Below are 57,671 nucleotides of genomic sequence, written 5' to 3'. Positions count from 1 at the left end.
TGTGCACAGCGTCTTTCATTCCATCTCAGCCTTCACTAATGCCGGCTTCGATATTTACGGAGATTCGCTGGCCACTTTTGCGAGCGACTATATGGTGCAAATCGTTACCATGCTGCTGGTACTGCTGGGCGCCATCGGGTTTCCGGTGCTGATTGAGCTTTATCAATACATTAAGAATAAGAAGAACAATTACCGCTTCTCCTTGTACACCAAAATAACCGGCATTATGTTCCTGGCTCTGATCGTGGGCGGAGCTGCTGGAATTTGGCTGCTGGAGAAAAATTTATATTTCGCATCCCTCAACTGGCATGAGAAGCTGTTTTATTCACTATTCAATTCCGTATCCACCCGCAGTGCGGGCTTCTACACGATGGATCTTAATGATTTCAGCAACCCGACGCAGATGCTGCTCGCAACGCTGATGTTTATCGGAGCAAGCCCATCCAGTGTGGGGGGCGGTATCCGAACCACAACCTTTGCTGTCATTCTGCTTACACTGGTCAATTACGCGGCGGGTCGCAGCGAGGTGAGAGTGTTCCGGAGAACGGTCAAGCAGGAAGATATTATCAAGAGCTTCGTCGTCTTTACAGCCGCGACGATGATTGTGATCGTGAGCACGGTGCTGCTCTCCTATACGGAGCATTCACATCTGCCGCTCATCTCGATCATATTCGAGATTTGCTCTGCATTCGGGACAAGCGGTCTGTCGATGGGCATTACGGGGGAGCTGTCATCAGAAGGCAAATGGGTGCTCATGATCATCATGTTCATCGGACGGATCGGCGTACTGTCCCTGCTGTTCATCTTCCGCACCAACAAGCGCAAACAGAACTTCCACTATCCAAAAGAGGATATTATTATCGGGTAACAAGCAAAACCCTCCGTTGGCAACCATGTCTCATGGCTGCCAACGGAGGGTTTATTTACATGGACAGGGATTACAAGAACAATTTTCGTCAGCGTCCCTCTGTGTTGTTTCCTGCAGGAGTGCCAGCCGTATTCCCGGTCTCGCCGTTCCCCTGCTGACCTTCCGCATGGTCCGGTTTATCAGGTTCTACATCCTGCTTTTTCGTCGGGTTCTTCGGTGTTCCCGTCAATCCAACCTCATCATCATAAGCGTCGAAAATATGACGGGCAATCGGAGCGGCACCCCAGCCGCCATAGCCGCCATCCGGCACGACAACAGAAACGGCCAGCACCGGATCGTTAGCAGGCGCATAAGCGATGAATACCGCGTTTTCCACCCGCTTCCGGTGACGGACATCCTGCTGCGACGTTCCCGTCTTCCGGTTGAAGCTATACGGGAAGCCTTCAAATCCCTGCACTCTAACCTGAGACATCCCTTGCTCGATAACCTGCCAGTAAGCTGTCGGAATGTCAGCTTCGTTCAACACCTCCGGCTTGAAGCCTTGGACCAGATTCCCCCTGGCATCGCGGATTTCGTTGACAAATTGCGGCTTCATCCGTTTGCCGCGATTGGCCAGCATGGCTGTAAATTGGGCCAATTGCAGTGCTGTGTAGCGACCTTGCTGCCCGAAGGAGGCGTACACAAGAGCCGCCTGGGAGCTACCGGCAGTTTTGCTGAAGTAATCTTTAATTCCTCTGGACTCATTGGGCAGTCCGCTTCCTGTCAGCACGCCAAGTCCGAACTCTTCCATATAGCGATCCCAGATTTCAAGCCCTTCGCTGCCGGATCGCATATACAGCCTGTTGCCAATCATCTCGGTCATAAAAGCATTGGAGGACTTGGTAATCGCCTGTGAAGCTCTTATGGGTCCGTTCACCGCATTGCTTGCATTTGAGACTCTCGTCTTATGGCCTTCACGCCCGAAGTAGAAAGCCCCCCGGTCATTATAAACGGTCTGGGCTGTAAACAGATTTTCTTTCAAGCCTACCAGCACCGATAACGGCTTCTGGGTAGAGCCAAGATACACAAGGGAGGAGGGATGATTCTTCACCTCTTCCGGGTCCTCATAATACGGCATTGAGGTGCGAATCGTCCCGTTATTAATAAAATATTGCAAGTACTGGGACGTTTCCCGGCTAATCGGCCCCTGCCATACATTCGGATCATAATCCGGCATGCTTGCCATGGCGACAACCTTGCCCGTTTTGACCTCCATCGCTACCGCATAAGCTGTTCTTGCATATTTGGCCCGCTCCATCCGGTTGGACGAATTGCGAATCTTCTCCAGATGCGCCATGATGGCATCCTCTGTCCGGATCTGCACATTTTTATCAATGGTCAGGTACAGGTTGTTGCCCTTCTCCGGAACAGTCAGCTCCATCGGCCCGATAATGCGGCTCATGCTGTCTACCGGATACTTTTTGACCCCGTTCTTGCCTCTCAGATCGTCCTGATACATCAGCTCCAGGCCGTCGTAGCCAACCCGTTCTCTGTCCAAATACTGGTCAGCGGGGTCGCGCTGGGAATTATCCCGGTTAATCTCCTGGTATTTCCTAAGCCCGTTCTCTTCCTGATAGAGTGCATTGTACCCCTTCATATACCCGACCAGTTGAACCGCTATCGTATCCTGACTATAATGGCGGAGGCTCTCTTCGATAATCTCTACACCTGCATAATTATCGTTATTCTCCATAAAGTAGGCGATTTCTTGCTGGTTAATGCCCGCTTTAATCCGCCGCGGTTCAAATACAAAGGTAAGTCTGCCCGTAATATCCATCAACTCAAAAATCTTTTCGGGAGTCAGTATCTCTGTATCTGTATCCGTCTTATCCCCGAGCCTCTCAAATGATTCGGCAAGACGCTCTGCCATGGCTTTGGCATCTGCCTCCTTTACACCGGGCTGAAGCGTGTAATAGAGCGACTGGGTCGAGGTCGAATAAGCAATCGCCTCCCCGTTGACATCATAGATATTTCCGCGGATCGGCGGAATTTTCACATTCCGGGTTCCCGACCGGAAGACCTTCTCTCTTAACTCCGGCCCCTCTACAAATTGCAATACGGCAAGCCGGAGAACCAATACCGAAAAGACGCAAAAGGTGATAAAAAAGAATATATTTAAACGGAAGGAAAAGCTCCTTCTGTTTTTCAGGTCGCGTTTTTGTTGCTCCTCTGAGCGTAGAAACTGCAATGGTTTCCCTCCCTTGAATACAAATGAACCATTATACACCAAAATATGAATGTTATTATCTATTATAAAACAAATCGACTCTGTCTGTCAGATTTTATGATTTCGGTGTACAAGAAATGTAATACAATTTCGAGAAAGAAGAGCTGCGTTTAGTTGTATAAAAAAAAACGCGTCCATGACTGGCATAGACGCGCCCGCTGATGGGCTCGGCATCAGGATGTTATTGGCCTGTTGCTGCATTGCCCCCGTTATTTCCTCCGGCAGCCGTATTATTTTCATTCGCGGTCCCGTTATTCACCTGCTGGTTTTGCGCATTAGCCGTATTGCCCCCGCTCTCCTCTTCCCTTTTGGTCGGATTTTTCGGTGTCCCGGTCAATCCGATCTCATCGTCATAGGCGTCGAAAATTTTGCGGGCAATCGGCGCAGCCCCCCAGCCGCCATAGCCGCCGTCCGGCACGACAACCGCTACAGCCAGCACCGGATCATTGGCCGGCGCATATGCGATAAATACCGCGTTTTCCACGCGCTTGCGCTTGCCGACATCCTGCTGCGACGTTCCCGTCTTCCGGTTAAAGCTGTAAGGGAAACCTTCAAATCCCTGCACGGACACTTGAGACATCCCTCTCTCAACAACATCCCAGTAAGCTGACGGAAAATCCACCTGGTTCAGCACTTCCGGTTTGTATCCCTGGACCAGATTGCCCTTGGCATCGCGGATTTCATTCACAAATTGCGGCTTCAGCCGCTTGCCATGGTTAGCGAGCATTGTCGTATACTGAGCCAACTGCAACGCTGTGTAGCGTCCCTGCTGGCCAAAGGAAGCGAACACGAGAGCCGCCTGGGCGCTTCCGCTCGATTCGCTGAAGTAGTCTTTGACACCCTTGGATTCATTCGGCAGTCCGCTGCCGGTAAGCACGCCAAGACCGAACTCTTCCATATAGCGGTCCCAAATTTCCAGGCCCTCATTGCCCGGCTTCGAAGTGAATAGCTTATTGCCGATCATCTCGGCCATAAAGGCATTCGAGGACTTGGCGATCGCTTTCCACGGCTGGATTGCTCCATTGGCAACATTGCTCGCATTCGATACGCTCGTCTTATGTCCTTCCCGGCCGAAGTAGAAGGCACCGCGGTCAAGGTAGGTCGTCTGCGGTGTAAACAGCTTCTCGTTCAAGCCCAGCAATACTGTCAGCGGCTTTTGGGTAGAACCCAGATAGACCAGTGAGGATGGATGATTCATGCCTTCCTTGGGATCTTCATAATAAGGCATCGAGGTACGAATGGTTCCGTTATTGATGAAATACTGCAAGTATTTGGACGTTTCCTGGTTGATCGGCCCCTGCCATACATTCGGATCATAATCCGGCATGCTCGCCATCGCCACAACCTTGCCCGTCTTGACTTCCATGGCTACAGCATAACCGGTTCTTGCATATTTCGCCCGCTCTCTCGGGTTGGAGGAGTTGCGAATTTTCTCCAAATGATTCGTGATGGCCTCCTCAGCCCGAAGCTGCACATTCTTGTCGATAGTCAGGTACAGGTTGTTGCCCTTCTCCGGCACAGTCAGCTCCATTGGCCCGATAATGCGGCTCATGCTGTCTACCGGATATTTTTTTACCCCGTTCTTCCCTCTCAGCTCATCCTGATACATCAGTTCCAAGCCGTCATATCCGACTTTTTCTTTGTCCAGATACTGGTCCACGGGATCACGATTGGCGTTGTCCTGTTTGATCTCCTGATATTTGCGCAGGCCGTTCTCATCCTGATACAAAGAGTTAAAGCCTTTCATGTAGCCGACCAATTGAACAGCGACAGTGTCCTTATCGTAATGCCGGATGCTTTCCTCAATAATATCAACACCGACATAATGGTCGTTGTTCTCCATGAAGTAGGCAATTTCCTTCTCATTAATGCCGGCCTTGATTCTACGAGGCTCAAACACATAGCTCAGCCTGCCTTTGATGTCCATCATCTCAAAGATTTTGTCTGCGGTCAGCGGCGGGGCGTCAGTCTTGTCCCCAAACTTCTCGAAAGCATCGGCCAAATGCTCCGCAAGCTCTTTGGCATCCGACTCTTTGGTATTCGGCTGGATCGTATAGTAAAGGGATTGAGTAGACGTAGAATATGCAATCGGCTCTCCTTTGAGATCATAGATATTCCCGCGTATCGGCGGTATTTTCACATAGCGTGTCCCGATGCTGGCCACTTTCTCCCTTAGCTCCGGGCCCTCTACAAATTGTAGGACAGCCAGACGTATAATCAGAACGGAAAATACAAAAAAGGTCAGAAAAAAGAAGATATTCAACCGGAAGGAAAAGCTGCGCCTATTGGCGGTATCACGTTTCTTTTGCTCCTCAGAGCGTATTGGCTGCATGCTTGAAAGCCCCTCTCTTGCCATAAAACAAGTCGTTCAATTCATAAATAACCGATCTCTCTTATTATAAAATAAAATGATCCCGACATCCAATCCTGTTTGAGAAGCATGACTTTGGAACTGCTTCGGCAGATTGTGGCCCATTAAGTTTATAAAAACAAAAGCAGGCCAGGACAATGGTTGTCCCTGCCTGCTTGCATAATTTCTAAATTCCAGTTGAGCTGCCCTTGGCCTGCTAGTTCTTGGCGGCCTTGTAAGCTGCAATATATTGGGCGGCACGATCCGCAATCAGCGAGTAGTCTCCCTGCTTGACTGCAGCGGCTGTCAAATCGGAGCCGATCCCGACTGCCACAGCTCCAGCCTTGATCCATTCCCCCAGATTATCCAGCGAGACGCCACCGGTAGGCATAATATTCGCCTGCGGAACTGGCCCTTTAATGGCCTTGATCATAGCCGGGGAATACAGATTGCCCGGGAAAAGCTTGATAATATCAACGCCCAGTTCAAGCGCCTCCTGTATTTCCTTGATCGTCATGACACCGGGCATTACGGGAATACGATAGCGGTTACAAAGTGTGACAGTAGCCGGATTCAGCGACGGGCCTACGACGAACTCTGCTCCGCTAAGGATGGCGGCACGGGCCGTCTCTGCGTCAAGCACTGTACCTACCCCGATAATTGCATAGGCCGACGGATCACTCGAGGTGCTGGAATATTTGGCAGCCAGCTGCTCAATCGCCTTGAGTGCAAAAGGAACTGTCATTGTAATTTCGATGACTTTGATGCCTCCGGCAATCGCCTGCTCGGCCATTTCTACAACCTCTTCCCAGGTTTCCCCCCGAAGCACCGCGACGACGCCTTCATTCACAATCTGTTGAACGAGTCTTAATTTCTTCATCGTTAATCCTCCCCCATGATGTGCGTGGACATGACCTGATTATAGCCCAGACCACCTTTGAAGGGAAGAGAAATCAGCTCACTGGACGCAGCAGACAAACCAGATACAATATGACCATGCTGCCGCTAGTCACAGTCAATTTTGAAGCCAAATCCAAGGCCGGCTCCTGATGAAAAGATCAGGAATCAGCCCTCCGGTTTCTGTCCAAACCATGCAGCAGCCAGCCGCTCAATGCCAGCTTCAATCTGCTGTGCGGACAAGCCTCCATAGCCAAGCATAACCGTAGAAGACGGAGCATGCGCCGGATCAAGCGCATAGACCGAGATGGGGTAGACCCTTACCCCTGCCAGCCCGGCTGAGCGGATCATCTCCTCCTCTTCACGTTCCGGAGACAGACGAAGCAGAATATGCAGTCCTGAACCTGCCCCGATGATTTCCGCCTGGTCTCCCATCAGCCTGCGAATATGTCCAAGCAAAGCCTGCTGCTTGTGCTGGTACAGCGTCCGCATTTTGCGGATGTGGCGGGACAGCTCCCCTGATTTCATAAAGTGATACAGCGTATGCTGGAAAATCGGCGATGCCAACTGGTCATAGGTATGGCCTGGGCTGTGAAACCGCTGGAGCAGCGGAAACGGGAGCACCATATAGCTGATCCGCAAGGAAGGTGTCAATATTTTCGAGAAGGTGCCGATATAAATCACCCGCCCATGCTCATCCATACTTTGCAGAGAAGGGATTGGACGGCCTCCATAGCGGAATTCCCCGTCATAATCATTTTCAATGATATACCCGCCTGTCTGCTGCGCCCACTGCAGCAGCTCCATTCTTTTGCCTGCTGACAGGGTCATGCCGAATGGAAACTGATGCGAAGGGGTCACATATACTGCCTGCGCACCGCTTTGCTTGACATCTTCAATACTGACACCATCCTTCTCCAGCCGCAGCGGAATGCACGGGTAGCGGAATCGTCCAAGCAACGCCTTCACCCCGTCATTGACCGCTTCCTCCGCCGCCATCCGGTTCACGTCTTCCGCCAGCAGCTGGAACAGCAGATCAAGAGAATGATACGTCCCCGCGCCAACAATAATTTGCTCGGGGAGACAGCGGACGCCGCGGGTTTGATGCAGATAAGCGGCAATCTCTTCCCTCAGCTCCTCCTCTCCCTGGAGCTCACCGTAGAGCAGCAGACGGCCGCCCTCCTGCTGGATGCAGCGGTTCATCCATCTTCTCCATTTCGTAATCGGGAACTGCCCGATATCTACGCTGCCATACCCAAAATCAAAGGCCGGCTGTTCATGGTGAGGCGCATGATACGCTCTCGGCGGAAGCGTTGACAGTGCGGGCGCAGCCCCTCTGCCAGCGTCAGTTCCGGTACCGTTGGTCTTCAGTACAGCCGCAAAATAGCCGCTGCGCGGCCTGCTTTCGATAAATCCTTCTGCAAGCAGCTGCTCATATGCCAGAGCGACCGGTGTCCGGCTTAGCTGCAAATGCCCGGCCAGCGTTCGTATGGAGGGCAGCCTTGTGCCGGACGGGATATTGCCCTTGAGCAATTCTTCCCGCAGATAGCGGTACAGCTGCATAAATAACGGCTCTGCCCCGTTCTCTTGCAGGGAAGGTGTAATCTCGAGCATTTGTAATCCCCTCTTTATCTGTCATTTGATTTATTGCATTTCTGTATATTTTAATAATGTCAATTATCCGTTAGTATTTATCTTAACATTGAGGCCAGCCGGCCGCTATCACCTTATTTCAGAAGGAGGAATTGCTATGAACTATGTACTGCCTCATATAGACAAGCTTGAGCCCTATAAATCCGGCGCAATGCCTAAGGATCATGAACGGGCCATCCGTATCCACCTGAACGAAAGTCCTTATCCGCCTTCGCCAGAAGTCCTTGCTGCCTTGCAGCATACACCCGCCGACATCCTGCACTGCTACCCGGACCCGCAATGTACAGAGCTAAGACAGGCATTGGCCGATCTGTACGAGGTTGAGAGCAGCCAGGTCTTTTGCGGCAACGGCTCCAGTGAGCTGATTGGCCTCTTGTTCAGAACCTTGATCGGCGAGCAGCGCCGTGTTGCCATTCCATACCCTTCCTTTGCCTTGTATGAGAATGTAGCTGCAAGCTTCCAGTCGGAAGTGATCCGGATGCCGACGGCAGAAGACTTCTCTATCGATATCGATCAGTTGCTGGCTTGTAATGCTGACGCCATCGTACTGGTCAATCCCAACGCCCCTACCGGCCTGCTGCTGCCTGCATCCGAGGTAGAGCGGCTTGCCAGAGGGTTTGACGGGCTTGTTGTGGTAGATGAAGCCTATATGGAATTCGTAGAAACCGATGAGTCTGTCATTCCGCTCATCCGTGAATTGCCCAATTTGCTTGTGATGCGGACCTTCTCCAAAGCGTATGCGCTATGCGGCGGCCGTGTTGGCTATGTACTCGGCAACAGCTCCCTTATTTCAGCGTTCGACAAGGGGCGCAACAGCTATCATTTGAATACACTTACCCAGCGTTTAGCACTGGCTGCATTGAAGGATCAGCAATATATGAAGAGCAGTGCGGCTGCTGTTCGCCAAACGAGAGATGCATTCAGCAGGCAGCTTGCGGAACTTGGCTTTACAGTCTTCCCGTCACAGACCAATTTTGTCCTGTGTACGCCTCCTGCAGACAGCCGGTTAACTGCCTTTGAATGGACAGAGCGGCTCATGGAGCAAGAAATATATGTCCGCTATTTCAATGCCGACCGGCTCCGGGATAAACTGCGGATTTCAATCGGCACCAACGAGCAAATGGATCGTGTAATCACACAATTAAAAGCTATACTCAATCATAAGGAATAAAGCCTCACTTCAGGGTGAGCTGGATTGGATCATGAAGCCTCCCTTTTTTGCCGTCATATAAATCGTCTTCACATGATTTCATGACTATAGCTTTTCTTCTAAATGAGTATGGTTCTCAATAAAAGAGTTGACTTTTACGCCGGACAGGAGTATAAAAGGTGTAAATCACTACATTCATTGACGGGAACAAAAAACGTCATGCCCCCATGCAATCCACAGAGAGCCGGTCAAGCTGAAACCCGGCGGTTGCAGGCAGATGAATATCCTCCCTGAGAATCCGTACTGAAACTGAGGAAAGCAAATCGTTGCTTGCAGCGCTGCTGTGCATTCTCTGGAAGTAAGCCGCGGACGGACCTCCACCGTTAGCAGGAGCACGTATGCATGTACGTGCTAAAGAGCCGAAGCGGCCCCGGCATACTGTCTGGGACTGTGGTGGAACCAGGGTGGTAACGCGAGCATTCAATCTCGTCCCTTAAGAGGGACGGGATTTTTTATTTTTATATGGCAGGAGGAAATCTTCATGGATCAACCGTATACACAACCAAAAGTGACGCTGGAAGAAATCGTATTCGCCCAGCATTTATTAAAAGATGTCATTATCCGCACCCCGCTTCAGCATAGCAGAGTCCTGTCTGAACGCTATGGCTGCCGCGTGCTGCTCAAGCGCGAGGATCTTCAGATTGTCCGCTCCTTCAAAATCCGTGGCGCCTATTACCTAATGAAATCCCTGTTGGCCTCTCAAGAGCTGAAAGGCGTTGTCTGTGCCAGTGCCGGCAACCATGCGCAGGGCGTGGCTTATTCCTGTCAAACGCTTGGCGTTCCCGGCAAAATCTATATGCCTAGCACAACACCGCGGCAAAAGGTTCATCAGGTGAGATTTTTCGGCGGAGATATGGTTGAAGTCATTCTGGTAGGAGACACCTTTGATGATGCCTATGCCGAGGCAATTGCTGCCAGTGAGCGGGAACAGATGCCGTTCATTCATCCGTTTGATGACCCGAAGATTATCGCCGGTAATGGTACCATCGGGATGGAAATCCTGGAGCAGTCGGAAGAGACGCCGGACTATATCTTTGTAACCGTCGGTGGCGGCGGTCTGGCAGCAGGTATCGGCTCGTATGTGAAAATGGTGAAGCCTGAAGTTCAATTAATCGGTGTTGAGCCTGAAGGGGCGCCTTCCATGAAAGCATCCCGGGCTGCCGGAGTAGTAACTCCGCTTGCAGAGATTGATAAGTTTGTAGACGGGGCGGCAGTCAAGCGTGTGGGCGATTTGACCTTTGACCTTTGCAACAGCAGCCTTAGTGATGTCATTGATGTTGCAGAGGGCAGAATCTGCACCGTAATGCTTGACCTGTACAATGAAAATGCGATTGTCGCAGAGCCTGCCGGAGCTACTGCAATAGCCGGATTGGAGCAGTACCGTGATCAAATTGCAGGCAAAACCGTGGTCTGTGTCATCAGCGGCGGCAATAATGATGTCGACCGGATGCAGGAGATCAAAGAACGCTCCATGGTTCATGAAGGGCTCAAGCATTACTTTATGGTGAACTTCCCGCAGCGTGCAGGGGCTTTGAGGGAATTTCTGGATGATGTACTTGGACCGGATGATGATATTGCCCGGTTTGAATATACGAAGAAAACGAACAAGGATAACGGTCCGGCGCTTGTCGGCATTGAATTGAAACAAAAATGCGACTACGAGCCGCTGATTGCCCGCATGAATGCCAAGGGCTTGCATTACATCGAGCTAAATAAAGATCCGCTGCTGTTCAATCTGCTGATTTAATTCGGGCAGGCGGGAAGCAATACAACCCTCAAACTAAAAAAGAAACCGTTACCCGATATATTTGGAAGCATAAAGCTGCTGCCAAATGACGAGAAACGGTTTCTTTTATATATTGTAACGCAACCTTACCATGCGTATGCGTTAGGCGCAGCACCGCCGGGACCCGGAAAAATTTCATCCAGACGCTTCAGGGTGTGTTCATCCAGCTTGAGCTCTACCGCTTTGAGCGAACGCTCAAATTGCTCCAGCGTGCGTGCACCAATAATTGGTGCGGTCACAGCCGGATTTGCCAACAGCCATGCCAGCGCTACTGTATCTTCACGCTCACCCAGCTCGTCACACAGCTTGCTGAACGCTTCGAGCTGTGCGGCATGCTTTTCAAGACGATTGGCATCGCCGCTTCTCCGGCCTCCGCCGCCGCGATGGTTGCCTGCCAGCAATCCCCCGTCGAGCGGACTCCATGGAATAATGCCGATACCGAGGTTTTCCGCAGCCGGGAGCACCTCCAGCTCAGGCAATCTGCACAGCAGATTATACTTGTGCTGCTCGGATACGAGGCCAAGATTCCCGCGCGACTTCGCTTCACCCTGGGCAACCGCCAAGTCCCAGCCTGCAAAGTTGCTGGAGCCGACATAGCCGATTTTCCCCTGTGCAGCCGCGATCTCGAAGGCGCCCCACAGTTCATTCCAATTCACGCTGCGGTCGACGTGATGCATCTGGTAAAGCTCAATATGATCGGTTTTCAGCCGCTTCAATGAGTCTTCCAGATGGCGGCGCAGTTTGTAAGCTGATAATCCCGGACCGCTGTTCGGGCCGTCATCCTTGTCATTCATATCCCCGTAGAACTTGGTTGCAAGCACCGTCTTGGCGCGGCGGCCTCCCCCTTGCTTGAACCAGCGGCCAATAATTTTCTCCGTCTTCCCGGCATTATCGCCCCAGCCATATATATTCGCAGTATCAAAAAAATTAATGCCCGCGTCAAGCGCCGCATCCATAATGCGGAAAGCATCCTCTTCTGATGTATCAACTCCAAAATTCATCGTACCCAAACAAAGACGGCTTACCTTTAAGCCCGAACGGCCTAATGTAGTATATTGCATGGTCATCCTCTACTCCTTTGCTTTTGAAATTCAAATTCAAAAAAGGGTTTACATAGAAAGGCGCAATATACCGATACAGAGCTTCACAGCTTGTCCAGCCTCTTTTCACCATCCATGTTATTCCATTATACTCTATTAAATAGAGAAAAGCTTGACCCGCCTCCGGCTAATTCATGATTTATGGCAGAATTCCGGATAAGGCATTCTTTAAAAATTGTTAATAATGGTGAAACTAATAAGAAAAGGGATACGTTTTTATTTTTATGGGTCCCGGCTATGTACAAAAAACGATTAGCTCCCCAGAGCAAAGGAGTTCTCTACTCATGCTAAAATTAAACCGCAACAGCTGGTTTGGTCCTGAAATGCTGCTGCTCTCGGCTATTGTGCTGCTCGTCGAATTTGTCCGCGGGGCCATGCTGATCAGCTTTCTGCCCATCTATGGGGCCAAGCAGCTCGGATTATCGCTGGATATTATCGGGATTGCGATTACGGCGCACTATTTGACGGATACGGGTCTCAAGCTAATGATCGGCTACCTGCTCGATCGGTTCTCCGTCCGGTTCGTGGTCCATCTGGGACTGCTCATTTGTCTGGCCGGCGTCATTATTCTCGGTTTCGCGGGGCTTCCTTTCCTGTTCATCGCAGCCTCGGCCATTTACGGAATTGGCATCTCGCCGGTGTGGATTGTCTGCCTGACCAAAGTGACGGAGGAACATCGCGCCACGCAAATGGGCTATTTATACACGCTATGGTTTATCGGACTCGGTGCAGGACCTGTCGTATGCAATATGTTGCTCGATTTCAGTCCGGCCTTTACTTTTTATCTGCTGGCCGGCCTTTCTCTGCTGGCATGGCTGCTGGCACTCATGATCAGCAACAAGACTTTGCGCAAGGTCCAGCAGATTCCGTTCAAGGAACAGGTTGTGATCTTGAAGGAAAAACTTAAACAAATGAAGCTGCTGCTGCCGGGAATGATCCTGCAGACGACCGGAGCCAGTATGCTGGTACCGATTTTGCCAAGCTTCGCCAACAAGCAGCTCGGGATTACGAATACCCAGTATTCTTTTATTTTGATGGCCGGCGGGCTGTGCACCGTCCTCGGGCTCATGCCGATGGGGAAACTTGCTGACAAGCTTGGCGGCAAAAAGTGGTTTTTGGTGCTCGGGTTTTCACTATTTGCCATCACGGTCTACATGCTGACCTGGAAGCCGCCGATTTGGGAATGTATCGTACTTGCAGCCATATTGGGGCTATCCTATGCGGCGCTGCTTCCTGCCTGGAACGCGCTGCTGGCGTCCTATGTGCCTCCTTCCCAGCAGGGACTCGGGTGGGGTGTTTTCTCCACCATTGAAGGCATTGGCGTTATGATAGGCCCTGTTCTGGGCGGCATGCTGGCATCAGCCAATGGAGAAACATCCGTGGTCATGATTAGCGCCATCTTGTTCGGTATTATCGGACTGTTTTATTTATGGTTCCCTTTCCGGGCCTTCGAGGGCCATCAAGAACAAAATTCTAGGTAGGAATGGAGTTAGGTATGCGTGAGTCAAATTAAAGAGTGGATCGACCAAGTCCAGCAAATGAGGCCGGAGCAGCTTCAACAATATCTGGAAAGCTTTTCAGCGCTCGGGCCGATTCCAGGCATCGCAGCACCTTTTCTGGAGTCCTTGCTGCCTTTCCTGCCGCTGCTGCTTATTATTGCGGCGAACGCGAATATTTATGGACTCGGTCTTGGCATTCTATATTCATGGGCCGGTGTGTGCTGCGGCTGTATTCTGGTGTTCTGGCTTTCCCGCAAGCTGGGCGGCGGCTTTAAGGGCTGGCTGCAGCGCAAATTCCCGGCCAGTGCGAAATTTTTTAACTGGATTGAAAAACGCGGCTTTACACCCATTTTCATTCTCGCCTGCTTCCCTTTCTCTCCTTCTGTCCTTATTAATATCGCATCCGGGCTGACAAAAGTCCCGTTTCGCACGTTTGTAACGGCCATACTAATGGGCAAAGGTGTCATGATTACTACTGTTTCCTTGCTGAGCTTTAATATTTCCAATGTATTCGATGCGCCATGGCGGATTGCACTCGCTGTTACCGGCCTGGTCCTGATGTGGCTGCTCGGCAAACGGCTGGAGACACGGTTTCAAACCTGACTGCTGATGCTGCCACTGCTTCCCGTACATAGGTTGCTTTGCCTCGTGGAACGCTATTGAGGCAACTTATTAATAAGCATATGCCCATGATAAGGAGGAGATTGGCATGTCAGGCACGTTTCCATCCCATAAACAGCAAGCCGCCAGTAAAGCCCAGTCCCTCGCAGACCGCAACAAGGTCAGCAAGGAAGAGGCCAACCGTCTGCAATCTGAGGCTGACCGTGCTGCTGTCCCCAAGCATGGCTTATAAAGCTGACTTCATTCTACCCACAAGGAGGCTATCATGAGCAGGAAAGTAAATCATTATGATATGGAGCCGGTCACAGGAGAAAAAGTCGAGGTTGACGGTGTCTATGAAAATGAAGCTGGACGCGAGCAGGAATTGAACCGTGGCGATACCTTCCCTGCCGATCTGATTATGGGCTCAACAGAGTGGAAACTGACCCAATATCATTTCGATAACCATCATGACGGGGAAACGGACCCGCGGCTTGTGCCAAAAAAGGATTCCGAGAAGGAATTCAAAATTACACATCCGCGCCGTCATCTGAAACGGGGCGACAGATAAGGCAAAGAACCCCGGAACCGCGCTTACCGCAGTTCCGGGGTTTGCTTATATAGAAGAAGCTGCTCTCGAACAGTTGGTTTTTGAAGAACTAGTCTTCTTCTGGCATTGCACGCTGATTAACCTGCTCAATCAGCTTATCCAGCCTGCGCAGATGATACGCATATTCCATCAGCGATGCGCCGACAAATACAAAGGGCTTGCGCCCGTCCGGCTGATTGTGTATAAAGCAAAGCAGCTCGGAACGGAAGCTGTCATCCTCCTGTTCATCCGGCAAAATGGTCATCCCTGATTTCATTTTGCCTTCAGCCTTAAGCAGGATTTGCTCATGGTATTTCGTCCACGCTTCAATCTGTCGGTCAAAGCGGGCCGCCCATTCCTCCGCACCCGGAGCCCCGAAATAATGTTCCTCTACCACATCCAGCAAATCCATTCCCTTTTGCAGAGACTTGATCATTTGCTTGGATACAAGCAGCTGCCTGCCCCGGCTCTGCTTGCTGCTTGCGGTCACTGCGCGCTCCTCCTCAAACAGCCTGTACCGTTCTTCCAGCTTGCGCAGTGTCGTATGAAGCTTCTCCTTTTCCTTACTGTACACCTGCTCCTTCATCTCATTGGAGATCGCTGTCCGAAGCAAAAGGGACATTCGATTAAAGGCTTCATGCACCTGCTCGTTGAATTGCCGTCTTGGCCGCGGCGGAAACAGCAGCACATTGACTGCAAAGGCCGCCCCCATTCCTGTAAGCACCATCGCAAGCCGGAGAATGGCATACCACCATCCGCCGGAATGAGCCTCCATGACGGCTACGACTGTCACCAGCGTCAAGCCGATGGCGCTTTCCATTTTGAGACGAATCGTAATAATAATGACCAGAATACATACAAGCCCGACGGCAATTGCCGTACTGCCTATTAAATAGACGGCTGTGAGCGCAATAGCTGCGCCAATCAGATTGGCTTGAAGCTGATCAAGTATTTGTTTCCATGACCGATATATAGACGGCTGAATCGTAAAGATTGCCGCCACCGCTGCAATAAGCGGAGAACTGAAGCCGAGCAGTTCGCTTACAAATATCGCCAGGGCAACCGCCAGTCCGGTTTTTAGCACTCGGGCTCCGATTGTCATACAATTTTTAACCTCCTGTTAATCTCTCCTGGCTCTTATTATAACTCATTTGAGGCTTACATTTCCTCCTGTGCGTAAGGAAGCGCAATGAGCAATGTCGTTCCGATTCCGATTTCACTGTCGGCTTCAATGCGTCCCTGATGGTTGTCCACAATTTTGTAGCTGACCATCAGGCCCAGCCCGGTGCCTTTGTCTTTGGTCGTATAAAAAGGCTGCCCCATCTTGGATAGCATTTCCTTGTTAATGCCCGGCCCCTGATCCCGGATCTGCACTTTGACCTCACCAGCCTCCAGAAAACACCTGATATTGATTTTGCCGCCGTCCATCATGGCTTCAATGGCATTTTTGAGCACATTAATGAATACCTGCTTGATCTGATTTTCCACGCCGTAGATCCACAGTGCCTCCTCATCATATTCGGCCTCCAGCTCAATATCATAGAGGATCGCCTGCGCTTCCAGCAATGTAATCGTGTCCCTCATGATCTGGCTGATATTCCTGCGGCTCAGCTCGTATACTTGCGGCTTGGACAGCATGAGCATCTCGCTGACAATGGACTCGATCCGGTTCAGCTCCGACTTCATAATCTCCTGGATGTGCGGGTTCGTATCTTTGCCGGACATAATAAGCTGGAGGAAGCCTTTAAGCGAGGTGAGCGGGTTGCGTATTTCATGTGCAATTCCCGCTGCCAGTTGTCCGGCGACATACAGCTTCTCCGAATTGATCAGCAGTTCCTCATTTTTCTTCCGCTCGGAAATATCCCGGATAATAATTTGCAGGGCAAATTTGCCCGAAAGCATCGTGGGTGTCTCCACAACCTCGGTATGAATCAGCTTGCCCTTCATCGTATACCATTCCTGTTCGACTGGCCCGTGAGAGCCGTCTGTACGCGCTTCCTCCAGCCTGTGCCTTACCGCTGCATGGTGCTTGGGATGAAGGAAATCAAAAATCGAGCGGTTCAGCAACTCCTCCTGGTGGCTTGCCTCAAACATCCGGACACCGGACTGATTGACATATTCCCATTCGCCTTCACTGAAGATGGCGATAGTATCCATTGAATTTTCCACCAGCAGCTTGTACTTCTCATCCGCCTGTCCCAGCCTCCGGTTGGCATAGCCAATCATCAGGCTAAAAGCGATGACAAGCAGCGTTGCCACACCCATCATGGCTGAGAGCAGCATCATATTTTCATTCAATCGGTCTGCGGTCATAATTTGTGTATATTCGACCGTAATCGCCTCCAGCCCCAGCCCCTGCACGATCATGACTGATGTTCCGAGCAGCAGGCTGCTGGTGAGCAGCTCTCTGCTGCTGCGCCGTTCATACCAGTAAAAGGCACAGCATGCCGTCCCCCAGCTCAACAAAAACGACAAAATGACGAGCACGTCATCCGTCGCAAACCGATCCAGCGGCGCAATCATGACACTGTAGTAGAACATAGAGCAGTTGGCTGCTGCCAGCAGCAAGCCGCTTGAGGCAATCCGGAATACCATCGACCGGCTGCTCAAATATATAACCAGGGAAACAAAAGTCATACCTATGCCGATTAACAGAAGCAGCAGCATGCGGCGGTCAATAATGATCATCGTATCGGAAGCCAGCAGCACCAGGAAATTGACGACAGCCAGTCCCAGTCCGAAGATCGCAGATCCCCCAAACATCCATTGGAGCTTTCCGCTGCCATTTGAACGGGATAAATTTCCGATGAGCTGGAACATTGTAAAGGACGCCAATGCGCTAATCGTCAAGGTTAACATGGTGAAGAAAAGGCCGCCATTGTTGAAGTAGTTCCCCATTCCCCTTATCTACCACCTCACATATCGGAATGGGTTTGAATTTCGACAAATTTTCCATAAAACCCTTTTTTTCATCCGATTATTGGCGAAAAAAGTCATATGACATTTTTACGCATACCTGAGCACTTGCCTTCCCTTATGTATAGCGGTGTACGGTGCAGACAGTGAAGAATCAACGGCTGTCTTTACTCTGATTCGGGTCATGCAAAAATCGGTTATAATAATACAATCCATGCTCTGCCAGGTAAGCCTGTTGAACTATTTTAATAGTGGAGGGAGGCTTTACAGACGGGGGCGTGGAACTTGTTATGGGCGGCAGCCTGATCAGACATGAGCAATTATTTTGCTGCTTGAGCTGAAGCTGCCTATTAAATTATCGTGGAAGAAGGAGTGCGCCATGTCTAAGCTGCTAAAAGAATTCAAAGAATTTGCCGTCCGTGGCAATGTCATCGATTTGGCAGTCGGTGTTATCATTGGAGGAGCCTTCGGCAAAATTGTAACCTCCGTAGTAAATGATATCATCATGCCCCCAATCGGGATGCTGCTTGGCAATGTCAACTTTACAGACCTGTACATTAGCCTGGAGCCGGAAAGATCAATGGTCGACGGCAAGCATATATCACTGGCGAAAGCGGCGGAAGCCGGCGTGCCTGTCATTGCCTATGGACAGTTCGTGAATGTTATTCTGAATTTCCTCATTGTCGCGTTCTGTATTTTTATCCTGGTCAAAGCGATTAACAGTCTGCACCGTAAAAAGGAAGAGCCCGCCGCAGAAGAGGAGCCGGCAACCAAGGAGTGCCCGTTCTGTCTGTCGGAAATTCCGCTTAAAGCTACACGCTGCGGCCACTGTACTTCTCAGCTTGCTGAGGAACAGGCAAGATGAGCGAGATATTCGATTATTATGATGAGCAAATGAACTATATAGGGACCACCTCCCGCGAAGAAGTTCACCGTCTGGGATTATGGCATCAGACCTTTCACTGCTGGGTGATGCACAAGCGGGAAGACCGCATCTATGTCTGGTTCCAGCTCCGCCAGTCGGACAAGGATACGTACCCGGGCTTCTTCGATATCACGGCGGCCGGGCATTTGAGTGCAGGAGAGACTATCCGTGAAGGGGCCCGTGAACTGGAGGAGGAGCTGGGCATCCGCGCCTCCTTCAGCGACCTGTTCAAGCTCGGGGAATACCGGGATCAACTAGAGGGACAGGTGCGGGGTGCCTCGTTCATTGACCGTGAGCTCAGCCACGTCTTCGGCTACGTGTGCGGGACCCCTCTGGCCTCGCTTGAACTTCAGACAGAAGAAGTGGCCGGGATATTCGAGGCTGACCTGGACGCAATGATCGCCCTGTTCGAGGGGAAGCTGGACGCCGTATCCGCTTATGGGATGGAAGCTGTCCATACCGGAGGCTTGCAGCCTGTTCAACGGCAGGTGCGGGCAGCGGAATTTGTTCCCCGCCCTTACGCTTACTACTCCGGGATGTTCCGCGCGCTGTCACAGCACGGGCAGACGGTCTAGAACGGCTTGATCCTCTCTGGGAAGAACGCATGCCATGAGCCGCTTCCCAGTTGGCATACCACCGGTCAATCATGCCATGGATCTGATAAAAGACGGTGCTGCGCGGCGCAACATCAAAATCATTCAGGTCCTCTTCGCGGTATAATAGGGCCGCCTGCTGATGGATGCAGTTATGCAGATACATGGATTCCAGATACCGCCCGAGTTCATCCGCGGTGGCAAATGACTCAGGCGAGTTGATAATCCGCTGTTCAGCTTCAATATTGTAGCAGGATGAACGGCGAATCGCTTCCGGTACAACTCTCCAGGGCTCTACCAGAGCCGGATCATAGCCCTGTCCGTTATACCATGCCAATGCTTTGCGAATATATTGCCGGTGAAATCTCAGAAAATCCTCCCCGTATCCGGCAGGCGGATTTTCCACATCAACATTATGGTGCGCATGATGCCAATTGCGGTGCTCCGCCAAGAGATTATTCGGAAAATTCGGGATGAGCGGCATAAATTTTCACTCCCTAAATATCAGCTTTTATCCATCTTATGTGAGGAGAAATACAAGCGTGAAAAAACAGCGGACGGCTTCAAGTTCTTTACTTGAAAGCCGTCCGCTGTTTTACTAATTTAAATCATGGATGAAGCTGCTTAGGTCTCAAGTGCAGGCGTTTGATTGCCTTGCTTCTGCTTGCGCGTCAGCTTGCGTCTGAGCCAGTTGCTGAAATCATCAAAGATCGTATATACGACCGGTACAAAGATAAGGGTGAACACGGTGGAGAACAAGAGACCGAAAATAACAACGATCGCCAGCGGCGCCTGCATGCCGGAGCCTTCTCCAATACCAAGCGCCAGCGGCGTCATTCCAAGCACGGTCGTTAAGGTCATCATTAGAATCGGACGAACCCGGCTCGGTGCTCCTTCCATAATGGCCTCGTAGCGCTCCATTCCTTTTTTCCGCAATATATTGATGTAATCGACAAGCACAATCCCGTTGTTGACGACAACCCCCACGAGCAGTATCAACCCGATTAAGGCCGGCAGGCTGAGTGCGGTTCCTGTAATGAACAGGCCGATCATAACCCCGACCAATGAGGTCGGAACGGAGAACATGATGATGAAAGGATTGAGCAGAGATTCAAATTGAACTGCCATTACGACATAGACAAGGAAGATCGAGAACACGATTGCAATCGCCAAATCGATGAAGGATTTCATCATCTCCTCAGCGTCTCCGCCCATGGAATAGCTGTAGCCATCCGGGAAGTTCATCCCTTTCAGCGTGCGTTCCACATCAGCTGCCACACCTCCAAGGTCCCGGCCAATGATATCGCTGGTTACATTCATTTGCCGCTGCTGGTTCTCCCGCTGAATGAGTACAGGTCCCTGAATTTGCTTGAATTCAGCCACAGCCGACAGCGGGATATATTGTCCGCCCGGCGTCTGCAGGCGAAGCTGGCTAAGAGCTGCCAGATCCGCGCGTTCATCCTCTGGAAGGACAACTCTCACATCGAACTCATCGCCCTCTTCCCTAAGCTGGGTAGCCAACTGCCCGTTCATGGCCAGCTGAATCTCGCTGGTGACCTGCTGATAGCTCAAGCCGTATTGCGCAGCCATTGAGCGGTCCACAATAATATTCAGCTCTTCATTGCCTTCCTGTGAAGAGGATTTCGCATCGTGAATGCCTTCAATGTCGGAAATGAGCCAGACAATCTGCTCGGAAATTTCTGTGAGAACGTCCTGATCCTGCCCGTTAACCTGAATCTGGATCGGGCTTCCTGCGCTGAATCCGGTCTCCATTGCCGAGACGGAAATTTCCGCTCCCGGAATTTGCCCCGCCTGCTGGCTAAGACTGCTTACCAGATCACGGGTGGACATCTCCCGCTCGCTTGAGCCGATCAGTTCGATATTAAAGGTAGCTTTATTAGTGCTGCCGCCTCCACCCATAAAGTCTCCGCCCCCAAGGGAGAGAGAAGCGGTTTTGACAATGGACTTGTGAGGCGCAAGCAATGCTTCAACCTGATCGGTCACTTCTTTGGTCTCTTCCAGACGCGATCCTGTTGGAGTGGTAACATTAATGGTGAACTGTCCCTGATCATCTGAAGGCATCAGTTCCATCCCGATTAACGGCGTGAGTCCAAGGCTTCCAAACATGAGGAAAACAACGAGCGCTACTGTCGTCTTCCGGTGCTTAAGCGACCATATCAGCCTGTTCTTATAGAACCGGACCAGCACGCCAAGCCCGCGTTCGAAGAGACTCGGCTTCCGCTCTTTCACCGGACCTGTCATAAGCTTGGATGACAGCATCGGTACCAGTGTAATTGCAACGACTAGCGAGGCTATTAGAGAGAATGCAACAGTCAAAGCCATCGGCTTGAAAATATCTGCAGCAATTCCCTGTACAAATACAATCGGCAAAAATACAACCAAGCTGGTTACCGTCGCCGCTACGACTGCCGAGCCAAGCTCTGATGCGCCATTCTTGGCTGCCTCTATAATGGACGCGCCGCGCCTGCGGTGTACGACGATATTTTCCAGGATAACAATGGAACAATCGAGCATCATCCCGATTCCGAGTGCGAGACCGCCCATTGAAATAATGTTCAGCGACTGGCCGGTAAAATACATTAAGGTAAAGGTCGAGATTACTGCAATCGGAATGGCAATTCCGATAACAAGCGTGGAGCGGAAACTGCGCAAAAACAGAAGCAGAATCAATACAGATAAAATACCGCCTGTCAGCATGTTATTAACTACACCATCGATGGATTGGCGGATGTACACCGAGTTGTCCATCATAACGGACAGCTCTACGTTCTCCGGAAGCTGCTGCTCAAAGGACGCTATCGCCTTGTGAACCTCATCTGCAACCCCGACTGTATTGGCGTCAGATTGCTTCTGGATGGACAGCAAAAGCGCAGGTTCGCCGTTGACGATGGTCAGCGAGTTTTGCTTTTTATAGGTATCCTTCACTTCTGCAAGCTCACTAAGCTTGATCTGCTGACCGCTTTGGAGCAGTATCAGGGTATTCTGTATGTCATGTATCGAGTCATACTCCCCCTTGACTCGAATCTGCATCTCCTGCTGGCCCTTGACTACACTGCCTGCTGAGGATGACTGGTTCTCTGCATTAAGCGCCTGAACAATTTGGCCCGGGGCAACACCGTAACGTGAGAGACTTGAGCGATCAAGCTCAATGAGGATTTCTCTTGTCCTGCCGCCTGCCGCCGATACGGAGGCAACCCCATTTTGCCGCTCCAGGTATGGAATGAGCTGGTTCTCAGCCAGCCTTTGCAGATCCGCCTGATCGCCGCCAGATAGTCCGAGGGACATGATTGGCATCTGCTGGGGATCAAACCGCAGGACCGACGGGGAATTCGCTTCCTTGGGAAGCATGTTCTTGACCTGGTCCACCTTTTCCCGGATATCAAGCAGTGTGTTGTCGAGATTCGTTCCAGACTTAAACTGCAGCATTACGAGTGATGAGTTGGCCTGTGATTGAGAGGATATTTTGTCCATGCCCTGGATAGAGCTAAGTACAGCCTCCAGCGGGCGGGTAATGAGCTTCTCGATTTCTTCCGGTGCCGCTCCCTGATAGGAGGTAGCAACCACTGCGACCGGAACATCAATTTTGGGGAACAGATCGACAGCCAGATTTTTCAGACTCACAAGACCCAAGGCTATAACCGCAAGAACGACCATGGAAATTCCGATCGGACGTCGGACCGATATATCCACTATTTTCAAGGTTTTTGCGCCCCCTCAACCAATTTGACCTTATTGCCGTCGGCAAGCGTCATTTGCCCTTTAGTGACGACCTCATCACCGGCCTTGACATCTCCCTTTATAGCGGACAGGACAGATTGTGATTCCAGCACCTCAATCTCTTTCATGACAGCCCGGCCGTCGGCAACAACAAATATGTAGGATTGGCCCATCTTCTCAATAATGGATTCGGTCGGCACCAGCAATGCATCCTTTTGTCGCTCCTGGTCGACTACAAGCTTGGCGATCATCCCGGGCTTGACTTTCTCTTCAGGATTAGCAAACTTCGCTTCCAGCGTGTAGAACCCGCTGTCGCCCGTCTGTGGCGACAGGTAGCTGATCTTGGCCGTGTAGGACTCGCCCAGGTCGGGAATTTCAACCTCAACTTCGTTTTTCGTCTGCAAAATGAGCATCTGGCTTGCGCTGATCTGGGATGTAATCTTGATTGGATCGGTCGATATGATCGAGAACAACGGTGAGCTTGTCGTTACAAACCCGCCCAATTCACCATTCACATTGACGATTTCACCGGCAAACGGGGTCGTAATCGAGGTATTATCCAGTTGGGTGCGGGACTGTCTCAGGCGCAGCTTGGCCTGTTCGATGGAGATTTTGGCCTGGTCCAGTTCCGTATCGCTTGTATGCTCAGAGCGTGCAAGGGCTTTGTAATTACTCTGGGCAATTTCCAGCGCGTATTCATCCAGTTCCACCTGGTCCCGCAGATCATTGCCCTTGACTCCCCCAAGCCGTTGTCCTTTCTTTACCTTATCCCCTTTCTTCACGTCGAGCTGAATCAGCTCCCCCGTCATTTTGGGAAATACATCGACAGCGGTGCTCGGGGCAGCCGTACCAAGCATTTCGTTCTGCAGCGTCAGTGAGCCTTGCTTCACCTTATCCACCTGGACCGGCGTCTGTCTCTCTTCTTGCTGCTCCTGCTCTGTTGCTTCCTCCGGCGCTGGGGTACAGCCCGATAATACAGCAGTCCCGGCAAATGCCGCTGCCAAAAGCATTGCATACATCCTCTTTCCCTTCACTCTTCTCCCACTCCTTCTGATTTGCTGTGCTTATTATGTATGCATTTTGCATCATTCAATTGGATAACGCTGACGGGTGCAACATATAGACGAATAGAATCATATCGTTCTAGCTGTTGTTTATTGAAAGCCGCTGATTGAATGAATGCAAAATGCTCATATATGAATTAAATGTATAGTTGCCAAAAATCATATTGCGCTTAATATGCCGAATACGCTGCTTTTGCAGTTTATACAGCTTGTTCAGCTATTAATGTAGTACGCAGGCAACAGATATGCGTTTCGGATTTATTAGTTTTTCTTATGAAATTTAATCAGGTGCAGAAGAAGGATAGAAGGTGAACGAAAAATATAAAAAGGACCTGCATCCGGGCAGGTCCTCGTTATATAAGTTTCATCTATAATATAGAATGGCTGCGCTTACTGCCTGGGAGATGTTGGGATATCGATATGAGGTATTCATAGAGGCAGTCTGCGGATGATCTGATTAACCGTTAGTTGCCAATTCCGCCGGCAGCGCCGTTATCCGGAGCAGCCGGATCATCCTCCTGCAGACTGCTGTCCGGTTCATCTGTGCCGGAAGTATTGTCGTCCGCTGGCGGTGTGCCTGGTGTTGTCTCCGGGATCGAAGAATCCGGGATTGTATCTGGCTCCGTTGATGTGTCAGGAGTTGTGGATGTGTCAGGTGTCGTTGTGTCCGGAGTTGTCATATCCGGCGTGCCCGGTGCCCCTGTATCTGGCGTCATTCCATCCGGGGTCGTGCCTCCTGGCACTGTATTCTCAGGAGTTCCTGTTCCTGTGCCGTTGGCCGGGTCTGTTGTTGAAGAGCAGCCTGCACCGACTAATAATAAAGCCAGGGAAAGTGAAATCAGAACATGTTTTTTATTGATTTTCATTGGTATTACCTCCGATTTTTTTATTATTGTGCCGTTCAACCTTATGCGGCTTTTCACCTTTCTCTAAAACGACCTCCTGTGCATCCTCTTGCTTGAAGCATGACGTTTAGTTAGCCATACCCGCGCCCCCTTTCGTTGGTACCTAAATTTAAAGCCCGATTCTGAATGGAAGCTTAAAATAAAATAAAAGGAACATTAAATGAGAGTATCCTAACTTTTTACAAATAGACTGCGCGGAATGGAAAACACAGGCAGTCACTGGGATGGGGCGGTTTGATTCATTTAGGAAGGAAGGACAAAATGGAAGCAGATATTGGGAAATTCTCAGAATTGCAATTCGGGGGTTTATGATAAAAAAGTTTTTAGGATTCAGAGTAAAGGATCAGGCTGAAGAGCAAAAAATTAATGCCAAAATGCAGGAGCAGCATGAAAGAAAAGATTGAAGACCCAGAATTAACAGTTGAGGACCCAGAATTAAAAATTAAATTGCAGGATCAAGGATGAAAAGATAGTGGAGCGAAGCTGGACGCTATGGATCTATGAATCGCAGAGTGCACACCAGCTTTATATAGAAACAAAACTCCCTGGACTGATTGATAGTCCGGGAGTTGTCAATCTTTCACCTGAAAGGCAATGTAAGCTGGTAGCCAATGTAGAAGAACAGCTCCCGGAGAAAGAAAGGCGCGCGTGTGCGGAAGCTTTGATACATGGTTGTCGGTGTAGGTGAAGAGACAGCATCCATGCCGAGATGCTCCGCAATTGCCATTGACCGTTTCATATGGAGCGGGTCACTGACAATAATGAACGTATTTAGTCCCTCCGTAGCTGCTGCCGCTTGTGCATAACGCAGATTTTCCTCTGTAATGGCAGACTTTGTCTCGATCAAAATATCCTGCTCCGGGACTTGCTGCTGCATCGCCATAGCTTTAGCTGCATCCGACTCTGCCACAGTGGCCCCTTCCCCTTTGCCACCGGTGAAAATCAGCTTGTCTGCATAGCCCTCCTTATACAGCCATATCGCATGCCGGATTCTTTCCCTAAAAACGGGTGAAGGCTCTCCACTCTCCAGAACGGCTGCACCGAGAACAACCGCAGCATCGCGGTGAACAAGTTCATTTTGACTGCTGAACGACAGGATTTGGTATCCGGCGTACAGGATATAAAAGGTAAGAATTGCACCCAAGACCAGAAATAATTTTAGCCCATATTTTCGTTTCATCGGGTCCCTCCTATTTTGGTCGATATGGTTGCATGGAGAATATGCCTCTATAGCAAAACGGTGGAGAAGCAGGATCAAAATAATTCGAATTCATTGGCAGGTCATGCGTTCAAGAAGTGAATGGACAAATTTAGGAAAATGCTCTTACAACTATACCACATGCTTTTGGTAGCTTGATATTTGTCTGGCAGGGACCTGAATTTAGAAGGGTCATATAGGTCCTATGTAGGATAGGCTATGGATGGATGACACAAAGATTAGAATATTATAATATTTGGGCGTAGGCCCGCTTCAGCCAAAGGTGCGCGGATATCTGCCAGGATTTCTTGCACGCCATGTAACACCTGGGATGATACAAATGGAGAATCATTTGAATTCATAGGGGTCATCGTTTCATTACAGAAGATAAAAAGTCAATACCTCAGCCGATGAGGAAAACGAAGGAATGTGAAATTATGAAAAAGAAAATCGCAATCACCCTGATGGCATCCTTCTGCTTTGCAGGGGTCGTGCATGCGGCAGGACTATGGGGAACGTATAAAGGAAACGATATTATAAAACTGACCGTAGATGGTGCAAATGTAAAGGTGACGGACGTGCCTGCCGTTAACCTCAATGGGCGGACGATGATTCCCATCTATCTGCTGAACCAGGCTGGAGTAAGCTACTCGTATGATGCGAAAAAACAGACGGTTGATGTGAAGAGCAAAGCCGGCAGCGGCAGCAGCCAGTCCGGTTCCAGCTTGAAAGCAATGAAGGAAATCAATAAGCTGGGCGGAAACGGCGTTTCTCTTTTCGAACAGGATGGCAAATCCTATGCTTTTACTTATGTGGAAGATGAAGAGAAGTTGACGGACGCTCAACTGGATAAAGTATTCCGGCAGTTGCTTAACTATGGCACTGAATTGCTGACGATCTCCTATGATCAATATGATGAAAAAGAAGACGAGGACTACGCAGTCGATGTTAGCATCCCGGCTAAAGATTACAGAGATTACGTGAATGGCAAGTTGAGTGCGGATGACATTAATAAGCGGTTTATTGTAGAGACTTACTAAGGAAGAACATATAGAGAAAGAGACAGTGGACAAGCTTTAGAAAAAATCAGTAGAGTTTGAAGCATTTGAGATTACTGTTGCTCAGTTTGCTGAAGCCGGCAATAGTTTTACGGGTACGAAATTATACAGCTAGTTATAAAGGTTACTAATCGTTTAAAAGAGAGACCCCCGACGCTGTAAGCGAGCTGTGACCGTAGTACGGTACTTTTTAATAAGTGTCCGTCCTGCGTGCCGCAGTCCCCGGTTACAGTACAGATCGGGGGTCTTTATTATATCAATTACGGCTTGCAATGTGGCTGAAGCCCGCTTGACCGCAAGTAAGTGACTGAAGCAGGTGAATGATGAGTAATCACGATTAATCGTATTTTGCTCAAAGTAAAGGAGCCTTCAGTGCATTATACTCGAGCACAGCTTTTTCGATAGCGGAGCGAATTTCCGGCTGGCTCAGTTCAATGCCCTGCTCCTTCAGGCGGGTACTCAGATAGCCATACGCGGCTTCCAGCTTTTTAGGGCCCTCCAGTTCCTTGAAGACTGTCTCTGCGAAAGAAAAAGCTTCTCCCGCTAGCACATGGAGAAGTTCTCTTTGTTCATTGCTCGTACGGCTTTCCAGCCAAACCAGCACTCTCTTTCGTGCTTCCAGCACGGCTGCGGTAGCTACGGTCGCAAATAATGACAGTAAAGTCAGCACGATCGTTTGAAGATAGGGTTGAAAAACAGTATTCATTCTTGCTTCACCTCCCGGTTTAATAGTCTCGTTAAGATAACCGCCAATTCCCCTCTGGTGACGCGCTCATCCGGCTTGAACGTTCCGTCTGGATAACCGGACATTAGGCCAATTTCAGACGAAGATATCCGTTGAATCGCGGATTCATACCAGCTTCCTGCATTTACGTCTGAAAATTCAGTTTTTTTAGACGAATTGTCTGGATTTGGAACAGGATTCTGTGGAATCTGTGTTGCGGGTTTATCCGGGATGTTGAATTCTGGTTGAGAAGGAACATGGAAATTGCAGGCTTTGGCTATTCCTGAGACAATGGCAGTTGCGCATTTCCGGCGGTATGCGTCCGATTTTAGTAATTCCGCTTCTTGCTGATTCGTCATAAAGCCGCATTCAAGCAGCACGGAAGGCATTTTGCTTTCGCGTACCATGTGAAAGTTGGCTATCTTGACTCCCCGGTCGCGCAGACCGGTAGAAGCGATTAAGGCAGACTGGATGGTTTGGGCAAGCCTGGTGGAAGCAGCAGAGGGGACCGAGTACGTAAACGTCTCGATCCCCTCTGCGTTGCTCCAGCCATCCCCGCTGGCATTCGCATGGATGGACACCAGCAGGTCTGCTCCCCAGCTATTGGCCCGGTCCGTCCGCTCCTTGAGCGGCACATCCCGGCTGCCGTCTGCAGCGTGCGTGAATAGCGTCTGCACGCCAGGGCATTGCGCGAGCAGTTCAGCGGCGTACCTGGCCACCGCGCTGTTGAACTGGAACTCGCGCATGCTGCCGTCAGGCGTGCGCTTGCCCGGTGTGTCGGGGCCGTGCCCGGCGTCCAGGGCGATTTTCAAATGATTGATACTATCGTCTCCTTTTTTATAAACTAGAATTAATTTCAATACCTCCCCTCTAAAGAAACTTCGATTACACGAAGTCTTCCGTATTTTTTTTTGTGATCTCATCTCGCTGTTGTGGAGTAATCCATGATTTAATAACCGCGTTATTTAAGTGAATTTCTGTTAACTTTCCCTCTTCCCATAATCGTTTAAGATTCTCAAACATTTTGTTTACCTCCTTCCAATACATCCAAAATTAATGAATCAATAATTGCTTGTTGTGTTGCAAACTGCTGCTCAATTTGTTCATCTTTTGTGAGCTTTCTATTATACTCCTCAAACCACTGTTCTTTCGTTTGAGGGTTCACACAATATATATAACCTTTCCCAGTCTTCGGCTCAGGGAAATCAATTTCTGAATCTACAACTACACCTGTTGCTATATCAATAGAATTGTTCTCAACTGCATCTAAATTATAAATGGTTTGAACTATCATTTTCTCTTCATTTATAATTTGTCCTTTAAGTAGCTTTGTCATTTGTAATTTCTCCTTAACTATTTATTTTATAGTAATCGATTGGTTTCATTTTGCTAACGCTTTTATTTCCACTGTGATTAGAAAATGACTGAACTATATTATTATCTTTATCTAGTGCCATTCCACCTATTGAGGCATTTTCTCGAATCGTATATATTTCATTTCCTATTGAATCAAATTTAATAAAATATCTTAAACCATCAGAGGTAGAAGAATTCATACCGCAATATATATTACCTGTAGTATCTACTACAGTTTTCTTTACTAAAACCAAAGATTTAGTCCATATCACTGTTCCAGATGGACTTATTTTTCTAAAAGGGTCAAGACTACTAAAGGAAAAAACCCCACAATATGCATTTCCCTCCGTATCAGTAGCCACAGAAGCTCCCATCTTTCCACCTCCAGCATCAAATGACCATACCAACGATCCATTGGAGGTATATTTTTTGAATGATCCAAAGTTAGCCTGCTGTGCTATAAATACATTCCCAAAAGAATCTATTGCAACTTGCCCGCCATGTGTGGTTTCATATTTGGACCATAATTCAGTTCCTGATGAGTTCAATTTCTGAAGTGTCTTTCCTCCACTGGTTTTTAAATTGTAACTACAATACACATTTTCAGAGGCATCTACTACAACTTTATATCCCTTTGGTATAAGTGAATTTGACCAAACTTCATCCCCTGACGGGTTCAATTTTCGCAATGTCTTTCCAGAATCTAGATTATGCGTACTATATACGTAACCAGACGCTGCTACACTTATACCATATGCTTCAGGTACATCGATATTGGACCAAATCTCAACTCCATTTGAGTTCATTTTAGTGATCCTTCCAGACGATCCGGAATATGCAACATAAATATTACCGGACAAATCCAGAGCCATATCTTCCGATTTGAGAGTCCCTGTATTAGACCATAATTCGATCGCACTCTCTCCTGTTTTTATTAAATTTGCAGAATTAATCGTATCTCCTATATAGTAATCACCTCCTTCACCCTGTAATATAAAAGCCGTTCCATTATATACAAGCGAGTATACGGAGCTAGGCTTTAGATTACCTAATGACAATGTACTTCCATTTCCCTTTAGAATAGACTTTGAACCTAGCCCATTAACATTAATTGTGGCAGTTCCAGTATTGGCAACATGAATTTTGACTGTAATACGCAGTCCCTCTACTAACCCCATTGGTGCAGGATTCAGTGACAATGTGTAAGCCGACCCTGTACCCGCTGTAGTTCCATACCCATTACGGTTAGCACTAAGTTGCTTATCCTCCGCTGACATTAATCCATTAGCTGATATCGTAGCAACAGTTGTACCTGCCTTACCGTTCCAGGTTGATTTCTCTGTATCCGTCACGAAGCGATTATTAGAATCTTGGACAATAATTGTAGCTGGATGTGTCGATGGATGCGTATAGTTATTTGCCCCAGCAGCGATTCCAGAAAGTTTAGTACGCTCTACATCTGTCATAAAACGATTGCTGGCATCCTGCGTAATAATAGAAGCCGGATGCGTCGCCGGATGCGTATAGTTATTCGCTCCAGCAGCAATTCCTGACAACTTTGTCCGCTCTGCATCTGTCATAAAGCGGTTGTTGGCATCCTGAGCAATAATCGAAGCCGGATGTGTTGCCGGATGTGTATAGTTATTGGCTCCCGCCTGAATGCCATCCAACTTCCCTTTATCGGCCGCACTCATAAAGCCGTCCACACTTGGAGTGGCATTGGCATGAGCAGCGCCGCCAGCACCGACATGGGAAGACGACGCTGCATCTGTTATTCCGTACCCGCTCAACGTAGTTGGCTTGGCACTCACTTCAGAAAAGGCCACATTCCCCCAAGCCGCGCTGCCTGCTGTGCTCCCAGCCTTCAGCACTTTTCCATTGTTCCCCGTCCCCGTAGCCGGGACATGAAGATTTCCGTCACCTGTCGGATGCGTATAATTATTGGCCCCAGCAGCGATTCCATTCAGTTTTACCTTATCTGCCGCAGACATCCTGCCGGGTACTGTGGTGCTGGCAAGCTTCGTAACTTCAGTATCCAGCGTATCCATATTACTGTTCAGATCGGCAATATCGACAATATCTGTACCGTCAGGCTTTTTAAGACCCAGATTTCCTGTTGTTTTCATACACTCACTCTCCCTCGTAAACTCGTAGCTCATTCCATGTTTTGCTTCTGGCCTGGTTCCAGATCAATGATTTCAGAGTCTCCCACCAGGTATAGGTATATTTGAAGGAGTATGTCAAATGCGCTGGCTTAATATCCTCTAACAATTGAATAAAGCCCGGCATATTGAGCGGAACCCCCATCACACCGACAAATTGAATCTCAAAGTGGTACTCCCCCGGTGTCTCGGTAATCTCAACTTCACCACCGGAAAAAGCCGCCGCTGCTTGCATAATCATGGCTTTAGTTGTTGTGCCTGATCCCCGCAGCTTGGCAAGCAGCATCTCCCGTCTTCTTTCATATGCTTTGGAAGGATCTACCGGAAGCCCAAGCTCTCTTTCCCAGCGTTCCAATCCCCAAGTCGCAGACTGGATAAATCGCTGATTAAGCACATCCTTCATACAGAATTGCTGCAGTTCCAATTCCATGCCAAGCTGTTTTTGCAGCTCTTCCATTTCTTTTACATCTATATAATAGGGGGGCAGGTAAGCCATCAGATCCACTTTATCGAGATCAGGACCTCCATTATCTTTTAAATCCTGTCCAAATAATGCCTGGCCATATATTCCTGTACCATATGCCATCCTCTAACCCCCCTTCAGCTGATTCCAGGTGATCGTTCCCTTTGTCAGATAGCTGGCAGGGTTCAGGTTGCCCGCATGCCAGATTTTTTGTCCGGCTACCTCTGCATCCGCGGGCATCTGGACAACAGCCTTGGGGTGAACCGTAGTATCTGTTGTATACACCGTCGACAGGGTTACATTGTTGAAAAGATCAGGGGCATTCGTGTTAATACTCATCACCTTGCCAAAGACATGAATCGTGTTAGCCGCACTCGTACGGGAGACCACGGTTACCTTGTACCTTCCGTCTGTGCTGTCATTCCATAAATCAGATATGGCAAACAGATCGGAAATTAAAGGGTCTGCATTTAAATAATAAGCATCCTGGCTGCGGATCGTTCGGTTCGTCTGATTGGTATGAGTTGCAATTCTCTTGGTCATTCGCCCGGCACCATTTGCATAAGACCAGGAACTGATAATATCAATTTCAAACCACCCGGCAAAATCTGCAGTCATAGCCGGGAATACCAGGTTAAATTTCTGATTCGCCACCCCATTGGCGAAAGATATCCCGCCCACATACGTCTCCAAATACCGATTGTCCAATTTCAATGCCGGTACCTGAAGCGTTCCGCTTGCAGTATCTCCTGCTTTATTGAGGGGCGTGTAGCCCAGGTTATTTTGCTTGCCATTCCATGCTGATTTCTCCGTATCGGATACAAAGCGCTTCGCAGCGGATTCGGTTACCTCTGCTGCAGGATGAGTATGTGCAGTTGGAGGGAAAGCAGAAGGCTTGCCCGTTACCCCGCTCCAAGCAATACTGTCGGCCGTTTCCGCTTTGTCCACCTTGCCATTGTTATTCGTATCATAGATAGATTTGAGCATGTCACCACTAATTTCGGGTGCCGCCATTAGCACATTACCCGTTGATGTCCCGATATACAGCTTTTGGGTGTCTGTACAGTATCCCAGTTCTCCAACTGCGAGCGTGCCAATATCCTTTTCCAATCCCCGGCGGATCTGTATTAAGGCTTTTCTGGCCATTTAGTTCTCACCTCCTAAAACGTACCGCCATCTACTACAGCTACCGTTAGCCGGTTGCCATTTGCAGAATCGTACACTAGACTGTCCTGGTCAATATTGGCTTCAATGCCGGTGCCATTGACAACAATTCCTTTTCCGGCTCTGGCACTCACGGCCGTGGCTGACACCGTAATCCCATTGCCACCTCCAACCGCCAGCGTGACTGTGTCTCCCTGCCCGCCGCCTGTCAGCCCGTTTCCAGCGGTAATCGTCTGGTTGGCCTCACCCGACCTTACCCAGGCTGATCCATTGAAGACGTAGTTTTTATTTTCATCATGGATGTAGACACTCCAGCCTTGCTTGGGCTCGTAATAAACCCATCCGGTCCCCGACCAGTGTGCGATCTGGGTGGCCTTCCCTGACCAGGCTCCTGTAGCAAAGGAAGGAATAATCCACCGGAAGCCCGCTTGAGGCGAAGACGGCGGAGCCGTAATAGCGCGGGAGCCTACACTATCTTGCCAGTCTAGGCCGCGCACGGCATTGCTGATCTCGGTATTCGTTTTTTGCGAGGACCATAATGATGTGGCAGTTACAGCGGTATCGTTAATTTGACGGTGCCTGGAGGCATCATCAATATGCGTTTTAATTTCTGCAGCGGTTTTGGTGTTTGTGCCGTCTGAAACCTTGTTAACACTGCCAGCCGTAATGTCCGCTTTTTTAACCTTTGCGAAATTGGCCCCATCTGCAATATCATCGATTGTACCTGTCAAATCAGTCAGCTTTTGAGCATTCACACGTCTCCAGGCTGTTCCATCATCGATATATAGATAGCCCATGTTGTTAGCACTCGTAACATAGTACATGCGCCCGGGCACTCCGCTGTTTGGGCGGCTAGCTTCTGTCCCCGACATTGCGCGGCCCGCCAAAATGTTTTCCGAACCGTCACCAACGAAAATTTCCTTTGTATCCGTACAAAAGCCCAGCTCGCCTGCGGATAATTTACCGTAAGCATCAAGCTGGGCTTTTGTACCTCTTTTAATTCTTATCGTTTGAGCCATCTTCTCTCTCCTTTCACTTTACAAAATAACCGCCGTCTACCAGACCGTTAATTTTGTAATCCTGAAGATCCGCTTGCGTCCGGACCATGCTATCCTGCAGCGTATTAATGTGAGAAGCATCCACCTGATCCCCTGCTGTCTCATACGTGACATAGACCGGGGAAACCGAAGAAAATATTTTAATCATCAGTCTCCATGGCGCTTCGCTAGGTGTCGTCAGCAATACCTGATCTACTTTTTTCCCTGTTAATTCCTTGCCCGTATAGCATTGAATGCTCTCCTTGCGAACGTTGCTGTGCGAGAGATAGCCCTCATAAACACCCTTTACAAGCTCAACCTCTTCCTCTACTACATACATGCCGCCATCCGGCTTCTTATTGAGCTTTTCTGTAAATTGATCCGGCTTCTCGAGAATAGCCATTGTCTCACACCCCCAAGCTAATCAAATCGACGACAGGGACTTCTTCATCTCCCAATGTTACATTTGCGCTTTGTCCATTGAGTTTGAGTTCACTATAATCGGCAACACCAGGAACATCCAGCAGGATCGTTCCAATCTTGGCGAGGCTGACGTAGTTTTGATTAAAAGCCACTTTCTGAAAATGGAGATTCAACGCACTTGTGAAGGCGTCGACCACATTTTGCAGGGTGTGCCCCTGGGACAGCTTTACTACACCCGCCACCGCCACTTTTTTGCCAGCAGCCGGACTTACCGTAACATTCGCCCCAATCGGACGCAACTGTTCAATGTGATCCCTCACTTTGTATACCAGTTCTGTGGTTGGCGGTTTTTTCTCCGCATCCACTAAGACTACCTTTACAGTTCCCGGACCATTCCATAGCGGATTCACCTTAACCGCTCCAACTCCGGATACCTCCAGCGCCCAATTCTTGTAATCCGACACATTCCCTCCGGATGAAGGCGTCTGCACTCTCGCCAAATACCTTGCCCGTAGCGCTTCATCGCTCTCCGCTTCTGCACCGGGAATTAAAATCTCGGCAAGCTCTGCCCTGGCCAGCCCCTGGACATAGTCGATGGGGAGCAAATTTCCATAACTTTGATTGCCAAGTACACCTGCCACCTCGCATTCGACCGTGTACTCCCCTTTTTCCAGGCGTTTAATAACCTTAAAATTCACATTGCCCGCTGAATATCGCGTAAGTAGCGGGATATCCATACGGGCATTTTGGTCATCATAAAAAACCGCCCGGCGCTGCGTTGGAACAGCCGGCCTGCGGTAAAGGCCGAAATCGAATGCCCGCCGTTCCAGAAATTCACCCGAAGCCGTGTCTGCAAAAGAGAGATTCAAATTGACATCCAGCTCCATATACATTTGGGCCAACTCCGCTGCCGCGGGAGCCAGGGCATCATAAATGATACTTCCTTCCCGCTTGTCCAGTGAGGATGGAACTCTCGCCAGCATCCGGTCCAGCACATATTCAAACGTATTTGTTTCGTACATTAATTCACCTCCTGTAATACGGAAAAGTGCCCTGCCGTGGATACTACCGTAAACTCGACAAGTGCGCTTTCTCCTTCTCTTTGTACTCTCAAATCCTCAATGGCTTGAATTCGCTCATCCTGAAGCAAAGCCTCGTTGATCCAGCGTTCGATTTCTGTATCTACAGCGTTCACTTTTATCTCGCAGCCGTAGTTATTGGTGTAGATTAAGTGGACAAATCGTTCTGTTTGAAGCACTTTATATACAGCTTGTTGGACAGCATCCAGGTTATCGATTACACCTGATATTCGATGACTAGCCATATCCAATTTATAGGTTCTGCTCGGTTGCTCACTTTGATCGAAAACTATGCTTGATGATGTTATTGCACCATTAGGCAGCATGTTTAAGTCACCACCCGATCAAGGACAAGATAACTCTGACCACCCTGAACCCGGATTAACACAACTCTATCACCTGGCTCAAGTCCTTTACGAATAACGTACTCCTCATTCCCAATCAAAATCTTTGATTCCGAAAGGGACTCAGGCACTACCAAAAATGCACTGTGGAGCTTTAACCTTTGATCCACGTTAATTTCTAATGGATTGCCTTGGATTACTGACCCGTATACGATTGTGACAGGATTTTGTGCATCCACAGCCCCAGTGCCAATTTGTTTAATTATATCTACGAGACCCACTACCCAAACACCACCAATTCAAGAGACATTGTATGTTCATCACCATTAAAATTGTGTGTACATTCATTCACAACAAAACGGCCTTTAATACCCTTTTCTTCTATAATCAAATAGATAGAGTTACCTGCACGAATTCGTGAATCTCCTAATGCATCCAGTGACATCGAACGGCTTTCCCTATTTTTTAACTTAAGCAGGTTATTCAATGAAGTATTAATTTGAGCAATATTCATTTTTTCATCAACGCTTTGATAATATTGCAGCCGTCCCCATTTGGCGATTGTAGAACTATCCTGATTAATGAAGATTTCTCTTTTCCCTGTTTCCTTATTATCTTTATAAAGTTTGATCCTGTTATAAGTTTCATTATCAATTGAAGTTTTACTTTTATAAGCATACAACAGGCTTTTATCGCCAATGACAACATCCAATATCATGTCCATAATATGCTGAAGGGTCAATTTTCCAAAATCATCATAGAAAACATAGAGATCCGAAGTAGCCATCATCGTATCATCAAGAATTTTGCAAATAATATCCAAAATTCTTTTGTTGTCCTCAAGAAATTTAGGGATAACATGTTTTGTATCCGTGAAAAATCCTACTGTGAGCTCATTGTCCTCTATAATTTTTTTTATCATTTGAGTAGCCGTCAAGTTAACAAAGCCATAAGTCTCATTTCCCATTAAGTAACGAATTTGATCATATGCAATAACCCGAACAGCATCCTCATCATCCTCATCAATTGAAAAAATATAGCCGTAAAACAAATTAGCCTCATCTTTCTTAAAACGAATAACATCCCCGCAAGCATATTTAAAATCATGATGGGCAAAAGGAGAATTTTTTAGGAATGTCATCTCCAGACTTGAAGCTTTCCCTACACGACTCGTTTTATATTTGACATTAGTTACAATTCGTGAGATATCCCATAATACCCCGTCCCGGTTATCAAGAATTAACTCAAACATACCCAATCACCGTCTTCCCGGAAGTTTAAGCACCATGCCTATTGGAAGCCGCTTTAGTTCTGAGGGTTTGATTTTATTCAGTGTCATAATTTCTTTCCAACGGCTTTCATTACCCAGCTGCTGTTTGGCAACTTTCCATAGATTGTCCCCTGCCTTTAATGTGTAGCTGGATTTTGGCACACGTTCGTCCGGTCGGAGATTCGTGTCTTTTTTTAATGTTTCCTCTCCCTTTTCATTCTTGACAGAAATAATCTTCCTGGGAGCATAGAACTGATATTCTTTGAGTGATAATTTAAAAGCAATGTCTCCCCCGCTTCCTGCTGACTCCTTCCTGTCGAATTGCTCGATACTGACAGCAAGTGTGAAGCTAAAATCAGGAGCTTTCACCACGATACGGCAAGGATGCCTGCTTTCCTGCCATTTATTTATATAATTAATGTATTTCTTAGGCTCTTTAAGTAAAGTATTATTAATCGATAAATACGGCCCTGATTGGGCAGGAAAGAAGCTCTCAAAACTTATCTCAGCCAGTTCCCTGGATTGAATGACATTAATTTCTCCCAGGCCTACAATATTAAATGCCTGCCCTTTGCCCTTCTTCTTGACTTCAAGACTCTCTGGCAATACAGGGAATAAAAAACTTTCTTTACCATTGTCATAGCTTAAATTGATAAAGTAATCCAGTTCAAGCTTTTCTTGCTGAATGTCTTCTGCTTCTTTGGGATTTACTGTCGTCGCCAATTCCCTTACCTCCCCTGCTCTTGGAGTGAACATTTCCCAATCTGAAATTTATTAATGTCTTAGGAGCCTTTTGAGAAAAATGAACCCGTTAATAAACAGGTTCATTTTAATTAATCTCAAATATGAAATTAAAAACCAATCATAATCAATGAAAATTTACGACTCCCTAATACGCCAGAACGGTTCGTGACATTAATGTTGGCCCCTCCAGTCAGAAAAACACTAACTTGATCTGGGGTCCCTGCATCCGTTGCGCTGACATTAACCTTAACCGTTGCCTTCCCTGTATTGGCAGCCGTATCTGTTCCATTAAGCAGGAATAAGTCTGAACCACTGGAAAAGAATAGCGCACAGCATCCATAAGGAGCATCACAAGTTAAAATGTACAGCCCTCGTCTACTGGAATTTGATTTAGCCGGGAAATTAAATTGCTCCGTCTCTCCGTAACCAATTGTTTTGACATTTAAACTGCTCAGACTTCTTACCTTCAGCATACTGGAAGTATCGATGGCTAGAGACGGAGTTTTCCAATCATTACTTTTATTGCTAGTGGACGTAAAGCCAAACTCGAGATCATTATTTTCAATGTTAACCCGACGATTCCATTTGAAATTTCGGTTTGTTGATTTAGCAATGGTATCATTCGCATTAAACAGAGCTGTTCCAGCAGAATTTGTATCGGGATGAACATTTGTGAACGTTGCCCAATCCTCTCCGCTGGAATCATAAGGATTATTTGTTGAACTCTGATATAAAGCATCAATTCCCCACGATGTAGAAAACAATCCAGGATGAATATGGCCTCCCCTGAAATTAACAGAGCGCACTTTCCCCGACAACTGGAACATTGCACATGGAGGAGTTTGTCCAGGTGATGTCCCTTGAATAGTCATCGTACAGTTGTCAAATATCATACCTTGAACATTAGTCATCTTAACCATGGGAACCAAGTTGTTAAGCGTAATTCCCGATGAAGCCCCTTGCGTATTGTTATGGGTAAATTGAGTATTATAAAATCCAATTCGATTGCAAGCTTCAACGTCAATAATTATTGTATTGTATGATCTGGCCTCAAAATGACAGCCAAAAAAGCCGAAATTATTATGGTTTTGAGAACCTTGAGGAACCCCTTTTGCCCTAAAAAACATACCATCTATAGCTTGCTCTACATGCAGCCGATAAAACATAAGGTTGTTCGTATTATCATTATCATGCGGGAGAATGTCGATAGCGACCGGCTGAATACCTGTCATATTGAAAATACCCACATCATAAAAACTGCTATCGAACATTTGTCCAATAATGAAGCCTTTATTGAAATACACCACTTCAAAGTTAGAAAAGGTGCTTTGGCTTACAACCTGAAATCTCCCATTTAACGCGGATTGTTTACCAATTTCCATAAAATTCCCATTAGAATGTCCTTGAGCTTTAAAGTCCTGAAATGTAATTTTGCCATCCGGAACACTGAACATTAACGGACAAGAAGTATCCAAATTTAATATCGTGCCGTTTTTCCCTGAAGCTCCCTTAAAAGTAAGGTATAATTGATCGCCCAGTCCGGTTGAATTAATTCTCATATTTACATGAATGGACTCTTTAATTAAAAAAACACCGGCGGGCAACTGGATTGTTAAATTAGCATATGATTTATTAATTGGGTTGCGTCCTGCTCTTTCAATAGAAAACAATGCATAATTTATAGCTTGTTGTATCACTGAAGAAGTATCCTGTGTGCCTGATTTATCAAGTGATGGGAACAGAGACAAATCAACAATCCAATCACCAGCTCCAGTCTGACATACACATTCTGAAACTGCTTGGCTATCTAATTCCCCATATGGAACATTTTCGTTAGCAGTAATCTTTGTTGAGGATGTTACATTTTGATTCATTGTTTCTCCTCCTTTAATAACAAAGCTAAGCTGTGAAATTGTAATCATATATCCCAGGAAAATTTGATGCATATTGACAAGAATTAGGCATACGCACCTTGGGCTGCGCTTTTAATCTCGGTTTTCATGGCTTCTTCAATTTTGCGAATGATAGAATCAACATCATTCGTGCTTTTAATATCGCCTGTTGTTACTTGAACAGTTGGAGTCAGGGTAACAAAGTTTTGAATGGCTTTCATTTCTGCGAGATCTCGCATGACTTTCAAGTCTTCGTTTGAGATATCAACGGTTTCTCCAATTCTGCCAACCTCATTTACCTTGTTAATATTTGCCGGCATGGTATTATTGTTATCCGGGAAGTTAAGCCTGTTATCCCCGACATTCCACGGACCTTTAGGCAGAGGATTGTTAACTGGCGGTTTTTGAAACATCTTGTCACGGTCCGCCTTATCGGCATCACGCTTGGCAGCCCGATCTTTTAATAAATTCTGAACACCTTGATCCCGCTCATTTGCCTTTTTAGCTGCTTTATCCTGCATGTTACGAACGATATCCTGTCCTTCTTTTTTATCTGCGCCTGCCTTTGCTCTAGCATCTGCTATTTGAGGAGAGAGATCAAAACGGGAAACAGCGTCAATACTAACACCTGGAATGTTATTCAACAGGTCGATGAATCCATTTAAACGATCAACAAGGAAATCCAGCATTTTTTGAAAACCTACCATTATGTTTATTTTTGCTGTATTGAAGCCATTAATGATACCCATCCATACGGATACAAAGAAAATGGCTACCTGATCAAAGAAATTAAGGATTCCATTCCAGGCCCGCAAGAAACCAGCAGCAAATGCATCATTCGTTTGCCAGAGCCTATATAGTGTCGTTATTAATGCAATCACTAGCATAATCACCAGCAGTATCGGGTTCATAGCCATTACCATATTAAAAAACTGTTGAGCCACTGCTGCAACTCTCAAAGCCACAGATATAGCTTGGGTCACGAGCAAAAATCCTTTGTTTACTATTAAATATGTCCCCATGGCGGCTACAAGGCCCCATATAATAGGCTCGATCCAAGTCCAGTTATTAATAAAGAATGACACGGTCCCAATAGCTGCCTGCAGTACTTGCTGCATAATTTGAATTACATTTGAAAATACATTCAGAATAACATTTTCTATCAAAGGCATATTGGTTTGAATAAACGCAACAAATTGTGTGAATATTGGAAGAACACCATATCCAATCTTCTCCATAATTCCTGACCACGCGTTCTTTAAGCTTTCAACTCGGCCTTCAAACGTTTGAGCCATGTTTTGCGCCATCCCGCTAAGGCTGCTCTCCACCATTTTAATGACCAACGCTGTCCTTTCTGCTTCAGTACCCGTCCGTAACAGCTCTTGTTCAGCGGTGGTGAAGACAGCCTCTGCTTTGAATCCATTCCAGGCAAGTGCGAATTTATCTCCTGACATTGCCTTCCCGAGAAATGAAGCTGTCTGAATCATTTGCTCCTGATTCACTTTGGCCCCATAAGTTTCGGCAGCCAGATCATACATGGCTTGAGTCATTTTTTCTAAATTTGTCGGATCATACACATACTCTGCCAGTTGGGATTGTCCCGCTATGCCTGTACTGGCTTTTATAGATGTAGAACCTTGTAATTCGTAAGCTTTGTTTTTTACATGATCAATTCCATCCTGCGTCATTCCCGGTGTGTTTCTCATCACAGCTTGAAGACGCTCCTCGGCTCGAATTTGCTCGTTTGCAGCTTTTAATGAATCCCCAAAAAACTTTTTGACAGAATTTAAATTTATATAGGTGGAGGTCAAGTTTAGCAGCCGTTTCCCCAAACTATCTATATTTTTGACCCCGTCCTGCACAGTATTATTAAAAATATTCTGCTGAATGATATTATTTGTAATATCAACTTTAATGAGTTTAAGATGATTACTAATTTTTGTATAGTTCGCAATCATAGTATTGAAATTATCTTGCTTTATTATTTTTTTTGGTGCTGGCTGATTCACCGGAGTTAAAGATGTATTAGCAGCATTAAGTTTCTTAAATTGGTCTGATTCATTATTTCTTCCGTCCCTTGGCTGGTTAAATGCATCTGCTTTACGTGCAGCTTGATCATTCAAAGCTTGTATGGTGGATGATAATCGTTCGATTTGGAATATTGCCAAATTGACAGACCGGTTTAAATTATGAAACATATCGATAGTATCTTGTATTGTAATTATTTTCTCCACCCCCTTTTTGAAAGGGGAGTGACGATGAAATATCGTCACTCCCCTCAAGAGATTTAATAGACTATTTAGATTTTCTTCGCGCTTTTCTCTCCTGCTCAACACGAATATCGATCATCGCATAAATAGCTGCTCTTTCATACTCATTCATATTCATTAATTCATGAGGGAGGATACGCAACTCATGGAGGGCATAATAGGCATAGTTTGCCGAAGCATCGCCCTCCTCAATCAGTTTTTTACTTCGTCAATCAATTCTTTGGTGTCGGTAACAAAACCATTCATTTCCTGAGCTTTCTCAAGCAGCACACCGTACTCGCCCGGACGCAGCATTTTCCGTAAAAGCATTTCGGCCCCAATCGCCTTATAAGATTCCTGCAATTCCTGGGATTTAAGATTCGGATACACGACCCCGGCTGCAGCCATTTTTGCAACATATTCTTCCTGATTAAATTCGGAAATGGTTGAGCCGTTGCGTCCTTTCACTCTCTTGGTAGAGGCTTTACGGATTTCAGTATTCTCTTCCTCGGTAATGCTGCGTAACTTCCAAGGAATCGGTTGGCCTTTATCATCAACAAAACGCTCGGATACGATCAGTTCTTCAGTAGATTCTACAACTGCACTTTGTGCAAAAAAAGCTTTCAAATCGCTCATGATATTGCCTCCAAAAATTAAATTATTTAACCCAAAGTCGGGGTTTTAAATATTTTTTCCATATCCATTTCCACATCTTCGAACGTAAACTCAATGTCTTCTTCCAATACTTCTGCTTCGGCATTCAGAGAAGCCATCATAACACTGTTCAAATTAACACCTTTCAAAGTCACGGTCTGATTGCCGATTGTAGAAGAAGGGTCCTCATTTACGACCATAATTTCAAAATAGACGTCCTTGCCTGTCTTGATATAGTCATACATAAGCTTTCTGAATTGGGAGGTCACATAATAAATCGTCATACTGCCTGTACCGCTCCAGCCTGTAGCCTTGTGCTGAGTTCCAAGGCGACCAAGGGTCCGCACCTCAGTTTTTTGCTTTTCAGCGGTAGCCTCCAAGCTTTTTACATAAAACATTTCTTCCTTATTTTTTCCGATTGTTGCATAAGCACGGCCCTGGCCGGAAATTACATCCTTCGCTCTCAAGAAACCCATCTTAGACCACCGTCACTTTCAGATAAATTTTTTCTACGGAATCCACTGGCTGAATGTTCAGCTCCATGTATACACTGTCGGCAGAGCTGCCTTGGCGGATCGAAAAATCGGTCTGGGAGTTGAAATTCTGAATTGCCGCTGCACCTTGCAGACTCTCCAAATACGTAATGCACTCATTGCGCAGCAGGCTGCGTCCGTCATCGTTGTTGTTGACACTGCCGATATAGAACTGCTCAAAAATCCGCTTCAGGTCGTTAGCAATTCCGTCCAATACACGAATGACACGGTTCTTGCCAAACGGCTTCGCCTTTTCCGGCGAAAAGCTGGTCAAGGAGTTAATATCCTGCTCGACCACGGCTTGTCCGTTGGATGCGGTGAATACAAATTCGCCGTTCAACAGCGCCGCTTCAATTTGGGAATGTGTGTAGCGGACGGACGTATCGATCGCACCGTCATAAGCACGGTAGGTGAGCGATTCGTTCAATGCCGCGCCTGCCGTCGCACCGGCTACCCACGCAGTTGCCTGTGCAGCAGTCAACGTCTGGCCATCAGACAGAACGACACCATTTTTCACACTGATGACACCCTCGTAGTCGGCATTCGGGTAATTTTCTAGTACGGCCTGAACCTTCTGGCCCTCTGTCTCTCTCAAGCGACGGACAAATGCCGCATATACGCTTTTCAGGGTGCTGTCCCCGGAGACAAGTGCAACCGTATTAAAGCGTTGCAGCTCCAGCGCAGCCAAATAATCCGTATGATCCGCATTGGTTACCGTGCCGTCTGTACCGCCTGCCAGCGGAACACCTGCCGAAGCCTCAAGCTCTCCTTCTCCACCAAAGCTTACCCATGCATTCGCCTGAAGATCTGCAGCCTTGGCACCGATCTGGCGATCTACCTCAGCTCCTTCAAGCAACGTGATGACCTCAAACTTGTCCGTCTGGTCAAGACTCGGCTGGATGACCACGCTCAGATTGTTCCCGCGGACACCGCTGTGACGGGCTGTCAGCGTCAGTGTGCTATGGGTTGCCGTTGCTTTCACACCCACATTCAAACGATACAGCAGCAATGTCTGTGCACGCTTGAGCGCTTCTCTTACAAGGACCAGTTGAGGTGAGGTCAAATCATAGCCAAGCAATGTCTTGAAGTCCTGTCCGGCCTGAAAAGTCAGAATTTGTTTTTCTTGACCCCAGGACAGCGGCAGCGCCAAGCTGACAATGCCCCGGTCACCGGCTGTGCCGAGCGCTTGCGGCGCGCTGTTCATATTAATGTAGACTCCCGGACGCACCTTGTTCTGTGTTACGAATGTTCCTCCTGCCATTTACAACGCCTCCTGTTTCATAAATTGTTCAATGTGCTGCTGAACTTCCGCCTCGGTATAAAGCTTGTTGTCTTGAAGCAGAGCTTTGATCATATCTTTTTGCAAATGCGTATACTGCCCTGATGCCAGAAACTGCTGCTTGGTATAAGCCCGCTCCTGCACGGCTTGGATTTCCGGTTTATTTGCCATACTTCAATTCCACCTCCGTTTTTAAATGCTGCATGACAGGACCCTGCTGGCGCTCGCGCATGATGTGGAAATCATAGTCGACTCTAAAATGAAGAGCGTCTGTTACGGTTTCACAGCGAAGCTTGCTGCCCTTTATTAACGATCCGTCTACAGTAATTTGGGTTAGTTGATCAAAAAGAAGCTCATAGACTTCAAACTGCTCCTCTCCACTCTCGCCTTGCCCTTTTACATATTGGATGTCAAAGGTATGCCCCCGCCTGTAACGGTTGCCGGCCTCCCTGTCCTGAGATGCTGACCATAAACTGACGATGAAACAAGGTCCGTGACCTTCATTGCCAGACAGCGAGTCAAAGACCGGAATTTGCGGATAATGCTCCTTCAATACATGAAGCACCCCGTCACGGACCGCTTTTACAGTAATCGCAATACGCCTTCACCCCCTTCAAACTACAACCGCCTGCTTATGAAAAAAAGCAGCCATCTCTGTCTTAAGCAGAAGTCAGCAGCTTTTCGCATACCAAAAAGGCTGCCCGAATGGACAGCCTTTTCTCGCAACCGTTTGTTTATCATTTTTTCCACATTACCATAATAACACGGATATTTCGTCAAAAGGGGACTTGCATGGGACACCTATGGGACATTACCGGGACATCCCTGCAAGCTCGGCATATTCCTCAATCGCCTTCGGCTTCCAGCGGGAAAACGTCTTGCGGACAATGGATAGCTGTGCAGAGACTTCCTCCACAGACAATCCTTCAATAAAACGCAGCTTGAGCAGCTTGGTGTAATCCGGCTTGTAAGTAGCCAGCAGCTCCAGGGCGCCGTCAATCTGCTCCTTCTGCTCCTGCAGCTCCTTGATCTCATCCAGCCGCCGGAGTGCTCCCTCATATCCCTCGTAGCTGTCACCGTCGCCGCGGCGGGCTTCCAGCACCTTCGCTACACGGCGGGCAATATCGTTCAGCTTGCCCTGATCCTCTTCATCAACCCCGCTTACACGCCGTACCTCCCGCAACTGACTTTGTGTACCTGTCGTGTAATTCTCCAAATAAGCATGAGCTGTCAGCTCCAAATCCTGCTCCTTCTGAGACAAATACATATAGGAAGGCATATCCTTCAGTTTGCGGTGCAGCGCCTGCAAATGATCGCCCTCCGGCCCGCGCGATACAGAAATCCCCATGCCTACAGGCTGCTTCTCCAGCATCGCGATTTTGCTGGTCAGACGCTTATATCCCTTCAACTGATTAATCACCTGTTCCTCAAAGTATGGTTTATCTGCCATGATGCCGACACTCCTTCTGATTCTTAGTTGCTTTTATGAATTAGTGTATACTTATCCTGATTCGTACTATCGGGCATTCAATTACTGTCATTTACATGCAAGAAAACGGCAAATGATCTGCTTCAAGTGCTTCGACACGCAGCCCCCTGCATTGAATTTCTCCATCTACGGCACTGGAATATATGAAAATTCATCGCCCTCCATACGGTTTTAATCACGTAGTTCTTCATGCATCAAAGGGTATTTTTTAAGAGTTGTTTGATTTGCTTCAATGGAAAGAAAAATTCATATTTAATCCTGATATAACACGAACATACGTTTCATTTTAGTTCCCTTTAGGAACAAAGTCAATTGATTTCCTGTCAATTTTGTTCCGTTTATGCAAATAAATATGTTTCCTTCCGGAACTATTAGAGGTATAATTAAGATATTATGTTCCGGTGGTGATACAACATATGACTAGCTTTCATCTGCGTTTTAAACAACTTAGAGAACAACATCAATGGACCCAGGATGAAATTGCAGAGAAATTGGGGGTTCAGCGGTCGACCATTGCAGGCTACGAATCCGCTGAGAAGAACCGAATACCGAGGGAAGAGACCTTGCTGAAGATCGCCGATGTCTTTCAGGTATCGCTCGATTATTTGCTTGGCCGGTCTGATTTGATATCTCAGAGCCCCACTGGCCATCCCCCGGTTATACCGGATTGGGCGACTGCAAAGGACAAGCGTGATTTGAAGGTCATGCTGGAGAGTCCTGAAGTCCTTTTCTTTGATGGGATAGAATTCTCAGAGGAAGACCGTGCAAAAATGATGGGTGTCATGGAGACGATCTTCTGGGATGCCAAGATGAAGAACAAGGAAGCGTGGAAGAAAAGCAGAGCCAAGAAAAAGTCTTGAGCAACATGGCAGACAGCAGCTATGTTCAAGATGTCCGCATTCTATGCGGAGGAATAAGTGAAGTCGCTGTCATACATTTTCATATCAGACTTCACTTCGTTCCTGCCTGCTGCTCTGACTTTCATCCCTGGCAAAGGACAAGCATTACTCTTGAATGAATAAGAATGGATGACTGCTGGAACAGGAGTGAGTTTATATTTCCGTTGAGGTTACATATATAGAGGGCTGCAGCTTGGACAGCGCTATCAGGCAGCACTGCGCACGGTATGACAGGCAAAGCATGAAAAAGGCGGACAACGCATCTTTCTGTTTTGCCGTTCAACACAACTGACAGGTTGTTGAAGGTGGGGGATGTCATTGGATATTAAAAAGAGAACAAGAAACCTATACAGCAGGCACCGAACCAACTGTCCTTTCAAGCTGGCTGAAAAAATGAACATTACCATTATGATGTTGAATTTGCCTCATGAAGTTAAAGGCTATTGCCAGCGCGTACTAAGGCGCAAATATATCGTCATTAATCAAAGCCTCAATGAGAACGAACGGCGCTTTATTTGTGCCCACGAGCTTGGCCACATGATTTTACACAAAGGCTTTAACCATTATTTTATAACGCGCAGCACCCACTTTATGATCGGCAAATTTGAGCGGCAGGCGAATGAATTTGCCGTTAAGCTGCTGTCTTACGGAGAGCAGATGGAGCAGGGAGAACCGTTGGAGTGGTACTTGCGCCGCAGCGGCATTCCCGATGAAATGCACGGCTATTATTTCTAACATTTCTAATCCAACTCCATACGCCAATAATTCATTTGTCCGAACATTAAGCCCAAATACAAGATCCGGCAATCCGTCAATCCGATGACGTGTCTCTGCCGGATTTTTTTTCGGCTGTAGTTTCCGGCAGGGAGCTAATGCTTTTTCTTTCCATTCTCCGGTTGTCATATGATTCAACACTGTAATCTTCAGTCTTCTTTGTGGAGGGGTTATTACCTGCCAATATTGGCCTATTTAAGAGGGCGGGCGAGGTGCTCTGTAAAGCAGAGGCGAATTGAGTTACAATAGAGAAGCAGGACTTAAGTATGATTACCACTTACACGTTCAATACATTGCCGGCTCCCTGAAGCAATCAGGTGCTGTCGGACTTACGAATAGAAGTTGAGCATTCAACAACACTAAGATGAGCATAGATAAGGAGTTTACACATATGAACCAGTTGACGACCAATGATCTCAAACGATTCAAAAATGAGCTGACCCGCTTCATGATGATGTACAAGTTTGCCTTGGATGCCCTTGAGACCCGCATTGAAATTTTGAAAGAAGAGTTCCAGCTTTTGCATGATTACAACCCGATCGAGCATACGAAATATCGTCTTAAATCCCCGGAAAGCCTGCTGAAAAAGCTTTACCGCAAGGGCTGCGACTTCTCCTTTGCCAGTGTCCGCACCAATATCAAGGATATTGCCGGCCTGCGGATTACCTGCTCCTTCTTATCCGATATTTACCGGATTCAAGAAATGTTTGAGCATCAGAGCGACTTGAAGGTATTGGAGATTAAAGACTATATCAAAAACCCCAAGCCAAACGGCTACCAGAGTCTTCACCTGCTGCTGGAGGTCCCGGTATACATGTCCGACCGTCTGGAGTATGTATGTGTTGAGGTTCAGGTACGTACAATCGCAATGGATTTTTGGGCAAGTCTGGAACATAAAATTTTCTATAAATACAACCAGGCTGTACCCGAACGCCTGCTTGCCGAATTAAAGGAAGCCGCTGATTCCGCTTCTTCACTTGACCATCAGATGGAACGGCTGCACCTGGAGATTGAAGAAATTAAAGAAAAACAATCCAATGAAAATCAGGATGAGCTGAAACGGATTATTATCAATAACCAGCAGTTTTCGCTGCCTCCGGCGCTGTTGCAACTTTTAGACGATAAAAACGGTCAATAAGCTGTTAGTCTGGTCTGAAACTCCTGTACGGCAGATGCACATTTTCAAATTGTGGACGGCTTCGTTAAGACCACTCCTTTACCGTACGCATAATGTGTACAAAAGGAGTGGTTGCTGTGCCTAACTACCGTATCATTGTTGATTTATCCGATCGGACGCTGTACCTCCTGGACGGAAATGTTGTAACCCGCTCGTATCCTGTCGGCATCGGCAAAATGCTGACCCGTACTCCAACCGGGGACTACCGTATTATTAACAAACAGGAAAATCCCGGCGGCCCCTTTGGCGTATTATGGATGGGACTGTCCAAGCCCCATTACGGCATACATGGTACAGACGACCCTTCATCAATCGGGCGAGTGGTATCGCATGGCTGCATTCGTATGTACAATGAAGATGTATTAGATCTCTCCTCGTATGTGCCAATCGGCACAAGAGTTACGATTCGGGAATGACTTCATGGTTACATCCGTTCCGAAATCAGATCAGCAGTATTATAGAAATGCGACCTTTTTTGTACTTCCACGTATTTCATAATATCACTGTTAAAGGAGGGTGCCACTATGAGATATCATGCCGGAGGAGCCAAACTGCACTGCCCCTGCTGTCAAAATGATACCTTTACCAAAGACTACCGCCAGCTAAATTCCAGAGGGGCTACCTTCTTTGGTCTGGATTGGGCGAACCGGAACGCCACCATTCTTGTCTGTGAACGATGCAGCCATATTGCATGGTTCATGCAGGAACCCTCAGAATTGAGAAACTAGATTGCTAAAGCTTTTGATAGTCCTAAGCCGGCTCTAATAGTGTTATAGCTTCACTTTTCCGGTTGTCTGCTACACCCGTTCGAGATGCTCCGTGAATAACGGAGCTCCTCATCTTTACGTTTTACTCCCCGAACTCCCTGATGTCCTCCAGCCTAATCTCGCTTTCTGGCTTGAAGCGCACCGCATATTTTACAGCCCCGATTTCCTCTTTTCCATGGGCAGTTCCCATTAGATTTGCATTTATCATCACGGATTCGTATCGGTAATCGTTCGTATGAAGCAAATTTTGCATATGCTTAACGGTTTCGAGAAGCTCTTCCTTACTCATACCTTTTACATCCAGAAGCATATTCAGTTGCAGCGGCGCCGCGAGACGCATCGTTTTGATCCAGTGCTCTCCTTCGGCAACTTGCCCTTTTAATACCTCTATATGGGCATCCACCTTCTGAAGGGAAGGTATATCTCGCAGCAGTAAGTTCTTTATCTCTTGGGCAGCTTCGGCGCTCAATCGTTCCATAGCTGATCTGTCTAACCTGCTGTAGTAAATACCATCCAAACGCACCGCCGGCTGAATCGAACCTCTCACACTGAACTCAAACTCCCCAGGCTTATTTTCCTCCTGAGCCTTCCCGCCAATGATAACAGCTTTAAATGTATATCCCGAATCTTTAAAATTATAGTACCCGTCATGAACTCTCAGCTTCAGCTCCGGATAGTTTTGCTCCAGATATTTCTCCAGCGTTTGGTGGGCGATCCACTTGCTCATAGGATTCCCGTTAAACGCATTGTAGAGAAATAATACCAGTACAACAAGCAATCCCAGCAAAATGCTGTACAGCATCTTTTTCCTGTCTATGCGTTTGCTTTTCTTCATTCATTCTTCCCTCTCTCCCTCAGCTTTGCTATCAGCCAACCCATACAGCCCCCGATTACGGCAAAAATCCCATGCAGTCCCGCCATTATAATCCCTCCAAATAATGACGGCAGCAACGTTGCTTTCCAATCTGTCTCAGCACCCATTCCACTCGTTCCGGCAGTTAAATCCGATAGGCTTAAACCAACTGACCAGAGCATAACCGGTATAAATGAAATCATCAAAAGCATTACCCAGTTCCGATAGAACGAGTAGACGATCAGACCAAGCACGGTATACCATAATATGAATCCAAAGCTGTCATTCAGCAAGGAAGTTTGAATCGCCAGAAAAAAGGATAACGCAACAAACACAATCTGATACAAAGACAATTTTCGTCCAATCTTCCCCATCATCCGATGATAGTCAATCGAAGTTTCAATTTCCGGCTGCGGGAGCGGCTGCGATAAGCGCTGTAACAGCAACCTGTATTCCTCTGAATTTTCAAGCTGCTCCTCCAGCCATTCCTTGGTCTCTGCATGAAGCAAGTCTTCCTGATACAAGGGCAGCAAATCCTCGACAATATATTTGATTCTGCTATGCATAATATCCCTCCAGCTCCTTATGCAGCTTTAGCTTTGCACGGTGAAAGGCAACTCTGGCATAATTTTCGCTTTTTCCTGTCAGCTCACCAATTTCCTTGAAAGACAGCTCTCCATAGATTCTTAAAATAATGATCTCACGGGACAGTTCATCCAACTGGTGAATGGCATCCAATAGCTTCTTCTGTTCTTCCTTGCGGATGACCAGTTCTTCCGCTGCATTAGAACCTGCCTTCTGCTGATTCTGCTCCTGCTCAAGCTTTGACGCCAAGCTTTGCCCGTATGACTTGGACCGGTAATATTTGCTGAGCACATGCCTTGCAATAGTAAATATCCAAGTCTGTACCGATGATCTTCCAGAAAATGAAGACATGCTCTTCATCGCCTGATAAAAAGCTTCATGCGTTAAATCCTCGGCCGCTTCCCGGTTAAGTGTACGAGCGAAAAAGTAAGCATAGATGCGTGGTTGTATTTGTCTGTACAGCTCATCAAGCTTCATTTCACTCCTATCCCTCCTAATGCAAATCAAACCCGTTCACACAGTTCAGATATGCCTCTTGCTTCAGCTCAAATTTTCTTCCTCAACCTTACATTTATCAATCTATTTGTATTAAGCATCTACCATATCTACTATATTAGTACCCTGAGCATCGAATTCGTTACAAGAGTAAACCGATATGCCGTTAAACAGGAAAAGCTTCGTTTCACGTCTAAAAGCCAAAAATCCCCGCCTACATGAAATCTGTAGACGGGGATTCATAATTGATTACTTTTTCGCTGCAGGCACTTCTTCAGTCTTCACATCGCCCTGATTTTTAATTACGGTCAGTTCGCCGTCCTTTTCATCAATGGTAAGTGAATCGCCTTTAGAAATATTGCCTCTCAGCAATTCCTCAGACAATCTGTCTTCGATGTGCTTCTGAATCGCGCGGCGCAGCGGGCGTGCTCCATATTGTGGATCGTAGCCGGCTTTGGCCAGGAAGGCCTTAGCCGTATCCGTCAGTTCGAAGTCAACCTCTTGCTCACGCAGCCGCTTGCGAAGCTCTGCAGACATGAGGGAAACGATCTGATTGATATGCTCCTGCTCCAGGGAGTGGAACACAATTGTCTCGTCGATCCGGTTCAGGAACTCCGGACGGAAACTCTTCTTGAGCTCAGCCATTACTTTATCCTTCATCTGGCTGAACTCACGGCCGGCATCATGTACGGCTGTAAAACCAAGTGTAGAGTTCCGTTTGATCTGATCGGCTCCAACGTTAGAAGTCATAATGATCAGCGTATTGCGGAAATCAACAACACGTCCCTTGGAATCGGTCAATCTGCCATCCTCCAACACTTGCAACAGGATGTTGAATACCTCAGGATGTGCTTTCTCGATCTCATCCAGCAGTACTACGGAGTAAGGCTTGCGGCGTACTTTTTCAGTCAGCTGTCCGCCTTCCTCATAACCCACATACCCCGGAGGCGCTCCGACGAGTCTGGATGTCGAATGCTTCTCCATATATTCGGACATATCGATACGGATAACCGCATTTTCATCCCCGAACATCGCTTCAGCCAAGGCGCGGGCAAGCTCGGTTTTACCGACACCTGTAGGACCAAGGAAGATGAAGGAGCCCATTGGACGCTTCGGATCTTTAAGTCCCGCTCTAGCGCGGCGGATCGCCCTGGACACTGCCTGAACAGCTTCCGTCTGTCCGATGACGCGATCATGAAGAATCGCTTCCATATTCAAAAGACGTTCGGTTTCACCCTCAGCCAGCTTGCTGACCGGAATTCCAGTCCAGCTTGCAACTACTTGGGCGATATCTTCAGGTGTAACCTCAGAGTCCGTGCGTCCCTGCTTTTCTTTCCATTGGTTCTTCGTCACATCCAGCTCTTCCCGGATCTTTTGCTCGGTATCGCGCAATGCCGCGGCTTTCTCGAATTCCTGGCTTTGTACAGCCGCGTCCTTCTCTTTGCGGATATCATCCAGACGATTCTCCAGCTGTTTCAGATTTGGCGGTACCGTGTATGAGCGAAGCCTTACCTTGGAACTGGCCTCATCGATCAGGTCGATCGCCTTATCCGGCAGGAACCGGTCTTGAATATAGCGGTCGGACAGCTTCACAGCCTGCTCAATCGCTTCATCCGTAATTTTAACCCGGTGATGCGCTTCATAGCGGTCGCGCAAACCATGGAGAATTTGTACGGCTTCCTCCGGTGACGGCTGATCTACCGTAATCGGCTGGAAACGGCGCTCAAGAGCGGCATCCTTCTCGATATATTTGCGGTATTCATCCAGAGTCGTAGCACCGATACATTGCAGCTCACCGCGTGCAAGCGCCGGTTTCAATATATTCGAAGCGTCAATGGCACCTTCTGCGCCACCGGCACCAATCAAAGTATGAAGCTCGTCAATGAACAAAATAATGTTCCCCGCCTGGCGGATTTCGTCCATAATTTTTTTCAGACGATCCTCGAACTCTCCGCGGTATTTTGTACCGGCTACAACTGAACCCATATCCAGGGTCATGACACGTTTGTCACGCAGCGTCTCCGGAATTTCATTGGCGATGATTTTTTGAGCAAGACCTTCAGCGATGGCTGTTTTACCAACCCCAGGCTCACCGATCAGCACCGGATTGTTCTTCGTTCTGCGGCTGAGCACCTGAATGACACGCTCGATTTCTTTGCTGCGTCCAATTACAGGGTCCAGATTGCCTTCACGGGCAATAGCTGTCAAATCACGGGCCAGGCCATCCAGCGTCGGAGTGCTGACATTGGAGGAAGAACCATGGTTGCTCGATACTGCTTCGCTGCTTCCCAGCAGCTGCAGCACTTGCTGACGCGCCTTATTCAGGCTGATGCCCAAATTATTAAGCACGCGTGCCGCTACGCCTTCACCCTCACGGATCAGACCGAGCAGGATATGCTCTGTTCCTACGTAAGTGTGGCCAAGCTTGCGGGCTTCGTCCATAGACAGCTCAATAACTTTCTTTGCTCTTGGCGTATACGCGATATTGGTAGGCTGCTCCTGGCCGCGGCCGATTAACGCTTCTACCTCATCCTGGATCTTCTCCAAACCAAGACCTAATGCAATCAGCGCCTTGGCAGCAATGCCCTCGCCTTCACGAATCAGGCCGAGCAGGATATGCTCTGTTCCAATATTGTTATGTCCAAGTCTAACGGCTTCTTCCTGTGCGAGTGCGAGAACCTTCTGAGCACGTTCTGTAAATCTTCCAAACATCATAGCTAAAACACCTCCGCGCTTAAGTTTGCTGCGTCAAATATCGGCGAATCAATTCAGCACGCCGGATATCACGTTCATCAGCATTCAATTTCTCCTCGAACACCTGCTGTAAAAATCCAGGCTGCGTCAGTACCATCAATTCATTCATCACCTGCGGCCCCACACTTTCAATCAGGTCCAGATCAATCCCGAGCCTGATGTCGGACAGCCGCTGAGCCGCCTCTTTGGAATCCATAATTGAGGCATTGGACAAAATCCCGAATGAACGCCGGACACGATCCTCAATTCTAATCTTGGATTCTGCAACGAGGCGCTCCCGTGCAGCCTTCTCATGCTCGATGATTTGGCGGGCTACACTGTATAGATTATCGATAATTTCCTCTTCAGATTGACCCAGTGTAATCTGATTGGATATCTGAAATAAGTTCCCCACTGCCTCGCTGCCTTCCCCATAAATACCGCGTACAGCCAGCCCTACCTGGGTAATGGCCGATAAGATGCGGTTGATTTGATGGGTCAGAACGAGCGCGGGCAGATGCATCATTACGGAGGCGCGTATTCCCGTACCTACATTCGTAGGGCAGCTTGTAAGATAGCCTCTTCTTTCATCAAATGCATAATCTGTTGCAGATTCAAATATATCGTCAATTTGGCTTGCCAATGACCAGGCTTCCTTAATTTGAAAACCGGGGTATAGACATTGGATGCGCAAATGGTCTTCTTCGTTAATCATGATACTGATGGACTCAGAATCATTTAATATCAAGGCACCGCCGCGCGATTCGCTCGCCAGGTTCGGGCTGATCAGATGCTTTTCAACGAGCACCCGCTTCTCCAGCTCACTAAGGTCTGAAAGAATGAACGTATCAAAATGACCAACTTCCTTCAGTTCCTCCGACTGTGCAACAGCGGTCAGCTGCTCCATTACCTCGCGTGACTGCTGGTTGGTAGCCAGCATTGGGAACGGCTGCTTCCGCAAATTCCGGGCAATCCGTATACGACTGCTGATGACAATTTCGGAATCGGGGCCGTCACTGCGCATCCAATCGCTTAGCGCCTCTTGAGCAAAACGTCGTTTTCCCACCGTTATCCCTCCTACCTTCCCGGCCTAACCAGACTGTTCGAGCTTGCTCTCAAGCTCACGAATCCGGTCGCGAATACCAGCTGCCTTCTCAAATTCTTCCCGCTCGATCCGGAGCTGCATTTCCTTCTTCAATTCTTCAATTTCCCGTCTGAATTGAATCTGTCCGCCGGTGCGCTTTGGAATTTTTCCTACATGAATGGTGTTCCCATGTACCCGCTTGAACAACGGATCAAGCCGGTCCGCAAAATGCCGGTAGCAAGAACTGCAGCCAAATCGGCCAATTTTGCTGAACTGGGTGTAGGTAAGTCCGCATTCATCACAGCGAAGCGTCTGCGGCGCCTTCGGTCCAAGACCTCCCGTACCCGACTTTTCAAAATCAAGCAATCCTGACAACAGGCTGTGAATCGAAAAGCCTCCGGAGGTTCCCGGTATGCCTTCGCCCTTCTCTCTGGCACAAGACTCGCAGATATGAAATTCAGTCTTCTCCCCATTTACAATCTTCGTAAAATGAAGAGTAGCCTGTTTTTCACCACATTCCTGACATAGCACGAAGAACCTCACTCCCTTCAAGCATAAAACGGATTCCCGTTGTATACTGCTATTTCACAAGCAGAGATATTAGCATCGACTTCAAAATTCTTGCCCGTACTTCATCCCTGAGTGGCAGCTTGAGCGCAATAACATCCCGGTGAATCGCTGCGCGAAGCAAATTCGCTTCTCTGTCGGTTATCATCTGCGCTTCCGTGAGCTGATAAATCAAGCCTTCTGCTGCGCTCTGGTCAACCATATTTCCAATCGTCTGGTGAATATGACCTTGGATTGCTTTCAGCTTCGGCAGCTCTACCCTCTGAATCCGGATATATCCGCCGCCCCCGCGCTTGCTTTCCACCAAATACCCCTTCTCCAATGTAAACCGGGTACTAAGCACATAATTAATCTGGGATGGCACGCAAGAGAATCGGTCAGCCAATTCATTACGTTGAATCTCGATTGAACCATCGGAGCTATCCTGCAGCAGCTGCTTCAAAAATTGCTCCAGAGAATCTGAAATGTTACGCATATCACCAGCCCCTAGAGAATCTGCATCATAATTCTTAAACACTTGAAGTCAAAGATATTCGTAAAACCAAAGGATAAAATAAGCATCCAGTTGACTTTGACTTTCTTTGACTTTAATCAATATTATACGCAAATTTGCTGCAAGGTCAAGACCTTCCCTGACAAAAAAATGTTACGTGTCTTTCCATCTCCAAGTATTGTAAACATTCATCGGCGGAATATGCACGATTCAAGCTCACGGCCGGCGAGCAAGCTGAAGGCTGTTAACTCTTTTACCATCCAGTATATCCATTATTATGACATACCTAACAATTCCAATTCAAATTTTGCTCGAGTCAATCAAAGGGTACGTAAAAAGCCGCTGTACGGATACAGACGGCTTTTTACGGGACAACAGCTTGTTGCATTTGGTAGAGTGAGGCTAGCAACTTTTATATGATCTATACCAAAACGTTAAGGCTAAACTACTCAAATAGTTTTTCAAAATCTGCTATGGATGGTGCCGCTTCCATAATTACTGTGACAGGAATTGATGTTTTATCTTTTTTAACGAATGCATTTTCTTTAAAATGATAGCCTTTTTCTTTAGCCATTGTGTACAGCTGACAAAAATGGTTGGCATGCTGGATAGCTTCTGTTTCAGTGTCATAGCTGCCGATCAAATTACCAAAACCCAGCGGGTTGGACCCATTTTGGATGCCGACCTGAAATGACGCCCCGCTCTCTTCCGTTTGTTTGACCAGCAACTCACAATCAAAGCATGGAATACGATAATGAATCGTCATTGTAATCACCGCTTTCTGGTTGTTTGGAACTGCCTGCTCATGCTATAGTGGCTCAACACAGCATTTACACTCTCAGATACACTCAAGCTATCCTCTGCAAGTGAATCAGCCTCGTCTCCATATTTCGGATTACCCGTATACGTCCAATTACAAACATTGTTTTCAATTAAAGACTTCCAATAAAGAGAAAATACTAAAAGAATATAACAAAAAGCCCGTTGAACTTAAAGTTCAACGGGCCATTCGTGCTTGGCGACGTCCTACTCTCCCAGGACCCTGCGGTCCAAGTACCATCGGCGCTGGAAGGCTTAACGGTCGTGTTCGGGATGGGTACGCGTGGTTCCCTTCCGCCATTGCCACCAAACGTTCAGTTGCACACTGAAAACTGGATGCGAAAGTCA

At 47.7% G+C, this 57,671-nt stretch carries 57 protein-coding genes, 1 rRNA gene and 1 pseudogene (1 of these 59 running past the window's edge); 16 read left to right on the top strand and 43 right to left on the bottom strand.

The window, feature by feature from the left end:
- On the top strand, nucleotides 1-868 hold the 3' portion of the coding sequence (locus tag H583_RS0126230; RefSeq protein WP_028563074.1) for a TrkH family potassium uptake protein. Its footprint begins 494 nt before the window's first position; only the last 868 of its 1,362 coding nucleotides appear in the window; its start codon lies off the left edge, out of view; it ends in the stop codon at nucleotides 866-868.
- A gap of 88 nt (nucleotides 869-956) precedes the next feature.
- Here the strand turns inward: H583_RS0126230 and H583_RS34395 are convergent, their stop codons facing one another.
- The 4 genes from H583_RS34395 to pdxR all read right to left on the bottom strand — a co-directional run bounded on the left by H583_RS34395 (nucleotide 957) and on the right by pdxR (nucleotide 7,995).
- Nucleotides 957-3,095 (bottom strand): peptidoglycan D,D-transpeptidase FtsI family protein, encoded by a 2,139-nt coding sequence (locus tag H583_RS34395; protein WP_036711151.1) that lies wholly within the window; start codon nucleotides 3,093-3,095, stop codon nucleotides 957-959.
- Between the two features lie 220 nt (nucleotides 3,096-3,315).
- Nucleotides 3,316-5,466, bottom strand: coding sequence for a peptidoglycan D,D-transpeptidase FtsI family protein (locus H583_RS34390; protein WP_051237050.1), 2,151 nt, complete (start codon nucleotides 5,464-5,466; stop codon nucleotides 3,316-3,318).
- A gap of 235 nt (nucleotides 5,467-5,701) precedes the next feature.
- Nucleotides 5,702-6,364, bottom strand: a complete 663-nt coding sequence (locus tag H583_RS0126215) for a bifunctional 2-keto-4-hydroxyglutarate aldolase/2-keto-3-deoxy-6-phosphogluconate aldolase (RefSeq protein ID WP_028563073.1) — start codon at nucleotides 6,362-6,364, stop codon at nucleotides 5,702-5,704.
- A gap of 185 nt (nucleotides 6,365-6,549) precedes the next feature.
- Nucleotides 6,550-7,995 (bottom strand): MocR-like pyridoxine biosynthesis transcription factor PdxR, encoded by a 1,446-nt coding sequence (gene pdxR / locus H583_RS0126210; RefSeq protein WP_028563072.1) that lies wholly within the window; start codon nucleotides 7,993-7,995, stop codon nucleotides 6,550-6,552.
- Between the two features lie 136 nt (nucleotides 7,996-8,131).
- Here pdxR and hisC point away from each other — a divergent pair, with 136 nt between their 5' ends.
- Both hisC and ilvA read left to right on the top strand, forming a co-directional pair.
- A complete protein-coding gene (gene hisC, locus H583_RS0126205) occupies nucleotides 8,132-9,205 on the top strand; it encodes a histidinol-phosphate transaminase (protein ID WP_028563071.1) in 1,074 nt (357 codons plus the stop codon).
- A 520-nt stretch (nucleotides 9,206-9,725) separates the two neighbouring features.
- Nucleotides 9,726-10,991: a threonine ammonia-lyase IlvA gene (gene ilvA / locus H583_RS0126195; RefSeq protein WP_028563070.1), complete on the top strand. Its 1,266-nt coding sequence runs from the start codon at nucleotides 9,726-9,728 to the stop codon at nucleotides 10,989-10,991.
- Nucleotides 10,992-11,116: 125 nt separating this feature from the next.
- Here the strand turns inward: ilvA and H583_RS0126190 are convergent, their stop codons facing one another.
- Complete coding sequence (locus H583_RS0126190) at nucleotides 11,117-12,091, bottom strand: aldo/keto reductase (RefSeq protein WP_028563069.1); 975 nt, start codon at nucleotides 12,089-12,091, stop codon at nucleotides 11,117-11,119.
- A 323-nt stretch (nucleotides 12,092-12,414) separates the two neighbouring features.
- Here H583_RS0126190 and H583_RS0126185 point away from each other — a divergent pair, with 323 nt between their 5' ends.
- The 4 genes from H583_RS0126185 (at nucleotide 12,415) to H583_RS0126170 (ending at nucleotide 14,800) form a co-directional block, all read left to right on the top strand.
- A complete protein-coding gene (locus H583_RS0126185) occupies nucleotides 12,415-13,611 on the top strand; it encodes an MFS transporter (RefSeq protein ID WP_028563068.1) in 1,197 nt (398 codons plus the stop codon).
- An 18-nt stretch (nucleotides 13,612-13,629) separates the two neighbouring features.
- A complete protein-coding gene (locus tag H583_RS0126180; protein WP_028563067.1) occupies nucleotides 13,630-14,232 on the top strand; it encodes a TVP38/TMEM64 family protein in 603 nt (200 codons plus the stop codon).
- Between the two features lie 106 nt (nucleotides 14,233-14,338).
- Nucleotides 14,339-14,482, top strand: coding sequence for a hypothetical protein (locus H583_RS37270; RefSeq protein WP_169456518.1), 144 nt, complete (start codon nucleotides 14,339-14,341; stop codon nucleotides 14,480-14,482).
- A 33-nt stretch (nucleotides 14,483-14,515) separates the two neighbouring features.
- Nucleotides 14,516-14,800: a hypothetical protein gene (locus tag H583_RS0126170; protein WP_028563066.1), complete on the top strand. Its 285-nt coding sequence runs from the start codon at nucleotides 14,516-14,518 to the stop codon at nucleotides 14,798-14,800.
- Between the two features lie 88 nt (nucleotides 14,801-14,888).
- Here H583_RS0126170 and H583_RS0126165 read toward each other — a convergent pair whose 3' ends face one another.
- Together H583_RS0126165 and H583_RS35695 are read right to left on the bottom strand one after the other, a co-directional pair.
- Nucleotides 14,889-15,920 (bottom strand): FUSC family protein, encoded by a 1,032-nt coding sequence (locus H583_RS0126165; protein ID WP_028563065.1) that lies wholly within the window; start codon nucleotides 15,918-15,920, stop codon nucleotides 14,889-14,891.
- 56 nt (nucleotides 15,921-15,976) lie between these two features.
- A complete protein-coding gene (locus H583_RS35695) occupies nucleotides 15,977-17,716 on the bottom strand; it encodes an ATP-binding protein (protein ID WP_051237048.1) in 1,740 nt (579 codons plus the stop codon).
- 397 nt (nucleotides 17,717-18,113) lie between these two features.
- Here H583_RS35695 and mscL point away from each other — a divergent pair, with 397 nt between their 5' ends.
- Entirely contained in the window at nucleotides 18,114-18,599 is a 486-nt protein-coding gene (gene mscL, locus H583_RS0126155; RefSeq protein WP_028563064.1) for a large conductance mechanosensitive channel protein MscL, read from the top strand.
- Nucleotides 18,596-19,234 carry an NUDIX hydrolase gene (locus H583_RS0126150; RefSeq protein ID WP_028563063.1) on the top strand — a complete coding sequence of 213 codons (639 nt, stop codon included), beginning with the start codon at nucleotides 18,596-18,598 and terminating at the stop codon, nucleotides 19,232-19,234. Before mscL ends, H583_RS0126150 begins: the two co-directional genes overlap by 4 nt.
- A gap of 52 nt (nucleotides 19,235-19,286) precedes the next feature.
- Here H583_RS0126150 and H583_RS38205 read toward each other — a convergent pair.
- From H583_RS38205 to H583_RS34380, 4 genes and pseudogenes are all read right to left on the bottom strand, one after another.
- A pseudogene (locus H583_RS38205) lies at nucleotides 19,287-19,736 on the bottom strand (hypothetical protein); the annotation flags it as partial.
- Nucleotides 19,737-19,876: 140 nt separating this feature from the next.
- Entirely contained in the window at nucleotides 19,877-22,963 is a 3,087-nt protein-coding gene (locus H583_RS0126135) for an efflux RND transporter permease subunit (RefSeq protein ID WP_342663560.1), read from the bottom strand.
- Nucleotides 22,964-22,968: 5 nt separating this feature from the next.
- Nucleotides 22,969-24,024 (bottom strand): efflux RND transporter periplasmic adaptor subunit, encoded by a 1,056-nt coding sequence (locus H583_RS0126130; protein ID WP_028563061.1) that lies wholly within the window; start codon nucleotides 24,022-24,024, stop codon nucleotides 22,969-22,971.
- Between the two features lie 494 nt (nucleotides 24,025-24,518).
- Nucleotides 24,519-24,920: a hypothetical protein gene (locus H583_RS34380; protein ID WP_051237043.1), complete on the bottom strand. Its 402-nt coding sequence runs from the start codon at nucleotides 24,918-24,920 to the stop codon at nucleotides 24,519-24,521.
- 263 nt (nucleotides 24,921-25,183) lie between these two features.
- Between H583_RS34380 and H583_RS0126120 the strand changes: the two genes are divergently transcribed.
- A complete protein-coding gene (locus H583_RS0126120; RefSeq protein ID WP_028563060.1) occupies nucleotides 25,184-25,363 on the top strand; it encodes a hypothetical protein in 180 nt (59 codons plus the stop codon).
- A gap of 176 nt (nucleotides 25,364-25,539) precedes the next feature.
- Here H583_RS0126120 and H583_RS0126115 read toward each other — a convergent pair whose 3' ends face one another.
- Nucleotides 25,540-26,139, bottom strand: coding sequence for a YdcF family protein (locus H583_RS0126115; protein ID WP_051237041.1), 600 nt, complete (start codon nucleotides 26,137-26,139; stop codon nucleotides 25,540-25,542).
- 455 nt (nucleotides 26,140-26,594) lie between these two features.
- Between H583_RS0126115 and H583_RS35690 the strand changes: the two genes are divergently transcribed.
- The gene (locus tag H583_RS35690; protein WP_028563058.1) at nucleotides 26,595-27,197 is read left to right on the top strand and encodes a stalk domain-containing protein; all 603 of its coding nucleotides are present in this window, start codon (nucleotides 26,595-26,597) and stop codon (nucleotides 27,195-27,197) included.
- A 370-nt stretch (nucleotides 27,198-27,567) separates the two neighbouring features.
- On the opposite strand, the gene H583_RS34370 is transcribed toward H583_RS35690, so the two are convergent.
- From H583_RS34370 to H583_RS0126000, 22 genes are all read right to left on the bottom strand, one after another.
- On the bottom strand, nucleotides 27,568-27,921 hold the full coding sequence (locus H583_RS34370) for a phage holin, LLH family (RefSeq protein ID WP_051237039.1): 354 nt from the start codon (nucleotides 27,919-27,921) through the stop codon (nucleotides 27,568-27,570).
- Nucleotides 27,918-28,799, bottom strand: a complete 882-nt coding sequence (locus H583_RS37080; RefSeq protein WP_161631221.1) for an N-acetylmuramoyl-L-alanine amidase — start codon at nucleotides 28,797-28,799, stop codon at nucleotides 27,918-27,920. The genes H583_RS34370 and H583_RS37080 overlap by 4 nt, the downstream gene beginning before the upstream one ends.
- Nucleotides 28,800-28,824: 25 nt before the next feature.
- Complete coding sequence (locus H583_RS36850; RefSeq protein WP_154665999.1) at nucleotides 28,825-28,962, bottom strand: XkdX family protein; 138 nt, start codon at nucleotides 28,960-28,962, stop codon at nucleotides 28,825-28,827.
- Nucleotides 28,955-29,275, bottom strand: coding sequence for a hypothetical protein (locus H583_RS0126090; protein WP_028563057.1), 321 nt, complete (start codon nucleotides 29,273-29,275; stop codon nucleotides 28,955-28,957). The genes H583_RS36850 and H583_RS0126090 overlap by 8 nt, the downstream gene beginning before the upstream one ends.
- 13 nt (nucleotides 29,276-29,288) lie before the next feature.
- Nucleotides 29,289-31,421 carry an NHL repeat-containing protein gene (locus tag H583_RS37385; protein WP_028563056.1) on the bottom strand — a complete coding sequence of 711 codons (2,133 nt, stop codon included), beginning with the start codon at nucleotides 31,419-31,421 and terminating at the stop codon, nucleotides 29,289-29,291.
- A 4-nt stretch (nucleotides 31,422-31,425) separates the two neighbouring features.
- Nucleotides 31,426-32,043, bottom strand: a complete 618-nt coding sequence (locus tag H583_RS0126080; protein ID WP_028563055.1) for a YmfQ family protein — start codon at nucleotides 32,041-32,043, stop codon at nucleotides 31,426-31,428.
- Between the two features lie 3 nt (nucleotides 32,044-32,046).
- The gene (locus H583_RS37075; protein ID WP_161631220.1) at nucleotides 32,047-33,066 is read right to left on the bottom strand and encodes a hyaluronate lyase N-terminal domain-containing protein; all 1,020 of its coding nucleotides are present in this window, start codon (nucleotides 33,064-33,066) and stop codon (nucleotides 32,047-32,049) included.
- Between the two features lie 14 nt (nucleotides 33,067-33,080).
- A complete protein-coding gene (locus H583_RS0126070) occupies nucleotides 33,081-34,103 on the bottom strand; it encodes a DUF2793 domain-containing protein (protein WP_028563054.1) in 1,023 nt (340 codons plus the stop codon).
- A 13-nt stretch (nucleotides 34,104-34,116) separates the two neighbouring features.
- Entirely contained in the window at nucleotides 34,117-34,524 is a 408-nt protein-coding gene (locus H583_RS0126065; protein WP_028563053.1) for a hypothetical protein, read from the bottom strand.
- 4 nt (nucleotides 34,525-34,528) lie between these two features.
- Nucleotides 34,529-35,566, bottom strand: a complete 1,038-nt coding sequence (locus H583_RS0126060; protein ID WP_028563052.1) for a baseplate J/gp47 family protein — start codon at nucleotides 35,564-35,566, stop codon at nucleotides 34,529-34,531.
- On the bottom strand, nucleotides 35,566-35,949 hold the full coding sequence (locus H583_RS0126055) for a DUF2634 domain-containing protein (protein WP_028563051.1): 384 nt from the start codon (nucleotides 35,947-35,949) through the stop codon (nucleotides 35,566-35,568). The genes H583_RS0126060 and H583_RS0126055 overlap by 1 nt, the downstream gene beginning before the upstream one ends.
- A 2-nt stretch (nucleotides 35,950-35,951) precedes the next feature.
- A complete protein-coding gene (locus H583_RS0126050; protein WP_028563050.1) occupies nucleotides 35,952-36,248 on the bottom strand; it encodes a DUF2577 domain-containing protein in 297 nt (98 codons plus the stop codon).
- Nucleotides 36,248-37,219, bottom strand: a complete 972-nt coding sequence (locus H583_RS0126045; RefSeq protein ID WP_028563049.1) for an XkdQ/YqbQ family protein — start codon at nucleotides 37,217-37,219, stop codon at nucleotides 36,248-36,250. The genes H583_RS0126050 and H583_RS0126045 overlap by 1 nt, the downstream gene beginning before the upstream one ends.
- 6 nt (nucleotides 37,220-37,225) lie before the next feature.
- Complete coding sequence (locus H583_RS0126040; RefSeq protein WP_051237037.1) at nucleotides 37,226-37,960, bottom strand: LysM peptidoglycan-binding domain-containing protein; 735 nt, start codon at nucleotides 37,958-37,960, stop codon at nucleotides 37,226-37,228.
- Between the two features lie 128 nt (nucleotides 37,961-38,088).
- A complete protein-coding gene (locus tag H583_RS0126035; protein WP_028563047.1) occupies nucleotides 38,089-39,855 on the bottom strand; it encodes a hypothetical protein in 1,767 nt (588 codons plus the stop codon).
- An 83-nt stretch (nucleotides 39,856-39,938) separates the two neighbouring features.
- Entirely contained in the window at nucleotides 39,939-42,107 is a 2,169-nt protein-coding gene (locus H583_RS0126030; protein ID WP_154665998.1) for a phage tail tape measure protein, read from the bottom strand.
- Nucleotides 42,108-42,335: 228 nt separating this feature from the next.
- Nucleotides 42,336-42,758 carry a phage tail assembly chaperone gene (locus H583_RS0126025; RefSeq protein WP_028563045.1) on the bottom strand — a complete coding sequence of 141 codons (423 nt, stop codon included), beginning with the start codon at nucleotides 42,756-42,758 and terminating at the stop codon, nucleotides 42,336-42,338.
- 26 nt (nucleotides 42,759-42,784) lie between these two features.
- A complete protein-coding gene (locus H583_RS0126020) occupies nucleotides 42,785-43,252 on the bottom strand; it encodes a phage tail tube protein (protein WP_028563044.1) in 468 nt (155 codons plus the stop codon).
- Between the two features lies 1 nt (nucleotide 43,253).
- On the bottom strand, nucleotides 43,254-44,570 hold the full coding sequence (locus H583_RS0126015) for a phage tail sheath family protein (RefSeq protein WP_028563043.1): 1,317 nt from the start codon (nucleotides 44,568-44,570) through the stop codon (nucleotides 43,254-43,256).
- Nucleotides 44,571-44,759, bottom strand: a complete 189-nt coding sequence (locus H583_RS0126010; protein ID WP_028563042.1) for a hypothetical protein — start codon at nucleotides 44,757-44,759, stop codon at nucleotides 44,571-44,573. It abuts the gene before it with no gap.
- Nucleotides 44,749-45,153, bottom strand: coding sequence for a phage tail terminator family protein (locus H583_RS0126005; protein ID WP_051237035.1), 405 nt, complete (start codon nucleotides 45,151-45,153; stop codon nucleotides 44,749-44,751). The genes H583_RS0126010 and H583_RS0126005 overlap by 11 nt, the downstream gene beginning before the upstream one ends.
- 246 nt (nucleotides 45,154-45,399) lie before the next feature.
- Nucleotides 45,400-46,038 carry an ECF-type sigma factor gene (locus H583_RS0126000; protein ID WP_028563040.1) on the bottom strand — a complete coding sequence of 213 codons (639 nt, stop codon included), beginning with the start codon at nucleotides 46,036-46,038 and terminating at the stop codon, nucleotides 45,400-45,402.
- Nucleotides 46,039-46,493: 455 nt separating this feature from the next.
- Between H583_RS0126000 and H583_RS0125995 the strand changes: the two genes are divergently transcribed.
- The 5 genes from H583_RS0125995 (at nucleotide 46,494) to H583_RS0125975 (ending at nucleotide 49,655) form a co-directional block, all read left to right on the top strand.
- Nucleotides 46,494-46,937 (top strand): helix-turn-helix domain-containing protein, encoded by a 444-nt coding sequence (locus tag H583_RS0125995; protein WP_028563039.1) that lies wholly within the window; start codon nucleotides 46,494-46,496, stop codon nucleotides 46,935-46,937.
- 432 nt (nucleotides 46,938-47,369) lie between these two features.
- Complete coding sequence (locus tag H583_RS0125990; RefSeq protein ID WP_245586007.1) at nucleotides 47,370-47,711, top strand: ImmA/IrrE family metallo-endopeptidase; 342 nt, start codon at nucleotides 47,370-47,372, stop codon at nucleotides 47,709-47,711.
- A gap of 430 nt (nucleotides 47,712-48,141) precedes the next feature.
- Nucleotides 48,142-48,888 (top strand): GTP pyrophosphokinase, encoded by a 747-nt coding sequence (locus tag H583_RS0125985; RefSeq protein WP_028563037.1) that lies wholly within the window; start codon nucleotides 48,142-48,144, stop codon nucleotides 48,886-48,888.
- Between the two features lie 116 nt (nucleotides 48,889-49,004).
- On the top strand, nucleotides 49,005-49,343 hold the full coding sequence (locus tag H583_RS0125980; protein ID WP_028563036.1) for a L,D-transpeptidase: 339 nt from the start codon (nucleotides 49,005-49,007) through the stop codon (nucleotides 49,341-49,343).
- Nucleotides 49,344-49,451: 108 nt separating this feature from the next.
- Nucleotides 49,452-49,655 (top strand): hypothetical protein, encoded by a 204-nt coding sequence (locus H583_RS0125975; protein ID WP_028563035.1) that lies wholly within the window; start codon nucleotides 49,452-49,454, stop codon nucleotides 49,653-49,655.
- 121 nt (nucleotides 49,656-49,776) lie between these two features.
- Here the strand turns inward: H583_RS0125975 and H583_RS0125970 are convergent, their stop codons facing one another.
- The 9 genes from H583_RS0125970 to rrf all read right to left on the bottom strand — a co-directional run bounded on the left by H583_RS0125970 (nucleotide 49,777) and on the right by rrf (nucleotide 57,634).
- The gene (locus tag H583_RS0125970; RefSeq protein WP_051237033.1) at nucleotides 49,777-50,529 is read right to left on the bottom strand and encodes a YfjL-like protein; all 753 of its coding nucleotides are present in this window, start codon (nucleotides 50,527-50,529) and stop codon (nucleotides 49,777-49,779) included.
- Nucleotides 50,526-51,113, bottom strand: coding sequence for a hypothetical protein (locus tag H583_RS0125965; RefSeq protein WP_028563033.1), 588 nt, complete (start codon nucleotides 51,111-51,113; stop codon nucleotides 50,526-50,528). The genes H583_RS0125970 and H583_RS0125965 overlap by 4 nt, the downstream gene beginning before the upstream one ends.
- A complete protein-coding gene (locus tag H583_RS0125960; protein WP_028563032.1) occupies nucleotides 51,106-51,609 on the bottom strand; it encodes an RNA polymerase sigma factor in 504 nt (167 codons plus the stop codon). Before H583_RS0125960 ends, H583_RS0125965 begins: the two co-directional genes overlap by 8 nt.
- Nucleotides 51,610-51,876: 267 nt before the next feature.
- A complete protein-coding gene (clpC, locus tag H583_RS0125955) occupies nucleotides 51,877-54,342 on the bottom strand; it encodes an ATP-dependent protease ATP-binding subunit ClpC (RefSeq protein WP_028563031.1) in 2,466 nt (821 codons plus the stop codon).
- A gap of 19 nt (nucleotides 54,343-54,361) precedes the next feature.
- Complete coding sequence (gene mcsB, locus H583_RS0125950; protein ID WP_028563030.1) at nucleotides 54,362-55,426, bottom strand: protein-arginine kinase McsB; 1,065 nt, start codon at nucleotides 55,424-55,426, stop codon at nucleotides 54,362-54,364.
- Between the two features lie 24 nt (nucleotides 55,427-55,450).
- Entirely contained in the window at nucleotides 55,451-55,975 is a 525-nt protein-coding gene (gene mcsA, locus H583_RS0125945) for a protein-arginine kinase activator protein McsA (RefSeq protein WP_028563029.1), read from the bottom strand.
- Between the two features lie 49 nt (nucleotides 55,976-56,024).
- Complete coding sequence (locus H583_RS0125940; RefSeq protein ID WP_028563028.1) at nucleotides 56,025-56,486, bottom strand: CtsR family transcriptional regulator; 462 nt, start codon at nucleotides 56,484-56,486, stop codon at nucleotides 56,025-56,027.
- A gap of 463 nt (nucleotides 56,487-56,949) precedes the next feature.
- The gene (locus tag H583_RS34355) at nucleotides 56,950-57,270 is read right to left on the bottom strand and encodes a hypothetical protein (protein WP_051237031.1); all 321 of its coding nucleotides are present in this window, start codon (nucleotides 57,268-57,270) and stop codon (nucleotides 56,950-56,952) included.
- A gap of 247 nt (nucleotides 57,271-57,517) precedes the next feature.
- A 5S ribosomal RNA gene (gene rrf, locus H583_RS0125930) occupies nucleotides 57,518-57,634 on the bottom strand.
- Nucleotides 57,635-57,671 lie beyond the last annotated feature (37 nt).

The organism is Paenibacillus pinihumi DSM 23905 = JCM 16419, assembly GCF_000422505.1.
In the GTDB taxonomy this organism is placed as follows: Bacteria; Bacillota; Bacilli; order Paenibacillales; family Paenibacillaceae; genus Paenibacillus_D; species Paenibacillus_D pinihumi.
The sequence above is the reverse complement of the archived record's forward strand: the minus strand, read 5'-3'. Positions and strand labels throughout refer to the sequence as shown.

Excerpts from the sequence above, each read along its gene's own strand:
- H583_RS0126215 (WP_028563073.1), bottom strand. The coding sequence starts at position 6,364 with ATGAAGAAATTAAGACTCGTTCAACAGATTGTGAATGAAGGCGTCGTC.
- H583_RS0126150 (WP_028563063.1), top strand. The coding sequence starts at position 18,596 with ATGAGCGAGATATTCGATTATTATGATGAGCAAATGAACTATATAGGG.
- H583_RS36850 (WP_154665999.1), bottom strand. The coding sequence starts at position 28,962 with ATGTTTGAGAATCTTAAACGATTATGGGAAGAGGGAAAGTTAACAGAA.
- H583_RS0126070 (WP_028563054.1), bottom strand. The coding sequence starts at position 34,103 with ATGGCTCAAACGATAAGAATTAAAAGAGGTACAAAAGCCCAGCTTGAT.
- H583_RS0126065 (WP_028563053.1), bottom strand. The coding sequence starts at position 34,524 with ATGGCTATTCTCGAGAAGCCGGATCAATTTACAGAAAAGCTCAATAAG.
- ilvA (WP_028563070.1), top strand. The coding sequence starts at position 9,726 with ATGGATCAACCGTATACACAACCAAAAGTGACGCTGGAAGAAATCGTA.
- pdxR (WP_028563072.1), bottom strand. The coding sequence starts at position 7,995 with ATGCTCGAGATTACACCTTCCCTGCAAGAGAACGGGGCAGAGCCGTTA.
- H583_RS0125965 (WP_028563033.1), bottom strand. The coding sequence starts at position 51,113 with ATGCATAGCAGAATCAAATATATTGTCGAGGATTTGCTGCCCTTGTAT.
- H583_RS0126055 (WP_028563051.1), bottom strand. The coding sequence starts at position 35,949 with ATGCTGCCTAATGGTGCAATAACATCATCAAGCATAGTTTTCGATCAA.
- H583_RS0126120 (WP_028563060.1), top strand. The coding sequence starts at position 25,184 with ATGGGGCGGTTTGATTCATTTAGGAAGGAAGGACAAAATGGAAGCAGA.
- H583_RS35690 (WP_028563058.1), top strand. The coding sequence starts at position 26,595 with ATGAAAAAGAAAATCGCAATCACCCTGATGGCATCCTTCTGCTTTGCA.
- H583_RS0126045 (WP_028563049.1), bottom strand. The coding sequence starts at position 37,219 with ATGTTTGAGTTAATTCTTGATAACCGGGACGGGGTATTATGGGATATC.
- mscL (WP_028563064.1), top strand. The coding sequence starts at position 18,114 with ATGTCTAAGCTGCTAAAAGAATTCAAAGAATTTGCCGTCCGTGGCAAT.
- clpC (WP_028563031.1), bottom strand. The coding sequence starts at position 54,342 with ATGATGTTTGGAAGATTTACAGAACGTGCTCAGAAGGTTCTCGCACTC.
- H583_RS0126185 (WP_028563068.1), top strand. The coding sequence starts at position 12,415 with ATGCTAAAATTAAACCGCAACAGCTGGTTTGGTCCTGAAATGCTGCTG.
- H583_RS0126090 (WP_028563057.1), bottom strand. The coding sequence starts at position 29,275 with ATGACAAAGCTACTTAAAGGACAAATTATAAATGAAGAGAAAATGATA.
- H583_RS0126015 (WP_028563043.1), bottom strand. The coding sequence starts at position 44,570 with ATGGCAGGAGGAACATTCGTAACACAGAACAAGGTGCGTCCGGGAGTC.
- H583_RS0126000 (WP_028563040.1), bottom strand. The coding sequence starts at position 46,038 with ATGGCAGATAAACCATACTTTGAGGAACAGGTGATTAATCAGTTGAAG.
- H583_RS34380 (WP_051237043.1), bottom strand. The coding sequence starts at position 24,920 with ATGAAAATCAATAAAAAACATGTTCTGATTTCACTTTCCCTGGCTTTA.
- H583_RS0126165 (WP_028563065.1), bottom strand. The coding sequence starts at position 15,920 with ATGACAATCGGAGCCCGAGTGCTAAAAACCGGACTGGCGGTTGCCCTG.
- H583_RS35695 (WP_051237048.1), bottom strand. The coding sequence starts at position 17,716 with ATGGGGAACTACTTCAACAATGGCGGCCTTTTCTTCACCATGTTAACC.
- H583_RS0126010 (WP_028563042.1), bottom strand. The coding sequence starts at position 44,759 with ATGGCAAATAAACCGGAAATCCAAGCCGTGCAGGAGCGGGCTTATACC.
- H583_RS0126080 (WP_028563055.1), bottom strand. The coding sequence starts at position 32,043 with ATGGCATATGGTACAGGAATATATGGCCAGGCATTATTTGGACAGGAT.
- H583_RS0126170 (WP_028563066.1), top strand. The coding sequence starts at position 14,516 with ATGAGCAGGAAAGTAAATCATTATGATATGGAGCCGGTCACAGGAGAA.
- H583_RS34370 (WP_051237039.1), bottom strand. The coding sequence starts at position 27,921 with ATGAATACTGTTTTTCAACCCTATCTTCAAACGATCGTGCTGACTTTA.
- H583_RS0125960 (WP_028563032.1), bottom strand. The coding sequence starts at position 51,609 with ATGAAGCTTGATGAGCTGTACAGACAAATACAACCACGCATCTATGCT.
- H583_RS0125985 (WP_028563037.1), top strand. The coding sequence starts at position 48,142 with ATGAACCAGTTGACGACCAATGATCTCAAACGATTCAAAAATGAGCTG.
- H583_RS0126025 (WP_028563045.1), bottom strand. The coding sequence starts at position 42,758 with ATGAGCGATTTGAAAGCTTTTTTTGCACAAAGTGCAGTTGTAGAATCT.
- H583_RS37385 (WP_028563056.1), bottom strand. The coding sequence starts at position 31,421 with ATGAAAACAACAGGAAATCTGGGTCTTAAAAAGCCTGACGGTACAGAT.
- H583_RS0126035 (WP_028563047.1), bottom strand. The coding sequence starts at position 39,855 with ATGAATCAAAATGTAACATCCTCAACAAAGATTACTGCTAACGAAAAT.
- H583_RS37075 (WP_161631220.1), bottom strand. The coding sequence starts at position 33,066 with ATGGCCAGAAAAGCCTTAATACAGATCCGCCGGGGATTGGAAAAGGAT.
- hisC (WP_028563071.1), top strand. The coding sequence starts at position 8,132 with ATGAACTATGTACTGCCTCATATAGACAAGCTTGAGCCCTATAAATCC.
- H583_RS0126190 (WP_028563069.1), bottom strand. The coding sequence starts at position 12,091 with ATGCAATATACTACATTAGGCCGTTCGGGCTTAAAGGTAAGCCGTCTT.
- H583_RS34390 (WP_051237050.1), bottom strand. The coding sequence starts at position 5,466 with ATGCAGCCAATACGCTCTGAGGAGCAAAAGAAACGTGATACCGCCAAT.
- H583_RS34355 (WP_051237031.1), bottom strand. The coding sequence starts at position 57,270 with ATGACGATTCATTATCGTATTCCATGCTTTGATTGTGAGTTGCTGGTC.
- H583_RS0125970 (WP_051237033.1), bottom strand. The coding sequence starts at position 50,529 with ATGAAGAAAAGCAAACGCATAGACAGGAAAAAGATGCTGTACAGCATT.
- H583_RS0126060 (WP_028563052.1), bottom strand. The coding sequence starts at position 35,566 with ATGTACGAAACAAATACGTTTGAATATGTGCTGGACCGGATGCTGGCG.
- H583_RS0126115 (WP_051237041.1), bottom strand. The coding sequence starts at position 26,139 with ATGAAACGAAAATATGGGCTAAAATTATTTCTGGTCTTGGGTGCAATT.
- H583_RS0125975 (WP_028563035.1), top strand. The coding sequence starts at position 49,452 with ATGAGATATCATGCCGGAGGAGCCAAACTGCACTGCCCCTGCTGTCAA.
- H583_RS0126020 (WP_028563044.1), bottom strand. The coding sequence starts at position 43,252 with ATGGGTTTCTTGAGAGCGAAGGATGTAATTTCCGGCCAGGGCCGTGCT.
- H583_RS0125940 (WP_028563028.1), bottom strand. The coding sequence starts at position 56,486 with ATGCGTAACATTTCAGATTCTCTGGAGCAATTTTTGAAGCAGCTGCTG.
- H583_RS37270 (WP_169456518.1), top strand. The coding sequence starts at position 14,339 with ATGTCAGGCACGTTTCCATCCCATAAACAGCAAGCCGCCAGTAAAGCC.
- H583_RS0125995 (WP_028563039.1), top strand. The coding sequence starts at position 46,494 with ATGACTAGCTTTCATCTGCGTTTTAAACAACTTAGAGAACAACATCAA.
- H583_RS0125990 (WP_245586007.1), top strand. The coding sequence starts at position 47,370 with ATGAACATTACCATTATGATGTTGAATTTGCCTCATGAAGTTAAAGGC.